Below are 57671 nucleotides of genomic sequence, written 5' to 3'. Positions count from 1 at the left end.
TGCGAACACGCCGTTAACAGGCTCAACAGGAGGATCACTGCAATTATTCCCTTCACGAGTCTCATCAAAGTGCTACCTCCTGCTTGATTTCGACTTACTATGTATGAAGCCTCGTATGATTCAGGTGGTGAAGAAACATCCCTTCACCACCTCTTTTCCATATGCTCATCACCAAAAAAGCATTCAATTTTTGATTAATTTCCGTCTAATTTTTTGATGATATTGCTAAGCGTATCCCCAATCGATTCGCCAACAAGTGCCGGGTTACCATTAAAGTAAGTAATCACCGCTCCAAACACAGCGATCACCACACCCGCCAATGCGATCCACTCAATTGCTTGCGCTCCTTTTTCATTTCCCAGAGCTCCTTGACCTTTTGCATACCATTTCAGCATCATGCTTTTCATAAAAAATCTACTCCCTTCATTATTTGGATGATGAATAAATAAAGAACTGTGCACTCCCATCTCGCTGACGGGCATCACCTCCTAAAAGTGAAGCCATGGATTATGGCATGATGTCAGAGAACAAACTGAAGTTCTCCAAAATATTCAATACCATCAAACCACCAATCAGGATAATCGCTGTAGGAGTCACGACAAACGTGGTGATCAGGGTTACTTTTGGCGATGCCTTGGCCGCCTTTTCCTTAATCAGCTCTTTGCGGATTCTCCGCATGTTTTCCGCCTGTGCCTTGAACGTGACGGCAATCGGCACCCCTAGGCGCATCCCCTGAATGAGCGCTTTGATCAGCATTTGAAACTCCGGATTGTCGTTGCGTCGCAGCAATTGTTCATACGCCTTTTCCCTCTGCACACCGAGATCCAGCTCTTGATTGAATCGAGAAAACTCTTCCCGAATCGGCCCATCAAAAAACTTGATGACTTCACGCAAAGCCTGATCGAGACTCACCCCCGCCTGAAGCGTCACGCTTACGGTGTCGAGAAATTCTGGCAGGTCGTAGCGAAGCTGATGTTGACGATCGCGCGCTGTTTTCTTCAACAGAAGAATGGGTAAAAAGTAGCCGATCAACGGCCAGGCGATCAAGCCTAGATGCGATAAGGGAAAGCGGAGAATGAAAAACAGCGTTCCAGCAATAATGCCGAGCAGAGCCATGAAAATTTTGACCCCTTGGAATTGGGCGACGGTCAAATCTAGCGGCCGTCCAGCTTTCAGCAACCAATCCTCGACCTCATGCGACTCACTGAAAAAGTTGATGCGCTGCCCCATGACAGCATAGTCGTCTCCATACCGTAGCAATCGCTTGACCAGACGCTCGGATGAGGTCTCCTGCTTGCGCACACCGTAGTTTTTGTGCCCGCTCATTTCATGGACATGTGCGAGCAGCTTTTGCTTCTCGACGGAGTAGCGATACCACTCCTTCAGACAGATCGCAAACAGCAATAGAAACAAGAACACGCATGTAATTATGAGAGCATCCATGTTTTCACACCTTTATGTTGGTCACTTTCTTGACGAGGATATAGGACAGGAGAGTTCCGATTACAAACAACCCCAGAAGAAAAAGACCAAATCCGGAAAACAACGGATCAATGAAGCCTTTGTTCATCATGTTCATCATCAGCACCAGGGCGATTGGCATGATCGGCACCAAGATCGAGACGTACCGCTGTTCCGCCGTCATCGTCTTGATTTCCTGATTCACGATGCGGCGATCCTCCAATGTCTCCGCCATTTCTTGCAGCACCTGGCTCAGATTCCCCCCTGCCCGCCGTTGAATCAGCAGGGTAGCCGTAAAGATACGGAATTCTCGCGTCGGTATTCGTTTTTCCATGTCAGAGAGCGCCCGGTCAAAGCTGACGCCTAGCTGCAGCTCACGCGCCATACGGCTAAATTCATCACCCGCGGGATAGTTCATCTCCTTGGCTACCAGTGAGATCCCCTGCGAAAGCGTAAGACCTGCGCGCAGCGAGTTTGCCAAAAGGCGGCACACTTCAGACAGTTGTTCATTCAATCGCTCCTGGTACTTGTTGCGTCGGACAAAGAACAGCACGTTCTGTATGAGATACATCACCACTGCACCGATAATGATGTTAAAAGGAAAAGAAATATTCACAACGTTACTGAGCAAGAAGGCGAGCCCCATGGTACCTACGATCAAAATTCCGTAAAACTCCGAGGGAGCAAGCGGGAAGTTCGCTTTGATCAGCTTTTTTTGGATTTCTTTGGCATAGGGCGTCTGGTCAAATTTATCTCCCCAAACGATGACGACGCTTTTTCGTTTTCCCTTCACCTCGAACCATTCTTCCGCTTTCTTTTTCCATTCGGTCTTCTTGGCCCGATAGCCGAGATACTCGTAGATGCCCCAGATGCCAAACAACACCGCGAGACTAAACAGAATAGGCATGGTCACGCTGCTTCCCTCCTTCCACCCTGAATATGGATTCATCCAGATTGATTCCAAAAACTTGGAGCCTCTCCAAGCACCGCGGGATGACCCCGGTTGCCGTAAAGTAGCCAAGGACTTCCCCTTTCGCGCCGATCCCCTGCCGCTGAAAGCGAAAAATCTCGTTGACCTCCACCCGTTTGTCTTCCGTTTTCGCTACTTCCGAAATCGAAACGATTTTACGTGTTCCGTCTGAAAGACGTGTGACCTGGACGATGATATCTAGCGCACTGACGATATATTCACGGACAATCGTGGAGGGCAAATCCATCCCGGCCATGACGACCATCCCTTCCAAACGGTTGAAGGCATCCTGTGGTGAGTTGGCGTGGACGGTGGTAAGTGATCCTTCATGCCCAGTATTCATGGCCTGCAGCATATCGAATGCCTCTGCACCCCGTACCTCCCCGACGATGATGCGGTCTGGCCTCATCCGCAGAGAGTTTCGCACGAGCTGACGGATCGTGACTTCCCCTGTTCCCTCCATATTGGGCGGGCGGGCCTCCATCCCGATACAGTTGGGGTGAGTCAGCTTCAACTCGGCCGAATCCTCAATGGTTATGACACGTTCATAGTGCGGAATAGCTTTTGCTGTCGCATTGAGCAATGTCGTCTTTCCGCTACCAGTCCCCCCAGAGATGAGCGTGTTCATTTTAGCTTCCACCACGGCTTGAATGAACTGAGACATCGCTTCACTGAATGAACCAAATTGCATCAGATCATCCATCAAGAAAGGCTCTTTGCGAAATTTACGGATCGAAACGAGTGTGCCATTGAGACTGATCGGAGGGATGACCGCATTCACGCGGCTTCCATCCTTCAGACGGGCGTCGACCATCGGCGAGCTTTCATCGATTCGTCGACCAAGCGGTGCCACAATCCGGTCCACGATATGCCGCAAATGTTCCTCGTCACGAAATTTTAAATCGGTTAATTCCAGCCTTCCTCGTTTCTCGACGTACACCAGGTTGTGTCCGTTAATCGAGATCTCCGTGATTTCCGGATCGGCGAGCAGCGGTTCAAGTGGACCAAGCCCCACCGATTCATTGATCAAACGAGTCAGCAGGATATCCTTTTCATTTCGCGGAATGACTACTTTTTCTTCCGACATGTATTGGGAGACGAGACGTTCGATTGCGAGGCGCATCTCATCTGAACGAAGGCTGGTCAGTCTCTCTAGATTGGTCTCCCGCAAGAGTCGGGTCTTGTAATGCTCAGCCAGCTCGTCGATGTACGGATTGAAGGAAGGAGCTGCTAATGTGGCAGCGAGTGTCGTCTGTTTTGCCTCATCCCCTGGCGCTGTCTGCTCTTGCTTTCGTCGGAATAAAGCCATCTAACTCCCACCTTTTTGAACTTGCTCTTTATGACAGTTTTTTGAGTACCCATTTTCGGATGTCTTTCGCAGCAGGAGAGAGCTTCTTCTCATTCGCTTCCTTTTGCAACGGTCGGCCTTGATTGACAGCCGCTTGCACGCCTTGATGATCTCTGCTGATTTCAGCAGTAATCGGTGCAGTGAATAATCCTTTCAAATCAGACACATTCAGCTCGTTATCCCTTCCTACCTGGTTGACGACCACTTCGAGCCTGCCTGCGGTATCAATGCGCAGACGTCGGAACAAGTCTTCCACGAGTCGGTAAATTTGAACGGACGGTGTGTCCAGATTCATCACGTAATAAATCATGTCCGACTCTGACAAAGCGGCAAAGGTAAGCTCGTTCATATGCGTTGGCAGGTCGATAATCACAAAGTCATAACTGCGGCGGCTAGCACGGATCAACCTGGTGACAAATGCCTCGGACATATTCTCCGCCGTCTCAGCATCACGCGGACTGACCAGCACCTCCAGCTTGGAATGGTCCTCCCGCTGGGCCACATTGCGAATATGAAATTCGTTGATTTCATCCATAACTGGCATGAGATCGCCTAATGTACGGTTGTTGTCAAATGACAAGAAGGTTTCGATTCCACCGTATTGGAGATTGAGATCGATGAGCAGCACACTGGCCGTAGATTCCAGCTTCAATGCTTGCGCAAAGCCCGTTGCCAGCTGCGTTCGTCCGCTTCCCCCTTTTCCACTGTAAAAGGAGTACACCTTTCCCCGACCTCGCACGAAAGCTTTGCCGGATGCATCCGTGCCCTTTTTTCTCTGTTTGATCTGGGATAAATCTGATATTTTGTCGAGACGATCAGACAATAGGTTGAGCTCATCGGGCATCACGATGTATTCCACCGCACCCGCACGGACAACATCTCGCAGCAGGACAAAATCCTGTTTTTCTGTGAGATAAATGAGGATGCCCTCCGGAAGCTCTCCTTGTATGTACTGCACCAGCTCTACTCCTGCTCCGTCTTCCGGCTGCACAAGCAAAACGACATCGGGTCCAATCCGGTCAATTTCTTTTTTCACTTCGCTGGAGGTCGTGTAGCGTACTTGCTCATACGGAGTCAAAATGTCCCTCAGCATGTCTTTTACAGAGTCGTAATCAGCAACGACGAGAATCTTCATATCTTTGTTCATGACTTACCCTCCGGTTTTCGGTGGTTGATTAGTTGGCTGCAGTGGTACCGAAGTTGGTTTCGTTGGAGGCTGGGCCGGAACTGTCGGTGGTGTTTGTACGGCTGGCTGCCCTGCTGCCGGTGGTGTGACAGGCGGTGTCGCAGGTTTCGCTTCAGCTGGTTTGCCAGGCGGTTTTGTCTGTTCCGGCTTGGGTTCCACAAACGGATCGGGTATACCCAAGTCCCCTTTGCCCACATTCGCTTTCAAAATGCGAACCATCTGAGCATAATGCTGCTGGTGAATGAATTTCGGAGCTTCCTCGAACGGCAGCTCGAGAGCTACCCCCTTGAAGCTGTTCTCCGATTTGGCCACCATGGCGACTGGCACGTCTTTCATGAACACTTCCGTCACGGGCTTCCCGTTCTCCTCATGCGAAATGATGACGTCCACCCGGTCTAGCGCCTCCAGCTCCTGGTCGAAGACGACATTGCTCGATGAAAACACCGTTACGAGCCTGTTGTTTTGGTCCCGTACAACATTGGCTGGCTTCATGATATTTTTCGTGATGATGTCTCCCTTTGACAAGGGAACGATCGTGACTTGATTTTTCAAACTAGCTTTATCGATGACGTACGAATCATCCGCGTACTTTTTGGGGATTTCCCTTACCGTCAATTGATCGGGTTGTATCAGTGCCCGAGATGGAATATCTGCATTTGCTTCGTATATTTCCACCATTTCGCCCAGTTGCGCATTCAAATCCTTGATTTTTTGCAGAAACAGAAAGCCCGCAAGTGCAGCAAGTAGGAACGATAATACAAGGAAAATGATTGCCCTACGTTTTGATTCCAACATCAGAAGATTCCCTCTCTTTTTCGAAAAATCCATTCATGTTCAAACTTTGTCGTTTTATTGGCAAGATTGCGAATCGATCAACTCATGAGAAAAGCACTAGGAGTACATGATCATGACCAGCATGAAACTGGTCCCACCCGCAACAAATGGAGCCAACGGGATCTCTCGCCCGAGCTTCATCCTGCCTGTCATTTTGGCGATGGCCCACATGGGAAGCACGCTGACTCCCGCAAGCAAATACGTAAGCATGAGCACGACCAACCCCGCTTGCCATCCAACCGCTGCGCCGACCAAAGCGAGCAGCTTAATATCTCCTCCGCCCATCTGACCGTTGCTGATCACCGCCATCAGTAATGAAATTCCTCCCAGCACAATTACTCCCATCGCATAAGTCAGCCATTTCTCTGGATGAAGGTATGCATGCAGAACGAGAAAATATGCAATTCCGGGAAGCGTCAGCCAGTCGTAAATGAGACGGCGGCGTAGGTCGGTATACATAGCGACTGCCATTACGAAAAGAATGGGAATGATGACATACCAAGATAACACCATATGTCCTCCTTCCTGCTTTTTGAGGAAAATTTCACCATTACAGACTGTGTATGAGGGAAATTTGTTGCAAAAATATCCAATTTTTTTGTGTGTTTTTTGGAAAAGCGCTTTCATTGTCTCGGAGATTACATCCGTTGTCGTTTCATGAGGCAAACATTTTTTTGTGCTATTCTAGTAAAAAATACGGCGACGAAAGGGGAGAATACCGAACCGTGCAGGAGTATCTCGAACTGACTGAACTACTTGCAGAGATTGAACGTCATCCGATTAGTCTGTTGTTTATAAAAACGGCAAACTGCGGTGTTTGCGATGTCACCTACGCAAGAACAGTAGAACGGCTGAAACAATTTCCACAAGTGAAAAGCATGGTGGTATCCATGGAAAAAATACCTACCCTTTCCGGGGAGTATCTCGTATTTACTGCTCCAGCGATCCTCTTGTTTGTGGACGGAAAAGAAGTGTTTCGGCAAGCCCGGTTTGTATCATTTGAAGAGCTGGAGCGTGTTCTGACCTCTATCACTTGCTAAAAAATTCACATTTCCTTCCACCGTAAAGATTTGGATAACCTCTCTTTTGATGATAGAGTAGAGAGTATGGATAAATCAGACTCGTAAGACAATCTGTTGCATTTTATCGTTTTTTGAAGGAGAGACAGTGGATGAGAGCCTTATTGGTAGACGACGAGCAACTACCCTTGATGCATCTGCAACGATTGCTAGAAAAAGATGTTGGCGGCGTTAAGGTAGTCGGAGCCTACACCAATCCTCTCGAAGCGATCGACCAAGCAATATCCCTTCAACCAGATGTCGTATTTTTAGATATTAATATGCCACGCATCAGTGGACTGGAGATCGGAGAACGTCTGCAAGGAATCGATAACTCTCCGGAGATCGTATTTGTCACGGGGTATGATAAGTACGCCGTTGATGCTTTTGAGCTGTGCGCGCTGGATTACATCATGAAGCCCGTACAACTTCAACGCTTGCAAAAGACAATGGATCGACTGCGTGAGAGAATCAAGTCCGCGCAAGAAGCCGAACCTGTTAAAGAAGAATCAGTCGTTTCTATCCAATGCTTCAATAGTATTTTGTTTCACCAGTCGAATCAGGAGCCGCAAGAGATCAAGTGGCGCACGAATAAAGCCCGCGAGCTGTTTGCGTATTTGTTGCATCACCGTAATAAGATGATCGACAAAGATTCGCTGATCGAGCTTTTGTGGCCGGACTATGATGGAAGCAAAGGCGTAACCCAGCTATATACGACGATTTACCTCATCCGGCAAACCTTGAAACGCTATGGTCTCCAAACGATATCGATCAACAAAGGCAATTTAGAAGGCGGCTATAAGCTGACGATCGATTCAGCTGCGATCGATGTGGAAGAATGGGAGAATCGTCTCAAACAGTTACCGCCCCTCTCTCTTGCCAATATGCAAGCGTATGAGCAAGTACTTGCGACGTATACAGGTGATTATTTCGGAGACTACGACTATTTGTGGGCAGAGTACGAGCGAGAAAGACTCCGCAGGATGTGGCTGCAGCTCGCCAAAACAATGAGCAGCTTCTATTTGGGACACGGCAGAGTCCAGGAAGCGATCAACGTCAACCAACGCATTCAGCATTTGCACCTGCTTGAAGAAGACAGCTACATGATCTTGATGCAGTTGTACGCTTCCTTGGATAATCAAGCGGCTGTAGAAGAGCAGTATCAACTCTTGACCTCTCGATGGGAGATTGAACTCGGCTCTACTGTAAACGAACATATCACCAAGTGGTATCACATATGGAAACAGGAGACAGAACAAAAGTAATGATACTCTCTCACTAGATCTAGGGGGCACTCATGAAGATCCGAAGTGGTCTATACAGCGTACTTCTCGCTGCTTTTTGCATTCTACCTTCCTCTGCCGCCGCCTCCAGTTATGGAACGGCGACTTATTCGCCAAAGCAATCTCAAGACGTACTACAAAACCCTTATATGGGACTGGCTCCCGATTCACGGACGAGTAATCATGAGCAAGAACACACCCTCGTCTATGCCAATCTAACCTGGAGGATGCTCGAGCCAACCAAAGGGGATTATGCTTTTGATGAGGTCGAAGATACGATCCGGCTAGAAGAATGGACAAAAAAAGACGTCAAGTTCATCCTCCGCATCGTTATGGATCTTCCTGATAAAAAATCGGACATGGAGATACCGGATTGGCTATACAACGAGATCGGCGGGGACAATGACCATTTTGATGATGGCGAGTGGTATCGAAACGACTATGGCAAAGGCTACAGTCCCAACTACAGTAATCCATTGATCATCAAGTACCACAAGGAATTGATTGACGCTCTGGGAGAGCGCTACAAGGACGATCCTCGCATTGCTTTCATACAGCTGGGAAGCGTCGGTCACTGGGGAGAATGGCACACCGACACGTCTATTCCTTTCCCTGCAACAGAAATCACGGATCAGTACGTACAACCGTATCTAGATAACTTCCCTGATCCCATGCTGCTGATGCGCAGACCACACCCAGTTGCCAAGGAGTACAAACTGGGGCTGTTTAACGACATGTTCGGCAATAAAGAAGATACAAACAGCTACCTGTCCTGGATACAGAAGGGCTATGTCTCCTGGCTGACCAAAGAAAAAATGCCTGCCATGCCCGACTTTTGGAAGTATGCGCCAAGCGGTGGAGAATTCTCTCCATCCGACTCATTGACTAGCTACTTTACTCGCTCCTCGATTAACCAGGTAATCTCACAAGCCAAAGCTTCGCATATTAGCTGGCTTGGCCCAAATACACCCGCACGTTTCGAAAAAGACGGCGATCAACAAGAATATTTGGACCGCTTTTTAAACACGATTGGCTACCGCTTCTCCATCACCAAAGAGACACATGCCAAAGCAGTCGAGCCCGGAGACAGCCTTGCTGTGACGATGGATTGGCAAAACCGCGGTGTTGCTCCATTTTACTTCCCTTGGATTCTCGAGCTGTCACTCGCGGATGAAGACGGTGAGATCGTAACCAAGACCAACACGGACGAAGACATCCGCAAATGGCTTCCCGGCAAGAAAACCGTCAAGCAAAGCTTGGAAATTCCAGATAATCTTCCTGAAGGAACATACACTCTCTGTGTAGCAATCCTCGATCCCCATACAGAAGAGCCGGGCATTCAATTTGCCATGGAAGGCAAACGTTCGGACGGAAGATATACGTTGGGTACGGTCCAAGTACGAAACTGATCCATCAAAAAAATCCCTTCCTGACCACCCGTATAGGAGTCAGAAAGGGATTTTTTCTTCTAATCATTATGGTGCATAATCGCCATCGTAGCTTACCAATGATACGTTCTTCACACCTTCTACCTCTGAAATATCTTGAACAAATGCCGTATTATCTCCTTTGATTTTGACTTCCACGATCAATTCCACCATCTCTTTGTGTACGGTCTTTGACTTCAAGGCGTATTTCAGTTTGTTCAACTGGTATTTAACCCCGTCATTGGCTTGATCGTGATAGTTGATAATGAGCAGATAGGCAACATCTTTCATTTGCCGCTTGGATAATACGACAATGACAGCCGCCACCACCAGTGATCCCAAGACGGAAACCGGGTACACACCCGCTCCCGTCGCAATACCGACCGAGATCGACCAAAACATGAAAACAATATCCAACGGGTCTTTGATAGCAGTACGGAACCGCACGATGCTCAACGCGCCGACCATCCCGAGAGAGAGCACGATATTGGTACTAATCGTCATGATAATCAGGCAAGTAAGCATCGCCATTGCCACCAGCGTGATGTTAAAGGTATGTGTATAGACGACACCGCGAAACGTCTTTTTGTAAATATAGTAGATGAACAAACCTAGCAATCCCGATAGCACTAGCCCTATGATGGTATCAATGATCGAGATGCTGGCGAATTGATCCATTTTTAAGACACTTTTTTTAATGATATCTTGAAAATTAATCGTATTGGTAGTATCCATAGTTTCCCGACTTCTCCTCACACTAAAGATTATAGTATTTTTTGGTCTCCTCTCTGCAAATGACATATTTGGAGATAGCCGATCGCTGATTACCCAGGTTTTGTAGCAAATGTCTAATATTGAACGGCAGGAATTGATCGTACTTCACTTCCATGATCATCATGGGCTGATGAATAGCTCTGACCATCATGATGTTTTCGTCAAAAATATCGAGTGAATTGACGTTTGCCTTCAAATACTTGTCAAACGTAATTCTGACATTCCCTTCTCTCACCAAATACGCCTCTCGAACATAATCCGTAATGACGCGAGGCCGAAACAGATGATTTTTGCACGATAAATAAAAATCTCGAAGCACAGCACTTTCTGTCTCTCGCAGAAACTCAACATCGCCTGCCAAAATCAGTTCATACTCATCTCGTGTGATCGACGCTGATTCTTTGCAAATGTATCCACCGAACTTGCTCTTTCGCTCCATTTTGATGACTGCATCACTTTTGTTGTAGATGCGAATGCGATACTTTTTTCTTTGAAAAACCCCGTAGTTTTTTTCATAGAGAGCCGTGTCGTGAAAGTCGTCAAAGTACAGGCTACGAATATGATACCCTTCCTCACTTACAGAATAAGGGTCAGGAGTCGCGATCAGACGCAATCTCTGCCGCAGCGGCTCGTAATTACTCAGCCGAAGATAATACTTCAACTCATGCCGCAATCGCTTGTTGCCGAGCTGGATGCCCGTGCTCTGTATTCCTTTCATTTCAATACGAACTCCTTCACCCCATGATAAAGCGCATCCTCGGACTCTACCCTGTCAAATGCCGTCTGTGTGTTCCCTTTGCTGTCCCGAACAATCACACGCCAGAAAAAGCGGCCTTTACCCGGATCGTTTATCGTGTATTGGACTCCTGTCAGCCCCTTGGCCTGCGCGTGTATCTTCGTAAACGCAGGATCGTAACTGACGGTAAAGTCGTAGGTCAGATCGTCACCTTGCAGGTCATAGGAATGGTCCCAGGCAAAAATGAGCTTATCTCCTTCTTTTCTTGGCTCCCCCATAAAAAAGGGCATCGGATTCTCTTGGCGTTCATAGTACCTCTTTTTGTTACGCTCCGGTTCACCAGATAGAAGTGCTTGCTCATTGTGAAAATAGGAGACATCCAACGGTAAGTTATATAAATCAGGTTGTTGCAGCACATATTTACTCACAATCGGATAATAGCTCTTCAAGTATTTTTCCGTTTGCTCCTTCGTAATGATCTTGCTGATTTCCTCAACCTTTTCGTTAAGCGTTTTGATGTTTTCGGGATCTTTAAAGATGCGGCGATGCAAATTCGACACCCAGTAGTCGGAAATGCCAAACTGCCATTGTCCAAGCCCTTTTTCCGGGCTTCGCTTGAGCTCTTCTTCAAAAAATCCCCACGATGCGTCATAGTCCCACGGTAGGAAATACCACTTGTTGGAGTTGCTAGGGCTGTACAAGTAAAAATTATGAACAGCCGTGTCGTGATTCCCCATCAACAGGTTGGATGCCAGCCATGTATAGTAGTTCTCCCGATCAAAATGCCTGTCCAAAAAGTCTTGCGTATTGATCGCAGGATTGTGAAGATCGTCCAGCATCGAAATGAGCTTTTCATGGTTCTCACTGCCTTTGATCTCCAAAATTTTCTCAAAGGCTTTCTTATCGTAGGTAGGGTCTGTTGCCAGCTTGAGTTGTTCCTCGTAACGGTGGAACTCGAAATCAATTGCCTTGTACAAATTTCCGTTTCGGTCCAATCCGTGCGCCTGCAAAAATGTTTTGTTTGGCTGTTCAATTTGAGTGAACAAACCGTAATCAACAAAGTCTCGGTCCGGATTTTTTTTGGTCAAATCCTTGATTTTTACCTGAACGAACTGCGTCCGCAAACTGGTCATATTTGGCATTTTCTCGAAATAATCAAAGCTAAGCTTTTGTCGAACACGCGTCATGTCAGACTTGTGCTTACTTAAGTTGATGTTGCGCTGATCCCGCCAGTATCCGGCGCTGTCGAACAAACGGATTTTGTACGATTTTTGTTCCGCTCTTCTGCTCGATTCCCCCCGCAGCTCAACCGTTCCGTTCGCTCTCGACTCGCCAAAACCAAAGTACCCCTGGGTTGGCCCCTCCGCCGTCCCTTCCTGCATAATGACTTTGGCCTGGAGATCTTCTCCCTTTTCATTCCGTCCACTAGGAGCTAGATTGAGTTCCGTAAAGGTGGTCGTTTTCAGTTTCGAATTTTCTTCGTTGACTACCGTCACATATAAATGGACAATGCTCCCATCAACATCCTGATCGTATACGCTTCTATTTTCAATCAGATCCTCGTTCATCTGCTGAGTTGACGCCATCTGATTCGTTGCTGGCGAGTTGTCTGACACTGGCTGTTCAGGCGCATCTTGTGTACAACCAGTCGATACAACTCCTAATGCAACGAGCAGGCTCAGTACGAATCGTTTTTTCTTCAACCTATGTCCTCCCCAATCTATACATCCCCGTCTATTCCATTCGTTTTCCTTTGACAAAGAGCGGCTGTAGGCAGTAGGTGTAATAATCGATATTTTTCAAGTAATAGATCAGCCTGCCGAGACCGGCTACCAGTGCAAGAAACGAAGCAATAAAAAATGAAAAACCGTAGTTATGAAGGGGCAACATCGCTATAGTGATGACAACGGTACTGACGAGAAATAAGGTTGTCACCGCAAACGCTCCCTTCCGATCGTCAAAATAGAGCAACATCAGCACGATCACAAACATAACAGCGTACAAATATCCCGCGATGACCAAGATGTTGTACCGCTCCATTTGATCGGACGTAAAACCGATGTGCGGAAGTAGCGTAATGCCTAGAGCCAGTGCAACGAAGGAAAAGAACAGCTGCACCTCCATCATGAAGCTAAGCTCCTGCATCAACGTTTGAATCATGTCCGTTTTCGCCCGCTTGATATCCTGCACCGAGCCTGTACCCAATATCGTTCCGTAATACGCTCGATACTTCTCGTAAAAAGCAGTCTCCACAGATACCACAAACATGACCATGGTAGGCAATATGCTCAAGGAAGCGTAGAACGCTGGCACGTCGTAAAAAGGCGCAATCACGTAAGTATCCGCCACGATCTCCTGCAGCGGACTCCCCAGCCAGTAAATAAAATGGTGCACATAAAAACCGAGAGAACAAAAGAGACCCACACCAAGCAGACTTGGGTACTTTTTCACGTACTTCAGGAAATCAAAATAATTCCTCTCCCGCTTTGGGAAAAAACTCTCCAGATGAAGCATAGATAGGACGATCATCGTAAAAAAGCCGAGATCCAAAGAAATCAGCATCGCGATTCCTTTTTCCAGCTCAGTCAGATTCAACAACAGAAACGCAGCCAGAAGCGTAACGGCAACAGCAGCCAAATACCCACGAATGATGCGCATATAATCCTTTAATGCGGACAAGTAGGCAGATTGCAGCCATACAACGATCAGTTCCACAAAAAGAAGGTAGGCTACGAGCTTAAAGCCAGACGGTAGAGGCGCGAGCCAGTAAAAGGCACCTCCGAGAATTCCCCCCAAACCTAGACAAACAGCGATAACTCCATACAAAGACGCAATGATGTCGTTATACTCACGCAAGTAAATTTTGTCTGCGATATAGCGAGAAATGACCATGGAAAAGCCGCAGGTAATTAACAGAGAAAACACGAATGCATAAACGACAGCTGCTAAAAAAGACATCCTTTCCAAATAGCTGACATTCCATTGAAGAAGAATTTGCTGTAGCACCGTAATCATTACCATACAAATCAGCATCGGTCCGACTGTGACCAACGAAGAAAATGCATACGCCTTCACACTGGACAAATACCCTTTATTCCGAAACATTTTCTTCAGTTCAAAGCCAATGCCCGCCATGTTTCTTACACCTCGTATTTCCGATACATATTGCGATATCCCGCCAAGAAATTCTCATGTGTGTAAATAGCTGATACTCTCTGGAAGCCACATCTGCCCATTCGCCGTCTCATGGGCTCGTTTTGGCATAACGTAATGATCGCTTGAGCAACTTGAGTAAAATGCATGACGGGTACCGTTATCCCTGCGTTGCCATAGTTGTCACCATTGCCGTACAACAATTCCCGACAGCTTCCCACGTCCGTTGTGACGAAGGGCTTTCTGCATGCCATTCCTTCCAAAATAACGAGCGGTTGTCCTTCACTGATGCTGGTCAAAACAAGCATGTCCATTTTTCCGAGATACTCTTTCACATTGACCGCACCCGTAAACGTAACATCCTCCAGCTGCAGGCTTTCAACCAATTGCAGGCATTCTGTGTAGTACTCCTCGTCTTCATCCGTCGGACCCATGATGACAAAGCGTGCGTGTGGCACTTGTTCTTTGACGAGCCCGAAGCTGTGCAGCATTGTTTTAATATCCTTGATGGGTACCACGCGGACGACAGCGCCAATCGTTATTGCATCGTTCTTTTTTTCCTCCACGATGTCTACATAATCGCTCACTTTTACACCGTTTGGGATCACTGATACTTTGGAAGGATCACAGCCTAGCTCAATCTGAATTTCCTTGTTTCGCTCAAACAACGTGATTACCTCATCCGCGTAAGAGTAGGCACATGCAGAAAGGTTATGAAAATAATCGATCCAAATATCTTTAAAGTGACCCTTAATCCAGTTTGCCTTGATAATTTCTTCTTCCCGCTCGCGGGTGTAGATTCCGTGCTCCGTCAGCAAAAACGGCTTTTCATGCAGATACTTCCCGAGACTCCCTGCTACACCGCCATATCCCGTACAAACACTGTGATACAAATCCGCTTGCGGCATGCCGTTTTGAATGACCAGACATAGTGGCAACACCATCGAGCGAATCATCCAGATCATTTCGGTAAAGGGAATTTGCGGGTATTTTTGCTCGCAAAGCCGCTGGATTACCTCGAAAAAGTCCTTGCTTGTAAGCAACTCGGCTACGGATGGCACCTTACTCCCCGACAACACGGAAAAAAGAGCATGCCAGTCGCCCTTACTGCCATCAAGCAACGAAAGCACCGCTTGCTGTTCATCCTCAGTTAGCCCCAGACGCTTGCCCAGTGCAGCATCTTCTTTGAGATAGGCATCCAGAAATACCTCTTTGATTTCCACCACATTCGCGGGGAGCTGGTAGACGTATTTCCCCCTATTTTTCTCTTCTGCACCAATCGCATAAATGATAAACTCATGCTCTGGCATGCTAGCGATTAAGGAATGAATCCAACTAGAGACACCCCCTGTAATAAAAGGGTAAGATCCTTCGGCAATCAGACAAATTTTCATCGCTTACTCTTCCAGTCCTATTTCAAATTTTGCACCCGTTGCATGTACGAGATAGGCGCCTTCCTCTATTTTTTCTACCGTGCAATTTACTACGCTCGTCATTTTTTTATTTGTCCGCAAGATGTAATACATTTCGTCGGAGAAGTTGTTCATGTATCCTGTCATTTTTTTATCCGTATGCGCTATATACACATCCGTCTGCAAATAGCTCTCAAGGCTTGCTGCAGCTTCGGAAGCAGTCTGGCTGCGTAGCCATGGATAGTGCTGGTAAAGCTCTTCCATCATACGTTGAAAGTCTTTTACCAATTCCGGCCACGACTTGTTATTGCTTCGTTCCTTGTCCAACACATCGTCTGGATGAACAAAATGGGAAAAGACACCGATGGATGTGATCGCATTCGCTATGTACCAATCATGAATGTCTGTGCGACTGTATCCCGAGGTAATACGAGGCAGCTCTACGATGCCATCTTCGGCCACGGAAAACTCCTGGATGTATTCGTGCGTGCTGTCTGATTCCGCATATAAGGAGGCAATGACTCTCAGATCAGGGAAGGACGTTTTCAGCGCTCGACGCCCTTCGGCTCCCAACACGTTGGAAGGCGGGACATACACCTGTACGTCATATGACGAGAAGACCTTCTTGATATAATCGTTCAGGTACGAAAGTGACTCGGCCATACTTGCTTCATCAGGCCAAGCCTTATACTCGTAATGGCTCGCTGTCGCTTGATCAGTAACCAGCGATTGATGATTATATCCGTGGATGCCCAATTCGCCACCCAATTTCACCAAATCCCTGCCGTACGTAATCAGATTGTTCGAATCTGTTCCTTCCTCATCGGCGAAGGGGGCGGTAACACGGTTATTGTAGGTTTTGATAATCGCTCCCGTGTAGGTCACATCGTAATCAGCAGCAAGCTTGATCATGTCGGGCCACCACACATCCCGAAAGAAGCTGGGAATATCTTTGCGGTACTCGCGGTAAATACTCGGCTCGATTCCCTGGCGAAAGGGAGCAGGAAAGTCGTCAATATACGTGATTTTCATATTGAAAATGGGGTACATGAAATCTTGATTCAGTAAACTGATGCCACCAGCAATCAGTCCTCTGTTCATGGCAGATTGCATATTTGTCCCGTTATAGACTAGGAACTTTCCCTGTCCATGCAGAGCCTCCCATAGCAGTGGCATATTGTCGGCAGAAACAGCATGTACCTTCGCTTGCCTATCCAGCTCTACGGGAATCGAGGAATTAACAATGGACTCTCCCCCGATTTTTGCATTTTCTCCTTGGATCAAGAGATTGGATCTCATCTGAATGCCTTTTGTCACGATGGGGAGATCGATGGAATTGATCCCTAGCTTTCGGTAAATGCGATATAAACTGTCATTGTATTCAGGCGTACGAGAAAGGAACACATTTCCCCCATTGTGCGCATATTGCATCATCGCATCCAGATCGGCTAGCAAGCCCAGATTTTCTACAGTGACAATGACCGTCATGTATTGGGGATCGGGCTTCGAAAATTGCTTAATGTCTGCGAGATCGTACTCCTTTTTCATGTACCGTAGCACTTGCTCTACATTCCTCGCGATTGCCATGCTGCTCTCATCCTTGGAATCATGCAGAATGAGGAACCGCTCCCTTGCAAGCTTGGCGATTTCCTCCTGGCTGATTGCGTTTTGCTTCGGCTCGTCAGTCTGCACTCCCGAGCCTCCCGATTTATTACTGCTCACCTGGAGGATGAACTGTGATCGGGTAGCTTCTATGGTGATCCCCAGAATCGCCACAAAGATCAGAATGAGGTAGATGTTTTTTTTCACAGGAATGTCGTTGGACCTCGACTGGCTCCATTCTCGATCCATTTCCCTGTCTCTTTTCTTTCTCCTGTTCCTTGTCATTCTCATTTTGTATCGCTCATCTCTTTCGAATTCGTACCTGTTTCCTGTGCAGCAGCGACTTCCTTCCAAGCACTGTCTTGCTCATCAGCTTCTAGGGTGTTCCAGTAGCGAATCATCATCAGCGTAGCGTGAGAGATTTTAACCGCCGAGCCTTTTAATCGATTCATTTCTGCCGCAAACCCTGCATGGTCTCTGATCGTAAAAAATCGCTTTAGCGACATGACATATGGCTGTTCGCTTTCTGGATGATACTCATGAAACAATTGACAGTACTGTGCGGCTTTTTCATAGGACTGGTTCACTAGCTCACAATTGATCTTGTCCATAAAATAGCTTTCTTCTTCCTGATAGATGTCCAATAAAGACTCCAGTACAAAGGAATACGTATAGCTGTATTTCACATAGGTTCGTTGATCAATAAGTGGACTGTCCAAGTACTTCTTCAATACGTCTGCGTAGGCGCGCAAAACCTCAAGATTCTGCTTGTTTTCCTCGTATTTCACCGATAAATCCTGCAGCTGAAGCTGAAGGTTGCGTCGCATTTCCGTTAAAGCGGCTGCTGCGTAGTGAACCGTTTCCGAATCTTCGTTTTGCAGGGCTGTCTCCAATGTACCGATCTGCCAAATGGTCTGCTCTTTCAGGACATCGATCAGCATCTTTCGCCGCGTGCTGGTGTCATTCAAAAACAGAATGTCCTCAACTGGAACGATGTTCATTTCCTTTTCCATGTCCGTTCTTCGAAAAATATTTGATCCCTCCGAGAGCTTCAGCAAATCGCTCTCCAGCATTAACTCATTCACATTCTTTTTCGATGTGCGCTTGTACACATCGGTAATTGCTAATAATAAAAGACCGAAAATGGGAAGAAAGCCAGCGACTAGCATTCGCACGATCAGCATTTGCTTATTACGGCCGTGGCTTTGCATCAAACTGTAACAAACAGTCACCAATACATGGAGGAAGACAAACTTAAGCATAGGCGCCATCCCTCAGGGAGAAGCGATCCTGGTCTTTTTCCTGTACAATTCTCGCTGCCATGCCGAGTCTACCAAGCCGATCAATCACGATATTGGCTTCTTGCTCGTTTGAATTGGAGAGAATGATATAGATGTCTCCTGCTTCGTCCATTCCCATATAATCCGCTTCACGCAGAGAGCTGGCGATAAAGGAAGAGAGCGTATGATGGTCCATTTGCGCAGCGTCCACTGCCAAGAGTGTAAAGTCAGTGTTCAACTGTTGCTTGGCGTCCCTTTTGTTCTTCAACATAGCCGAAAAATAGGCTGGAATCAGGATGGAGGTGTCTTCTAGATAGCGATCCTTTTGTGTGGAGTTTAAGAAACGAAGTGAACGCGACAACGCGGAAGAGATCAATTGAACGGCGACCTGGAAAAGGTTTTGGGTGTACATCGTAAAATTTTCGAATCCAAGTTGTTGCAGCGTTATGACCGCCACCATTTTGCCATTGTCAAAAATGGGAGCTGCCATAAGAGGCATGTCGTGACGCAGCTCTTTATTCACGATGATCTTCTTCATTATCATTAGTTCAGTAAGATAAGCATGCTCACTCATTTTCAACGAGCGTGGCAGATCAAAGCCCGCTTTATTTGATTTAGCCATCAATCGCAAGAAGGAGCCATTTTGATTCATCGTATAAATTGCGATCTCATCGGACTTCATGATTCTTTCCAGCACCTTGACCGATTTCTGCAATACGCGTTCCGGCTCGAGGCTATCCAGCTCCTTGGTGATGTTGTAGATTTTTCCGAAGCTGTCTTCCGAATTCACGATCTGCTGCTGCAATTCTTGCTTGACCATCAGGACATCGTTGTAAATGTCTTTTAAAAAGTCATACTTGTCTTCCAGCGCTTGCTTTTGCAGTTCCTTAGACAATATGTCCCTGTTTCGTTTATCGATCGAATACCCCACAGCAATCCCGATAATAAAATAGACAGCGATATGAAACAGAGCATTGGCGTCATACAAGAGCGATACGACATCGCGCCCGTTATGCAGGCTTTCTCCGATAAAAAGTCCACAGGCCAGGATGACAGACAAGAGCGATTGCTTCGTTCCGTAAATCGCGCCTATCAACACGATGTAAATCAGCTTGAGATCAAAAACACCACTGTTAACCGTTCCAACTGTAGCGAAAACCACCACAAGAAAAGCGAGAATGTTCTCAATGTACGGCCTTGCATCCCATGAACGGAGCCAATTGATCGTTTTCTTCGCTTCGCTCTCCTGCTCTTGTTCTTTCTCTGCGAGGGTCTCTTGATACCACTGCGCCGTTTTTTCCAGCCCCTCCAGCAATGAATACATCGGGATCCAATCTAGTCTTCTCTTTACCCGCGTATTGTCCAAAACCGACTTATCTACATCTCCTGGGCGTTTTTCCCTTCGCACTATTCCCTGGAGCTGCTGGTTCGCCCCGAGAATGTCAATAAGCTCATTAATGCTGCTTTCCTGATTGGTAGACAAATTCATCACCCCGGTATCATCCGTGGTAACGGAACGGAAAATGGCGTCAGCTACATCCTCTACATAAATAAAATCTCTCGTTTGACTGCCGTCCCCGTGCAAAACGATTTCTTTTCCATGATTGATCTGGGTTAAAAAAGTAGAGATGACGCCGCCTTCCCCGACTGCGCTTTGTCTCGGGCCATACACATTCGCCAAGCGAAAGACAACCGTTCGCAAGCCATACATTTCCGCCCATTTGCGGCAATACATTTCGCCGATGTGCTTGTTTATTCCATAAACAGATACCGGATCACACACTGAATCTTCGTGTAAAGGAGTATTTTCATTCATGCCGTAAACAGCGGCTGATGACGCAAAAATAAATTTGGACACGCCATATTTACTCGATAGCCTCAGCATATTCATGAGTCCAAGAATATTCGTATTCGAATCCAGCAGGGGGTCTTCCATGGATGCAGCAACACTTACTTGGGCCGCTAAATGTACGACGACATCGAACTTGTTGCTTTTAAATACTTCATCGCATTTTTTATCCGCTACATCCAGCTCGTATGCCTTATGCGGAAATGTGACGTTCCTCTGATTGCCTGAACTGAGATTGTCGAGGATAAATACTTTATAGCCTTCCTTATTAAATCTCTCTGCGACAAAAGAACCGATGAACCCATAACCACCTGTGATCAAAACTTTCATACTAACACCTCAGCTATTCGTTTCCCCTGTCTATCTCCCTGACGAACATTTAACCCTGTTCCCAGCACTTTTTGGACAGCCCATTCGATTCGCTCCAGTTGCAGTGGCTTCGCTATAAAATCCCGCGCACCTGCCTGAATCGCATTGATGACGGTATCGTGCCTAGACACCGCTGAGCAAATAATGATCTTGGCATCCTTGTCCAACTCCATGATTTTGCGTGAAGCAGTCAAACCATTCATGCCGGGCATGGTGATATCCATCGTGACGAGTGATGGTTTATACAAGCAGTAATTTCTAACAGCCTCCTCTCCTGAATCAGCTTCCGCTATGACATGTAGTCCTAACGACTCAAATATGTTGCGCAGTACATGTCTCGTAAACGCTGTATCATCAACAATCAGAATGCTATTCATCCAAACCGCTATCTCCCATCCTATCCATCTATATCTTTTGGATCATTTTATTATAGTAATATATTCCTGATTTCACTACCAACCAAAGTTACTGTCTTGCAAATTTCATTTCCGATAGGCACAAAGACCCCCAGACATGTAGCTTTTCCTATTCTACTAGGATCATCTCAACAATTTCTGAACAAAAGTCAAAAAGACCATCAGATGTCTCCGCTCCCCTGCCATATAAAAAGAAGAACAGGGACAGATACCTATACGGCAGCTTTTCCCTGTTCTTCTTCATGTTTTTACACTATTTTTTTCGCCGAACCTTCTCTTTCTCTTTTTTCAACAAACGAATTTTTCTACGAGTCTTCCCAGTTTCCATGTACCCTAGCGAAAGCTCCGCCTTCACGCAACACCACAGCTATTCGGTTTCACCTAGTATCTGTTTCCAACAAATTTTGAACAGCCCATTCAATCCTCTCGAACTGTAAGGGCTTTGCGATAAAATCTCGTGCACCTGCCTGGATCGCTTTGATGACAGTGTCGCGTCGTGCAACTGCGGAGCAAATAATGATCTTCGCATCCTTATCCAGCTCCATGATTTTTCGGGAAGCAGCCAAACCGTTCATGCCCGGCATGGTAATATCCATCATGACGAGTGACGGTCGATACAAACAATAGTTTCTAACAGCTTCCTCCCCTGAATCAGCTTCTGCAACTACCTCAACACCTAATTGCTCAAACATGTGACGGAGCATGAGTCTCGTAAACGCTGTATCATCAACAATTAAAATGCTATTCATCCAAAATGATTTCTCCTATCTTTTATACCGCGACTTTCAAACCATCATAAAGGGTTTCCTATACGCAAAAATGACATAATCGGACCATTTTCTACATTCTACTAGGAACATCTAAACAGTTTCTGAACAAGAGAGCATCGTCAGAGAAATAAAAAAGCCGAAGCATCTGCTTCGGCTCTACTCACTTTTCTATTCGGTTCTCTTTTCCCGAAATTATTCAATGAACTCACTATATTTTTCTAGAACATCTTCTTTTAACGCAATCCCTGAATTTTTGCTCAGTGATTTTTCACTTTTTGCTGATTTTGAATCTAAATTAAATTTTCCTAAATCATTGTTAATTACACTGTATTGTCCATGTCCATTATCATTCAAGAAAATAATGTACTTCTCACCTTGTTCCATTTCTTTATATTCATCAATCGTGATTTTTTTCGTTCCATCTAACTCGATCATACCAACAGGTTCTATTATGGAAAGTGTTTCAGATTCTTCTAAATCAAAGTCATTCGGAGATTTAATCATTTTATCTATCTCAATCTCTGTTAACGTATAAAAGTCTTGCAAACTACCATCTTCATAATAACTGGTCTTATGTTCTCGATCTGAAAAGTCAGAGGTTGGAGTCCCTATCAGAATTAAATCTGCTTCATCCAACTCCTCGGCACTTTCATATGTCATATAAAGTGCTTCTAAAGAGATTGTTTCCATTGGCTCATTCTTTTTGGAAAAGGTGCTGAAAGCTGCGCACACAAAAACGATGGCAGTCAACATGATTCCAATTGCTATTTTCATATACAATCGATTCATTTTCAGATTCATCCAAAAACCTCTCCTTTGACTTTATATTATTTCTCTTTTCTATTGTCCCCATTTATTCTTTAATTCTGTCTTATCATAGGAGCTCGGTCCTCTACTTTGTATCCCTTGTTTCATAACAGAAGTTACGTTGCCAACAGGATGTGCCAATTTCAGACTGTGTCCAATTTCGTGTGTAGCATTCGAAATTCTTTCAGCTTCGCTCATATTAAACGCGTCCATATTGTTGTGAAATATATGAACTTTGGTAGAGCTCCAATTACTATTAATAGTTGCCATCCGAGTACCATTATACGGGTCCATCCTTCCTAACAACCCTTGAACACTCGTTTCTCCTACATAGTATTTATCTGAATTCTCATGCGTACGTGAAACAAAGCTAACCTTTGATGAAATGCCTTCCCAATTACGAATGGCTTGGTTATAAACATTCTCGTAGTCATAGGAGTAGTTGTATACGGAGGAATCAAACTCATATACCGTAGTCCCTCCCCATGTTTTTCCTCCCTGCCAGTAATCAGCAAGTGCAGACTGAATAGGAACAATCAATAAGAGCGTTGCAATACCTAAGCTAGTAAATTTTCTCTTCATGACTCACACCTCTTTTTCCTTTTTTTGGAATTTATACCAATTGTATGAATGTTTCTGCAAGTTGTAAATACTATATTTTCGGAGAAGATAGTTATTTACACCCAAAATCAAATCATCGGCCGAATTGGATAGAATCGGAGGTAAAATTATGGTACAAATGAAAATTCTACTACTCCTTGCACTGCTCTTCCTCTCAGGGTGCAATGAAAAACCGGTCGAAAACATCACCTTGCAAGCCGTTGTTCAAGCATTTGATTCGAACACACTGCCTTTGACGAAATCCGAAAACGCAGATTACTTTGTCCTGAACGGTCAATCCCCTGAAAAATATGCAGTGAACGGAAATCCCCTGTACATTTATGTGTTTGCATCAGAAGAAGATGCCAAAAAGGGATTGGAAGATTTCTTTAACCAAACGGAAAATTTGAACATGGTTATACCACAAATATTTGCGGCAAAAAACGTTTTGATATTTTATCTTAGCTCCGAGCCGAGAACAGATCCATTTTCAGAAAGGGACGAAAAAATCTTGTCTATCGTCAATTCCATCTCGGTTAAAGAATAGCGGTTCGTGGGTCTTCTCGTTCCAACGTAAAAAGCCGAAGCATCGCTTCGGCTCTTTTTGATCCTCTTCCATTCTCCTCTTTCATTACCAAGCTGCAATACAACTATCCGTACGCATATCAGTACCACCACTCAGCACACCATTTTCATCACGCCAAATGATTTGACCGCGCCCGAAGTAATTGCCGAGCTGCGCCCACTTGATGGTATGGCCCCTGCGCTCCAAGGCTTGTGCCAAATGCTCCGGGAAATGACGCTCCAGCTCCACCGTTTTGCCTTCCATCCACTGCCAGCGCGGTGCATCGAGCGAAGCTTGCGGATTGAGGTGGAAGTCGATCGTGTTCATGACCACCTGTACGTGTCCTTGTGGCTGCATGAAGCCGCCCATTACGCCGAATGGCCCCACTGCTTTTCCATCCTTCGTCAAGAAGCCCGGGATAATGGTGTGGAACGTTCTTTTGCCTGGCTCCAAGCAATTGTCATGAGCAGGGTCCAGCGAGAAGTTATGACCGCGGTTTTGCATGGCAATCCCCGTCCCCGGCACAACGACCCCAGAACCAAAGCCCATGTAATTGCTTTGGATAAAGGACACCATGTTGCCCTCACCGTCAGCAGTCGCCAAATAGACCGTGCCGCTCGTTTTCGGCTGACCAGGCTCTGGCGTCAAGGCTTCATGACCAATCAGTGCACGGCGAGTGGCAGCGTATTCCTCTGACAACAATGCTTCCTTGGAAACTTTCATTTTGCTCTCTTCTGTGATGTATTTCAATCCATCGACAAATGCCAGCTTCATCGCTTCGATTTGCTTGTGATACGTTTCCGTCGTGTCTTTTGCGTCAAAATCAAAGCCCTTCAGAATGTTCAGCGCCATCAGACCGATCATTCCTTGCCCGTTCGGCGGGATCTCCCACACATCATAGCCGCGGTAGTTGACACTGATCGGCTTCACCCATTCCGGCTCATAGGCAGCTAGGTCTTCTTTGCGCAAGTAGCCGTCACACTCCCGGGAAAACGCGTCAATCTGGTCTGCCAGCTCTCCGCGATAGAAGCTCTCTGCATTTGTTTCCGCGATTTGACGCAGCGTCTCAGCATGACCCGGCGACTTCCAGATGTCGCCCGCTTTTGGCACCTTGCCATCTGGCGTAAAGGTGGAGAACCAATGTGCGAACTCTTCTCCTTTGCATAGCTGGGAAAACTTTTTGTGTGCGGCATTCCAATAATGCGCCAATGTTGGTGATACCGGATAGCCATTCTCCGCATAATCAATCGCTGGCTGCAAAACCTCTGTCAGTGGAAGACGTCCAAAACGCTTGGACAAGGCGGCCCACGCAGCAGGTGCGCCTGGTACCGTGACAGGTGTCCAGCCGTAGGTCGGCATTTCTTCCAGACCTTTTGCTTTTAATGCCTCAATGGAGATTCCTTGTGGAGCAGGCCCGCTTGCATTCAGTCCATGCAGCTCGTCTTTGATCCACACGAGGGCAAATGCGTCTCCCCCGATGCCGTTCGAGGTCGGTTCTACTACAGTTAGGCACGCAGCCGTTGCAATCGCCGCATCCACCGCATTTCCGCCCTTTTTCAATATATCGAGACCTGCTTGTGCCGCCAGGGGCTGCGAGGTCGCCACCATGCCGTTCTTGGCAAAAGTCGTCACACGCTTCGATGGGTATGGGTATTCCATTGCGTCATAGTTAACCATGATTTATGCCTCCTTAAGTAGTTCTTTGTTAGCCAATATGAAAACCTATGAGAGTCCTTTTGGTTTGAGTCAACATAGTGGAGGAGAAGAAAAAGCACAGTTCTCTTCGACTCTGACACGCCAGCAGGGGGGAATTACTGTCCGTCTCCACTTCAAAAAGGGGACCGTCGAGCCAAAGCCACCCTACGGGCGGAAGTTTCTCAGGGAAGAGGTGTTCGACAACCTTGCTCCCCTTTTTGAAGTTCCGACTGGGTAGGCGTTGTCAAGGTCTACGAGCCCTGTGCTTTTTCTTCCTACCAGCTTACGTAAACTTTCCTAGCCGATGAAAACAAACCCGTAAGCCATCGCTCCCAAAATGACAAAAGCGGGATGGACCTTCCATGTTTCGAGCAGAAGGTAGGATGCCACTGTCAAAATCCCTGTTTGCATCCAGCCGATTCCCTCGACTGCGCCCATCAGGAATTGATACGTCATCGTTCCAAGCAAAACAGTAACGACTGGCCGTACCGATTGGGTCATCGCTTTTACCTGTGGAGCACTGCGAAATAAATTAATAAAGCCCATCAATAAGACCATCGCAATCGCTGTTGGAGCTACCGTTGCCAATAACGCGACTACTGCACCCGGTACACCCGCTACCTGATAGCCAATGTACCCAGCGAGCTTGGTCGCGATTGGGCTGGGCAGCGCATTTCCTACCGCCAACACTTCTCCGAATTCCTGTACAGTCATCCACTGGTAATGGTCAACCACTTCATTTTGGATCAACGGGATGCTCGGTGGTCCTCCCCCGTACCCCAAAATGTTGGAGATGAAAAAGGCCCAAAATAATTGCAGGTAAATCATGCTACTCCCTCCTTGCCATCCTTGTTCTTGCGCTTGCGGACAGACCAAGTAGAGTAGGCAAATGAAACGGCCAGCGCAATTCCTACTACGATGCCCGGATGCCAATCAAGGAAGAGCAACGCTACGAGTGAGAGGGCGAGTGAAAGGCTCACACCTGCTTTGCTGGACGCTCCCTTCCAGCCCTTTGAAAGGAATTCCCATGTAAGGACGCCTGTCATGACTGCGATTACGGGACCGATTGCCTGGATCATGCCGTATACACCCGGCGCATCCTTCCATTGATAAATGACTTGCAGCAAACCGATCATCACAAGCACGATTGGCATCACTACTGCGATGTTTGCCACCAATGCACCCTTCCAGCCTTTTACCCGATAGCCGATAAATGCGGCCAGCTTGGTCGCAATTGGTCCTGGAAGAGCGTTGCCGAGCGCCAGATTGTCGGAAAAGTCCTCATCTGTCACCCATTTGTACTTTTTCACGCATTCGGTGTAAAAGAGAGGAACCATCGTAGGTCCTCCCCCAAACCCGAAGATTCCGATGCGGAAAAAGGCGAGAAATAATTGCCAGTAAATCATAGCTGTACCTCCATCCTTGCCAAGCTAGCGGATAAGTTCGCCCGATTGCACCAAATGACAGGATACCAGTTGGCCCTTGCCGATGTCTGACAGACTGGGCACCTGCGTCTTGCAAGTCTCTGTCGCATATGGACAACGCGGATGAAAAGTGCAGCCGCTCGGTGGATTTGCTGGACTCGGCAAATCGCCTGTCAACAAGATCCGTTCGCGCTTTTGCCGTGGTTTCGCTACTGGAACAGCCGAGAGCAGCGCCCGTGTATACGGATGACTCGGATTCTCAAATAGCGTCCGCTTGTCAGCAATTTCTACGATCCGTCCCAAATACATCACCGCGATCCGGTCGCACAAGTGCTTCACGACCGACAAATCATGCGAAATGAACATCAGGGTCAGATTGAATTCTTTTTTCAAATCCTTCAACAAATTGAGTACCTGTGATTGAATCGATACGTCCAATGCAGATACGGGCTCATCGGCAATGATCAGCTTTGGTTTTACGACCAGTGCGCGGGCGATTCCGATCCGCTGTCTCTGCCCACCGGAAAAATCGTGTGGGTGGCGGTTCAGATGTTCTTTTCGCAAGCCAACGACCTGAATAATCTCCTCGATGACTTTTTCCCGCTCTGCCTTTGTCCCGATGTTGTGCACCATCAGCGACTCCATCAAAATCTGCTTGATCGTCATCCGTGGATTCAGCGAAGCGTATGGGTCCTGAAAAATCATTTGCAGGTTCCGCCGCATGACGCGCATTTCTTCTTTTGGAAGTTTCGCTAAATCTTTGCCGTCAAACCAGACTTCTCCTGCTGTCGGCTCCAAGAGGCGTAGAATCGTTCGGCCTGTCGTAGACTTGCCGCAGCCCGATTCTCCTACAATCCCAAGCGTTTCACCCGGATACACGGTCAGATCAATACCATCGACTGCTTTTACATGTCCCGTTGTCCGCTTCAAAAATCCACCCTTGATGGGAAAATGCTGTTGCAGCCCTTTTACTTCTAAGAGAGGTGTCGTCATGCCTGTTCTCCCTCCTTCGCGTACAGCCAGCAGCGACATTTTTGATTGTCCAGTTGCAAGAGTTCAGGGGGCTTTTCGTGACAAATCGCTATCGCTTGCGAACAGCGCGGGGCAAAACGGCAGCCCACTGGCATTTGATACGGCAGGGGAACTGCTCCTGGAATGGTTTCCAGATATTCGCGCTCTTCGTCCAGCTCCGGAATCGAGTTCATCAGACCGATCGTATACGGATGCTTCGGACTGTCAAACAGCGTATCGACATCTGTCTCCTCTACGACTTGCCCTGCATACATGACGATCACGCGGTCACACATCTCGGCTACTACACCCAAATCATGCGTAATCAGCATGATGGAAGTTCCTGTCTTTTCTTTTAAATCGCGCATCAAATCGAGAATTTGCGCCTGAATCGTCACATCCAGTGCCGTTGTCGGCTCGTCTGCAATAATCAGCTTCGGATCGCAGGACATCGCCATCGCGATCATTACACGCTGGCGCATCCCTCCTGATAGCTGATGCGGAAACTCTCCGTAAATCTCTTCTGCACGAGGCATTCCGACTGCTTTTAGCATCGCAATCGCCCGTTCCTTTGCCTCTGCCTTCGTTACCTTGCGATGCAGCATGACTGCTTCCTCAATTTGTTTGCCTACAGTATGCAGCGGATTGAGGGATGTCATTGGCTCTTGAAAAATCATCGCGATTTCGTTACCGCGTACACCTTGCATTTCTTTTTCCGACAGCGCAAGCACGTTCTTCCCATTGAAGCGAATCGATCCTTCCGTGCTTCCGTTGGGCGGCAGCAAGCGCATGATCGACAGGCTGGTTACACTCTTCCCACAGCCGGATTCGCCCACGACGCCAAGCGTTTCACCAGCACGGATAAAGAAGTCGACGCCGTCCACGACACTGACGACACCGCTGTCCGTGCGAAAACGGGTTCTTAGCTGTTCCACTTCCAAGATGGTCGTCATCTGCTCCACTCCTTTTCTCCCGTGTAGGGCATTCATTATTTACGTGCGCGTGGGTCCAGAACTTGCTGTAGACCATCCCCCAACAAGTTGAAGCCCAGCACGACTAAGAAGATGGCAATCCCCGGATAAAATGTCGCATAGGGCGCGACGGACATAAGTGTTTGTGCTTGGTTTAGCATGCTTCCCCAGGAGGGAGTCGGCGGCTGTACACCCAATCCGAGATAGGACAAGGATGCTTCTGCGATAATCCCGGATGCCATTGCCAACGTCGCTTGAATCACAATGGGGTTCATGGCGTTCGGCAAAATGTGGCGGAAAATAATGCGCGCATCCTTTACCCCAACCGAACGTGCTGCTTGAATATACTCCATATTTCGAAGCGAAAGAACTTGACCGCGTGTAATCCGTATAAAAGCAGGGGCAAAACCAATCCCAATCGCTAGCATGGCATTCCCGAAGCCTGAACCGAGCACCGCCGAAATCGCCAGAGCCAAAATGAGAAACGGAAAGGCTTGCATTGCATCGACGCTCCGCATGACGATCCACTCATCCCAAAAGCCGCGGTAGTAACCGGACAACAGTCCAATCGGCACCCCTATCAGCATTGCAATACCGACTGAGATCAGCGCTGCCTGAATGGAAATGCGCGCCCCGTAAACAACACGGGAGAAAATATCCCGACCGAGATCATCGGTCCCAAACAAATGCTCACCATCTGGCGCTATCAAAATTTTGTTATAGTCTTGTGCATTGGGGTCGAAGGGTGCGATCAGCGGCGCGAAAATCGCCACGAAGATCAATCCGAGGATAATCACCGCTCCGATGACGCCCAAGCCATTCCGGAGAAATTTGCCCACGGTTTTCATCACTCACCTGCTCCTTTCCCAGCCTTGATGCGCGGATCAATGACAGCGTACAAAATGTCGACAATCAGGTTCACCAAGACAACGAGAACCGCAGAAACAAGAATGGCTCCTTGAACCGTTACATAATCACGTTTGAAGACAGATTCCACAATCAGACGGCCAAAGCCAGGAATCGAAAAAATCGACTCGGTAATCACCAGACCACCTAACAAGCCTGCGATCATCAAACCCGAGGTCGTTACCACTGGAACCATCGCATTTCTTAGCGCATGCCCCAGAATCGTGCGAGCCTCATTCAATCCCTTCGCTTTCGCTGTCCGAATAAAGTCCATGCTCACAACATCGAGCAAAGAAGAACGTAGCATTCGCATCAATACGGCAGATTCCCGCAAGCCTGTTGCCAAACAGGGCAGGATCATAGCCATCAGGTTTTGTGTAGGATTCTCGGAAAAAGGTACATAACCGGATGAAGGCAGCCATTGGTTTTCCACGGCAAAGAAAATAATCATCATCATCGCCAGCCAGAAGCTGGGGATACTCATACCGCCTAGCGCAGTAAAGGTACTCGTATAGTCAATCCAGGTCCCGCGTCGCACTGCCGCGAGAATTCCCGCAGGAAACGCAATCAGAATCGCTACCAAGAACGTTCCGATCGTCAATTCCACGGTAGCTGGTAGTCTTTGCATAATTAAGTCTGCGACCGGCACACGGTCCGTAATCGATATTCCCAAATCACCCGTTACCACTTTTCCTAGCCAGGAAAAATATTGCACCACGATCGGCTGATCCAACCCCAGCTCGGTTCGCAATGCCGCATAGGCTTCCGGTGTCGCTTCCTCTCCTAAAATGACCCGGGCAGGATCGCCCGGGATCATATGAATCAAAGAGAATGTCATAATCGACACCAGCAGGAGAATCGGGATTGTCAGCAATAGACGCCTGACTATGAACATCATGACAATTCCTCCTTGCTCTTGCTGTTATAGTGTTGCGCTACCTATTGCTTGTCCAAATTGGCTGTACGGATCAAACCATCTGGAACATAAGTAAAGCCAGTTACTTTCTTGTTCATGCCGAGCAGTACATATTGGTGGTACATATAGGCATAGCCCGCTTCGTCTTGCAGCAATGTAGCAGCTTCGTCATACAGCGCCTTGCGTTTTGCTTCGTCCAGCTCACCACGTGCTTTGATAACCAGTTCATCCAGCTTTGGAATGGAAATACGGCCATCGTTGTTGGATGTATCTGTTACGACGAAGTCATGGAAGTTTTGGTCAGGGTCCTGACGTCCAGACCAGCCCAATTGCATCGCTTCAAATTCACCTTTATCGCCCGTTTCGATCAATTGTCCATATTCCAATTTTTCCAATGTCACATTGATGTTGTGTTGTTTCAGCATGTTTTGCAGTACCGCACCCAGTTGCTCATTCTCTGGAGAAGTAGAGATGTACAGCTTAAAGTTAAATCCGTTTGGTTGACCGCCCTTCGCGAGCAAATCCTTGATTTCCGCTGCATCTGGCGGCTTCGGTGTGTTCAGTGCTTCATTGTAAGCCAGACTGCCTTTTGTAAATGCTGCACGAGCCGGTGCCGCATAGCCGTTAAACAGCACTTTTACCAGAGCATCACGGTCAATGGCACGATCCACAGCCTGACGGAGGTACTTGTTATCAAACGGCGGGCGGGAGTTGTTCAAGTAAAGCCCTTGGTAACCCATTCCGGATTCCGCCACCAATTGCAGGTTCGCATCGCCTTTGATTGCAGGAATTTCTTTTACAGGTGTATCATCGATGATATCCAGCATGCCGGAGCGCAGGTTTTGCACCTTCGCTGTTCCGTTCGTAAATACTTTGTAGTTCACTTCATCGATCTTCACTTGACCATTCCAGTAGTTTTCATTTTTCTTCAGTGTCACGTGATCGCCTTTTACTTGTTCAACAAATACGTATGGGCCTGTACCAACCGGATGATTGAGGTATTGATCGCCATGTTCCTTCACTGCTTTTGGAGATACCATAATGCCCGAACGGTCTGTTAAGACGGACAGGAATGGAGCGAAAGGCTCTTTCATCTGGATTTTTATGGTATTCTTGTCCACTACGGCAACGGAATCTACGAATTTCAATTCGCCTTTCCGACGAGACTTCTCATCGTTCATGTTACGCTCGAAGTTGAATTTCACTGCCTCAGCGTCAAACTCGGTGCCATCGTGGAATTTCACACCCTGCTTCAGCTTCAATGTATAGGTCTTGCCGTCTGGCGTTACTTCATAGGATTCCGCCAGCATTGGCACTATTTTTCCTTCTGAGTCGATATCAAACAGCTTGTCATAGAGGCTCGCGTATACTTGACGGTCGTACAGCGATGTCGAGGTGTTTGGGTCCATTGACGGCGGATCTGCCTTTAACCCAATATTCAGTACTTTTTTTCCGGAGGCTGGCGATGTTGTTGCGGCTTTGCCGTTATCTGTACTCGCACTATTTCCTCCTCCACAGCCTGTTACCAATAAAACTGTCCCCAGAACAGCACCGAGCATTGCTTTGCTCACTTTGGTCGAAAACATAGGATGACCCCTTTTCTCTCGTTTTTTCTCCGGTTTCTTCCCAGAATCGTTCGGCATTCATAATCCCAGCGGATTTTCGCCCGATGGCATTCCCCCTTCCAAGGTCACCCATGCCTAACGGATAAAGTTATACTTGGACTTCAGTATTTTCAATTCGTTAATCACATTCGTTTTAGAGATGCCAGGAATCTTGTGCAGCTTTTTGAGTAAAAATTGCGATAATTCTTCGTAACTTGTTACGAGCACCTGTGTGAAAAGCTGATATTCACCAGAAGTGAGTACGATGAGCCTAATCTCAACGGTGTCCGTTAATGCAGCAACCACATCGTCCAGCTTTTCCGCATCCACAGCCACTTGAATCATCGCCTGTACGTGAAACCCTGCCTTGACTGGATTGACAATACCGACCAGACTCAGGGCACCTTCGTCCTGCAATTGCTGGACGCGCATGCGGATCGTCTTTTCCGTGACCCCAAGATCCTTTGCAATCTGAGTAAACGGCAAGCGCGCATTTCCTTGCAAAGCTCGAATGATCCCGTAGTCGATGTCATCTAAATCAGGATAAAGTGATCTACGAAAAGTCTCTTCCATACAAACACACCTTTATTCGTCTTTTTTCAACAATATTCAACCTTGTTACGGCTCAATTACGGAAAATATGGTCGAATTTCATAATGATTGTTGTTACTATAATACGATTATCGACATAGCGCAATACTTTATCTGAAAATTTCATTTTGAAAGCATTTTCATTTTATTTTCTCCTTTCTACCTATTCTTACTATAAATAAAACGAAAAAAAAGAGCCTACTCCGCTAGGAGAGGCTCTCTATTAATATTCGATACGGTCCGGAGATTGAGACCATGCTTGAAATGGACTCTGTCTATTCGCAAGATTGATTCTCTGAAAAGGAATGCTGCGTTCCTCATGAGGGAGAACGATCTGCTCATAAATAAACCGATCGTCAAAACCAACATGCGCCGCATCTTCCTTCGTGCAAGCGTAATAGACATTGCGCGGTCTGGCCCAATAGATGGCTCCCAGACACATCGGACATGGCTCACAGCTCGTATACAAGTCACAATCGTTTAACTGAAAAGTTTGGAGATGACGACATGCTTCTCGAATCGCTTGGATTTCGGCGTGTGCCGTAGGGTCATTGCTCGTCGTCACTTCATTGCGTCCTCGTCCAATTACGTGTCCGTCCTTCACGACAATAGCTCCAAACGGTCCGCCTATTTTCTCACGTACATTTTCAAACGCAATCTGAACGGCTTGACCCATCCATGCCTCCCGTTCCATCCGCTAGCCCCCTCGCATCCTTCTCCTTTTATCCTATGTCCCTGCTTATCTGGACATGCTGGAAAAGTCACTAACGGTTCATCGATTGCTTTAAATGGAACAAGTAACGGTTTCGAATGATCCAGAAATACACACCTTGAACAATGACAAAGCTGCACAATACAATCGCAGTCGGTTTAACCACAGACGCGACAAGAATGAGCTTCAACAAGCTTTGCAGGGAGACGAACGCCACCATACTGTGAATAATGGCCACCACAATCGGCACGAAGAACAACAGGGCAACCTGGGTCGTCACGATACGCGTCAGCTCCGCATCCGTGAGTCCGATCTTGGAAAGCGAACCATAGTGCCGTTTGTCGTATTCCAGGTCAGTATACAGACGGAAATAGAGAAAGCTAGCAGCCGCTACAAAGAACAACACGCCCACAAACAACCCGATAAAGAGTCCCATGTTCGCCATTTGTTTCATGGAGTGGTAGTATGGCGCACGAGCTGAAAACGAGTAATTATCTTCGAAATGACTAATATCTTCCTGAAGCTTGAGACTAAGATCCTGCGTTTCCTTCCATCTTGGCACCTCGTACACAAAGCGCTCTTCTTCCTTCATTTTCGGAAGCTGGTCAAACACCTGATTCGGTACGACAACCAATCGCTCAAATTCAATCCCTCTGATCAATGGAGTCATATTCGTATCTGTTTTGACTGCGAGCTGTGCCTTCCCCACTTGCAGCGTTTTGCTCGCTACCGAATCACCAATCCAATTGAGCAGTACGAAGGCCTCTTTATTCGTCATTTCGAGTACAGTCGAATTGGACGCTACCGCCAGCCGGTTATAGTCAGACAGCCTGACTACTCCAACCCTTTCCTCCTGAACCAGTTCTGGCAAAACTCTCATAGCCACTTGATATTTTTCGAAAGAAAAGCCACTTTGCTGCAAGCTCGTTTCGATTAACGACAAATGTTTCGCTCTCTCCTCATCGCTTTGTTTGGACTGGTATTCAAACGCAAATGGATGTGTTTTCATCACCGTAATCTGAATCGACCCAGCCAACGCTGCCAGCGTGCCAATCGCACAAAAAGCAACGGTAGAGACGATGCTGACCAAAAAGAACATCCGTGCATTATCCTTCATCCGATAGGCCAAATCAGAGAGCGTCAGGAGATTCGTACCTTTCCAATAGAAAACGCGACGCTTCTTCAGAAAATCGATGAAGATGACGCTCAGCTGAGTAAACAACAGGTACGTTCCGACAGTCGTCAGCGCAATGACCGGAAGCATCAGCACGAGCACATTCACGCCGTCAGCCGTGAGGGCTAAGGCATAGCTCATTCCCAACAAAGCTACTGCGACCAGAGACAGCACTAACGATGCCCTCGGCTCACGCTTAGACCGACCGCTCCCTTGCAACAGATCCAACAGACTGCGGCTTCGCAACACGAGGACGGTAAACAGCGAAATGGCTGCGTACAAGATGAGAAACGCCACCACTGTCAAACCGATCGCTTTCCACGGGAAGTAAAACCCAAGTGCTTTTACATCCAGCAAAAATCCGGCAAATTGGAAAAACAGCTTGGCGAGAACCAAACCGAGCCCAATCCCGATAGCAATCGAGACAATGCCAATCAGCATGTTTTCCATAAAAATAAGTGTATTCCGCTGCAACGGTGTCATGCCCTGGATAAAAAGGATGCCGAACTCCTTCTCCCTCTTTTTCAGGAAAGCACCGACACAATAAAAGAGAAAAAAGAAAGAGAACAGAAAAATGACGTACTCAGCCGCCATCATTCCAGTGGCTACGGACTCATGAATCTCCTGTCCGATAATTTCCGGATGAAAAATGAACATCGCATAGACGAAAAAGATTAAGACAGAAAAAACGCTACTCATAAAAAACGCAGCGTACATCCGTTTATTTCGTACAACGTTATTACACGCGAATTGTCGAAAGGTCATAAGTGTTCCCTCCCAAAAACGACAACGAGTCAATAATTTTCTGGAAGAATACCTGTCGACTCTCACCGCGATACATCTCGTTATGGAGCTGGCCGTCTTTAATAAAAATCACCCGATGGCAATAGCTGGCCGCCAAAGCATCATGCGTCACCATCATCATGGTGGTATTGTCTCTCTTATTGATCGCTTCCAGTGTCTCCATCACATTGCGCGAAGACTTGGAATCAAGATTTCCTGTCGGCTCGTCAGCGAGCAAAAGCGATGGGGAATGAATGATCGCTCTGGCAATGGCCGTCCGTTGGCGTTGCCCCCCAGACACCTCGAAGGTCCGCTTTTCCAAAATGTCCTGAATCCCTAGCTTCTCTGCAACACTTTGCAGCTTTTCTTCCATGACCGATACTTTCTCATTGTCCAGCGTCAGCGGCAACACGATATTTTCCCCAATCGTCAACGTGTCCAAGAGATTGAAATCTTGAAACACAAAACCGAGCTCACGGCGACGAAACAGAGCGAGTTTATCTTTTTTTAAATGATGCGGATTCGTACCGTTCAAAAGAACCGCACCAGAGGTTGGTGTATCAATAGTGGAGATCATGTTTAATAGCGTAGTCTTGCCACTGCCTGAGGGGCCCATAATACCGACGAATTCACCCTTGCGGATCGAAAAATCGATATCGGTCAGCGCGCGGTAGGTCACCTTGCCCCCGTATATTTTACTCAAGCTATTTACAGCAAGCATTTCCATGCGCCATTCCCCTTTCTTGCACTTCCAAATTCAACTATACGGAAGTGCGCATAGTCCAGCCATCGAATTAACTTTCAGCTATCTTACTTTCTTGTAAGGTTGGTACGACAGCAGACAAGACGATCCGTACGGTTGTCCCCTCGCCCACTTCTGATTCCATTTCCACCCCATGATGGAGCCGCCCGCAAATTTCCTTCACCAAGTACAGTCCCATCCCGGTAGACTCAGGGTATTTGCGCCCGTTTTCTCCCGTAAAATACGGCTTAAACACGCGGCGAATATCTTCGACAGGGATCCCGATTCCATAATCCTGTACTTCCAGTATGGCATGTGCTCCGCGTTCATACGCACGAATGGTGACCTTGTTGCTTTTTCCTGCTGAATAACGAACGGCATTCGTCAACAATTGGTTGAGGACAAAAGCAAGCCACTTATCGTCCGATTCCACTCGCCAATTTTCATCCACTTTTACCTCGGGATACACCTGGTTGCGGATAAACAGCCGCTTGTTTTCAGCCAACACATTCTGCACCAAGGAACGCAGAGTTACGGGCTCAATCAGGAAGTCCTGTTCAAATCGGTCGAGGCGAGCTATGTACAAAACGGTTTCCAGTCCACGCTTGATCCGGTCCACTTCTTCACGGACGCTCTCAGCTGTTGGATCGTCTTCATTTTGCAGCAACAGATGAATAACCGAAATCGGCGTCTTCATCTGATGAACCCACTGCTGAATAAACGTCGTATGGTCCCGTTGCTTGTTTTCATAGGCATGCAGCTGTTCTTTGTAGATTCGGTACTGCTCCTGACTGATATCATCCATCGCGCGGCACAACGGCGAATTCCCGTATGTCTGGGTCAGTTCCTCTAATGACTCTACCGGCTTGCTCAGTCGCTGATAGATTGTGCGGTGAGACAAATAACGGATGGCGAGAAAAGCCCCCGCAAAAAAAACAGATAAAAACATAACGTAGATCATCAATGACTCATTCCAGTACCCATCCATTGCAAAAATCATAATCAATAAGATCAATTGGATTAGAAAAAACGCTGCGAATGGCCATTGATCTCGAAGGAACAGCTTCATTGCTCTTCCTCCCAAGTTGCACGCAAGCGATAACCGGAACCGCGAACAGTCTCGACAGCTCCCTCTAAGCCCAAGTCCTTCAGCTTGCCGCGCACGCGTGTGATGTAGACATTCAGCGTGTTTTCATCGACAAACTGTTCATCCCACAGCTTTTCTAGCAAACGCTCACGGCTGACGACACGCGGATGTTGATTCATCAAGGCTTCGAGCAGTAGCGCTTCCTTTTTGCTCAGCTCGATTTTGGTATCGTACATAGATAGCTCCATTCGCTCCAAAAACAGCTTGAGCCCCGCCACTTCAACCGTACGCTCTCCTTCTTGCGGAGCATATTGTCCGTAAGCCCGACGTAGCTGACTGCGGATTTTAGCCAAAACCACATCGTAGTCGAACGGCTTTGTGATATAGTCATCGGCCCCATTTTCCAAGGCCATCACCTGGTCCATTTTACTTTCTCGTGCAGAGATGAACAGGATCGGGCAGTTGGACTCTTGGCGCATTTGCCGGCACCAATAAAATCCATCAAATTTCGGTAGATTCACGTCCAACAGAACCAAATCAGGGCGCGACTGGGTAAATACCTCCATGACTCTATCGAAATGTTCAACATTGACTGTTTGGAATCCGTATTTTTCCAGTTGCTCTTGCAGCAGCTGGTTGATTTTCGGGTCGTCTTCTACAATCATAATTGTGGACATCACTCATACTCCTCTCGTCTTGAGTCTCCTCCATTTTATTCTTTACTATACCATTAGAAAACTAGACTACGCCAAGCATTTGGCGTTTCTCGTACTTAGATGTCTACTGAAAGAACGGCTTGTGCGTTGCTGTTGTGGAGGGGAGGAAACAGGAGAAAACGCTCAGCTTCTAGGGCCACCCGCTCTGGGATTGACTGCCCGACTCCATGCAAAAACCGAAACCGCGTCCAAAGTTGTCCTTTCAGGATGTGTTTCAGAGGTGGACGCTTAAGGGCGTGTTTCGATTTTTGCATTGCGTCTCGGTCGGTGTCCCTAAGATCTTCGCTTATTTCTCCTGCTTCCTCTACGAGCTTTCCTACTTAAACGTTTTTAAAAGACTTAAAAGAATGTAAGGATGTCATCAGTAACGATAGAGAAGAATATTTCCAGGCGTAGCGACTTGTGAAGTCCTACCGAACGGACAGTCTTAGCCCCCAGCAGGACGGAGCCTGGAGCCTAGACTGGAAATATTCTTCTCTCCACTACAGCCACATAGTAAAAAAGGAAGGACTGTTGTCCTCCCTTTATGCTTGTGCCTCCATCAATTGCTGCAATTTCTTAATCCCACGGAAGTGCAGGATTTTCACCGAAGCCTCTGTCTTACCCAAGATTTCCGCGATCTCATTCATTCGCAAATCTCCGAGATAACGCAGAGCAATCACATTGCGTTGATCCTTTGTCAGCGTGTGCACCTTATCCCACAAGCCCTCGGTTGTCTCCTGATTCAGAAGGCACTCCTCCGGCAGCTTATCTGTTGCGACCATATTGCTAAATGTGTCCTGATCTACCGGGCTCTCCCGCTTCTTACGCATGTAGTCAATCAAAGCATTGTGCGCAATTCGGAAAATCCAGGCGCCAAAAGGATGGCGGCCATCGTACTGCTCAAGCTTGGAGTACACCTTAATAAACACAGTCGTTGTCAGGTCTTCCACATCCCAGACGTTTTTTACCCGGTAGCGGAAATAGCGATATATTTTAGCAGAGTAATCTTCGTAAATTTGTTGGTGATTTAATTTTGGATACATGATTGCTGTCGTCATAATCGATCTCCCGTTTCTGATCCGTATGAATTGATTTCATTGTACGGTTGAAACGAAGCAGGAACCATCGAGTTATATTTCAGGAAGCTTACACTTTTGTAAGGTACTTCTGGACTCGTTGTAAGCTCGCACAAGTAGGTACGGAAGAGGTTTCATATCGGTTACAACTTTCAAAAGAAATCTTTAAAAATTCCTTAAGGAATTTTTTAAGTTGTCTTCAAAACCATTTTTTGATGGGGGAAAAGTCCTGCCGCATGTTTTCTAGTTTACTTTCGCATCAGTTAGCTCAGCTCAGTTATCAATGATATTCATAGCCTTTTGCTATTGAAAAGATATGGGTATCAGTTAGTTCTCCTGAGTCATTTCGATTAACATTTCGTAAAGTACCCTCCAACGTAAAACCCGCCCTCTTAGCTACAGCTATACTTGCGTTATTCCGAGTATCACAGCGAATTTCAAGACGGTTAGCTTCCAACTCAGAAATGGCAAAGCCAACGATACCTTTTACTGCCTCTGTTATTAGACCCTCACCCGTACGCGATGTGCGTAGCCAATATCCAATTTCAAATTTGCGTACATTCCAATCAAAGCGATGGAGTCCACTACTGCCCACAAACTGCCCTGTGCTCTTTTCAAATATATGAAGTACTAAGTCTGTGCGCTCTAGAAAATTGAGCCGGGCCTTACGTACGTAGGCTTCCGAATCGTCAATGGATGGGAGGTTTTTTACAAACGGAAGCCAGGGGCTCATTTCATTTACACTCTCACGTATGGCTTCATTTACAAATTGACCATCCCCCCATTGCGGTGCTCTAATCAATAATCGCTGAGTTTCTAAATGTTACGGAAAAGAGAGCAGTAATGGATTCATATTCGTCCTCCTTCTATCGGAATGAGTTTCCAATAATAGTAACCGCTTGGCCGCTCATTGACAATTGAAGATAACACTGATTCACTTTCAAGGAATTTACAAACAGCTGCGCTTCTTCCCCACAACAGTTACATGAAAAAGAAAAAGCGCCCCCGAAAAAATTCGAGGGCACTTGTATTTACATCAAACCAAGACGTTGGAAGATCGTATCCACATGCTTCAGGTGGTAACGATAGTCAAAGCACTCATCCAGCTCTTCCTTGGACAGTGTGGAGCTGACCGTCGCATCCTCCTCGACGATCGCACGGAAGGAGCGTTGTTCTTCCCACGCTTGCATCGCACGAGGCTGTACCGTGTCATAAGCTTGCTCGCGGCTCATGCCTTTTTCGATCAGCTTGAGCATCACTTGCTGCGAGTAGATCAATCCAAAGGTACGATCCATATTGCGCTTCATGTTCTCAGGGAACACCGTCAAGTTTTTCACGATGTTCATGAAACGGCGCAACATGTAGTTCAACGCTTGCGTCGCATCTGGCAAAATCACGCGCTCCGCAGAGGAGTGGGAAATATCCCGCTCATGCCAGAGGGAAACATTTTCATAGGAAGTGAGCATGTGACCGCGGATGACACGAGCCAGTCCGCAAATATTTTCGCTGCCGATTGGGTTGCGCTTGTGTGGCATGGCGGAAGAGCCTTTTTGACCTTTGGCAAATGCTTCTTCCACCTCGCGCATTTCGCTCTTTTGCAGACCGCGAATTTCTGTCGCGAATTTCTCCAAAGAGGTTGCGATCAGTGCCAATGTTGCCATGTACTCGGCGTGGCGATCACGCTGCAACGTTTGAGTCGAGATAGGCGCTGCCGACAGCCCCAGCTTCTCGCACACATACGCTTCCACGAACGGATCGATGTTTGCGTATGTTCCAACTGCACCAGAGATTTTGCCGAACGCCACTTCTTTTTTCGCAGCCTGAAAACGTGCCAAGTTGCGCTTCATTTCTTCATGCCACAGGGCCAGCTTCAAACCAAAAGTCGTAGGCTCCGCATGTACACCATGCGTTCTACCCATGCAAACCGTATCCTTGTGCTCACGAGCTTTGTCTGCCAAAATCTCGATGAAGTCTTGGATATCACTCTCCAAAATTTCGTTCGCCTGACGCAGCAGGTAAGACAGAGCAGTATCCACTACATCTGTAGAAGTCAGTCCGTAATGCACCCACTTCTTTTCTTCGCCCAAGGTTTCCGATACCGCACGGGTAAACGCCACCACATCATGGCGTGTCTCTTCTTCGATCTCATAGATTCTGTTCATGTCAAAAGTAGCTTTATCCCACAGCTTTTTCACGTCTTCCTCAGGAATGACGCCCAGCTTGGACCATGCTTCACACGCGAGAATTTCTACTTCCAGCCACGCTTTGAATTTGTTTTCTTCCGTCCAAATGGCGCGCATTTCCGGTCGGGAATAACGTTCGATCATGATAATACCTCCGATGTATTCGTCCAGATTTTCAGCTCATCAATCAGGGTGAGCGCTTCTTCTACAGTAGGGGCGAGCACATTGATATGCCCCATTTTTCGCTTGGCCTTGCTCTCTGCTTTTCCGTACAAATGGAGCTTGGCTGTGCGCGGCAGCTTGTCGATCTGATCGATGACAGGCTGTAGATGCTCTCCCAAAATATTAACCATCACGACGCTCGAGAGCAACTCTGTAGATCCTAAAGGCAGATTGCAAACCGCCCGAACATGCTGCTCAAACTGCGAGGTGACACAAGCATCCATGGTAAAATGCCCGGAGTTATGCGGTCGCGGCGCCAATTCATTGACATACAACTGACCATCTTCGGTCAAAAACAGCTCAACAGCAATGAGGCCGACAACATCCAACTTTTCTACAATCGTGCGGGCAATTTCTTCCGCGCGGGCTGCTACTTCAGCCGAAATACGAGCTGGAACAATGCTCAGGTGTAGGATATTTTCCTGATGAATATTTTCTGACACAGGAAAAACAGCCAGTTCTCCCGCAGGATTGCGTGCAGCAATAACAGACAGCTCCATTTGGAATGGTACAAATTGTTCCACGATCAGCTCTGTACCTGCTTTGGACAACGTTTCATACGCCTCCGCCAGTTCAGCCTCGCTTCTCAATACCCATTGCCCTTTGCCGTCATAGCCACCGGTTGCGGTCTTCATTACAGCAGGCAATCCCAGTTCACGCACGGCGTTCTGCAAATCCTCCAAGCTATTCACAACACAAAACGGAGCAACAGGAATGCCAATCTCGCGAATGGCGGTCTTTTCCCGAATCCGGTTTTGGGTGATGCGCAAAAGACGGCTGCCCTGTGGCACATAAGCGCGGCTCTCCAACACTTCAGCCACCTGCGCATCGACATTTTCAAATTCATAAGAAATGACATCACTGACCGAGGCAAGCTGCATCGCTGCTTCTACATCATCGTAGCTGGCAACAATTTGTCGATCAGCCGTTTGGCCGCATGGTGCGTCTGCTGTCGGGTCCATTGTGACAAAGCGGTAGCCCATAGCTCGTCCCGCAAGAGCAATCATCCGTCCAAGCTGTCCTCCGCCGAGTATTCCTAGGGTCGATCCTGGTTTGATTTGCTTACGGTCTTTGGTCGTCATTCGAGTTCACTAGCCTCCAGCACCTTATTGCGTACATCATCACGTCTTTGCACGAACCGCTCTTGTACGTCTGGATATTTGATCCCCAAAATTTGCGCAGCCAATAACCCTGCATTGATGGCTCCAGCTTTTCCGATAGCAACCGTCGCCACAGGTACGCCCCCTGGCATTTGCACAATCGACAAAAGCGAGTCGAGACCATTCAAGTTGGATGATTTCACCGGGACACCAATGACTGGTAATTCTGTCTTAGCAGCCACCATTCCTGGCAAATGGGCTGCACCGCCCGCACCCGCAATAATGACTTCCAAGCCGCGGCTTTTAGCGGTCTCGGCATACGTAAACATCAAGTCTGGCGTTCTGTGTGCAGACACGACCTTCTTTTCATACGGCACCTGCAATTCGTCTAAAATTGCGCAAGCTTCCTTCATTGTTTCCCAGTCTGACGTACTGCCCATAATGACTCCTACCAAAGGCTGTAGCATGAACCATTCGCCCCCTACGTTTTGTAACATCAGAAGAAAACCCAACCGACTAACGGCTTTTCGCGCCGCTCTCATCGCCTGGGCTATTCGAACTCGTTTTCACTCAACATATTCAGTGTAGCAGGGAGAAAGTTTGCCTGTCAACCTCGTTTCCGAACATTTAAAAATGAAAGATCGAAAATTATTCGTGTTTGCCTTTTTCTACCCATTTGTTTGCCGCTTCGGCTTTCTCTAACTCAACCCGAAGCCAATAATCCAAATAGGGACTGGCATCCGCCCCGGCAGCTGCAGTCAATAGCGCTGTGATTTGCTCCCCATTTGCCTGTTTGTATTGATGGTCTCGTACATATTGGCGCAACACCTGATGCAGTCGTTCGACTCCCCATTCTTCTTTCAAGTTCCACCACATGGCACCCGCTCGCCCGTAAACGAGGTCATTGTAGCTCCTCCAGTCTGGAAAAGCTTCCACGGATGACTTCGCAGTGACTCCTTGGTTCACATATCCTTCCGCTGCACGTGCTTGGCCTAGTCGCATCTGAATATACGCTTGTGAACGTGCGGGGAACTTTTGCTGCAAAAATACCATCGTCGCATAATCCGTCAGTCCCTCATCCAGCCAAGCCTCTCGCACCTCGTCGTTTCCGACCAACCCATAAAACCACTGATGTGCCGTTTCGTGCGCTACGACCGCTTCCCCCATGGCATCGCTACGGTCAAAATACTCTTGGGCAATAAAGACGAGGCTCGGGTATTCCATTCCACCAAAGAAGCCGCCTGTTTTGACAACATCGTATTCCTTATACGGATACAACCCGAACTGTTTTCCGTAATAGTCGAGTGACTCCTTAGCAGTTTCATGTATTCGTTCAACATTTTGCGAGTCATCACTTTTCTGCACCCACGTACGTACGATAGTTTCCCCGACCTTACCAGATATGGGCTGGTACGTATCGTCCATGACGACAAGGGCAAAATCCCGAACGTTCCATGCGTCCACCTCATAGATTTTTAGCCGTTGCGGTCTCGTCTCAGTGATGACAGCCACGCTCTCTAATCCACTCGTAGCAAGCTGGTACCCCTCTAATAACTGCACACGCAAATGATAATTCGCCATATCCGAGTAAAAAGGATCGCCAATCGCGGAATAAGGATCGAGCCGCCAGCCTCCTGCGTCCTTGACCGCCAGAATCGGCAGCCAATTGCCCAGCCACATCGCATGATCATGGTAAGACATTCGCCCATTGTTATAAGGAACCTCGAGCTGAAAACTCATATCCACCACCGTCTCAGCAGACGTTGCTCTTGCAGGAAGGGGCACTTGTAAAAGCGTATTGGTCTTTCCTGCATACTGTACGCCGACACTTTTTCCGTTTACCCGTACGTCGCTTATCTTGATACCACCAGGCTCACGCTGTTTACCCAGCACAACCTCCCAGTTTTCACCACTGAGAGCAGCATTTGCAGAAAAAGCATTGGGATATAGATGAAAAAAAGCTTGGTCATCTTTTGGGACAAAACGAGCCGTCAGCATGCCTTTCACCACGTGCTTGTTCATATCGATTTGTACGTCGGCCTTGTAAGTAACTGCAGCCTGCCTGTGATCAATCGGCACAATCTCATGAGCATCTAAGCCTGCCTTCCCTATCCAAGGACGGACGGTCAAGAATACAGTCAAAACGACTCCTACTGCCATGATGACCACCCAATGCTTCCGCCACATCGTGATCCCCTGCCTTCGATTACTTCTTCTGATGCTTGAGACGTTGGCGCTCCAGCCAAGCTGCTGCCTGTTCCTGCTGGGACATGTCTACCTTCAACCAATAATCCAAGAAGGCGCTTGCATCTTCTCCTGCCATCTCAGATAGAAAAGCTCCCCATTCCTTTCCGGTCATAACCTGATAACGGTACTTCTCGACATACTGTTTCAAAACGTCATGTACCCTTTCTTCCCCCCACGCTCCCTGCAATAGCCACAGCATCGAGGACGGACGGGAATAGACAAGATCGCTATAGCTCTGATTATCAGGAAATGCAGACAGTGCTTGCCAAGGACGCAGTTCCTCTGCCACGTAATACTGAACAGAGGTGCCCTGCTCCAGCCGTCTGCGCACCCGTTCTGCTCCCAACAGCGGGTCTTGCTGAGATAAATACGAGAGCGTCACGTACTCCGTGAATCCCTCATCCAGCCATGCTTCCTTTACCTGATTATTTCCGAGCAAGCCGTAAAACCACTGGTGTGCCGTCTCATGGACAACCGTGACGATACCTGTTTCTTCCCCAGCAAAGAAATGACGTCCGTCGAGAAAGACCAATGCTGGGTACTCCATCCCATTAATCGCGCCACCAGTCCTTACCACATCATATTCGGTATATGGATAGGCACCTAATTGATGATGAAAATAGGCGAGAGACTTCGCAGCTGCTTCATGAATCTGCTCAGCAGTTGCCGAATCATCTGTTTTCCGCCACCATGTTCGGACGACTGTCTCGCCCACTTTTGTTTCCGTTTGCTGATAGGAGTCATCCATGACGACTAGGGCAAAATCCCTCACATTTTCTGCACCCAGCTGTATCGTCTTTTCTCCCTCACGAGTAGAAAGCTGCTTCGCAGCCCTGTCTGACGCTGTGCTCGCCAGTTGATAGTCTTTTGGCAGCGTCACGTTCACCTCATAATCTGCGTTCTCACTGTAAAATGGATCACCAACAGGCTCGTATGGATCGAGATGCCACCCTTCCTTGTCGTACACAGCAAGAACTGGGAGCCAGTTCCCCAGCCAGATGGATTGGTCATCGTACGACATCCTGCCGTCGTTTCGCGGAAGAGTCATCTCGAACTCCATCACAATCTTTCGTAGTCCCGCCTGTCCTTCTAGAGGCACTTCCAGGATGTTCAGGTCTTTTATCTGTTTGCCGACAACCGCTACTCCATCAACCAAGAGCTTTTTATTAGTATATGAGCCAAGCGTTGGGCCATTGCCTAAAAGTTCCTCCCATAGCATGCCTTGATGCTCTTCTGTAAATACGTTCGGGTAAAGATGGAGATAGGCACGAGTAGGGTCTTTTGGCCAAAAGGTAATTGTTACGGTTCCTGCTACTTCTTTCTTGATTGGATCAATTCGCACATCAGCCTGATAGAGTGGTTTTCGCTTAAGCGCAGTACCCTCCTCAGCATTTACAGGCAACATCCACGTCAAAAACAATAAGCTACAACCGACCATTGAGACCCATTTCTTCACGCCATCTCCCCCTTTTCTCTACTGTACAAAAAATGGAAGAAAAAGACTATCTTTCCTCTTTACCCTGACAGCTTGTCGGACAGCCACTTTTCAACCAACTCCAAAGGAACCCGCTGTTCCGTTCCCTCTCGCATATCTCGGACGACGACCTGCCCACTGTTCACTTCGTTTTCCCCATAGATCAAGGCAAAAGCAACGCCTTCTTTGTTTGCATAATCGAGTGCTTTTTTCAGTCTTCTACCTGTCAGCTCTAGCTCGACTCTGATTCCGCCCTCTCGCAATCGATTGGCCAGACCAAGACTGGATGCTTCGGTCCCGAGGGGAATGACGAGTACATCGGCAGCCTTCTGCTCTCCCGTGTTGCGATTTGCCAAGGCTGCAAGAATGACATCCAATCCGAACGATATCCCTACAGCGGGGTACTCTCGTCCATCATCCAAAAGCCGACCGATGATCTGATCGTAACGTCCCCCACTGCCGATACTGGACGTAAGACTTCCATCCTGCAAAAAAATCTCATACACAATTCCCGTGTAGATCCCTAAGCCCCTCGCCAAAAATGGAGAGAACCGAAGCTCTCCACCCACACCCGCTCCTTTTACATAGGCAAGCATATCGCGCAGCTCCCGAATCCCTTCCTGAACAAGTGGGGACACAAAGCGCTCTGCCAACAGATCCAGGGTAATCACACCTTCTTGCAGGAAAGACGTAATCGCCAAAACGAGTGGCTCTTCGACGTTTCGCTCCCGCAAGTCATCACGCACTCCATCCACGCCGATCTTCTCGAGCTTATCCAGCGACAGCATGACATCCCCGGCCCGCAGAGCGGGGACTCCCAACTCCTGAAGCACCCCAGACAATAGCTTGCGGTTGTTGACCTCAATGTACACGTCGAGCCCCAGCCGCTTGAATGCCTCAAACGCCATACTGAGCAATTCTGCTTCAGCCAGCACCGATGTCGTTCCCACGATATCGACATCGCATTGAATAAATTCGCGCAAACGCCCGGTTTTCACTGGACCGTCCCGAAATACTTTTCCGATCTCATACCGCTTGAACGGCATCCGCATCTCAGGATTCATACCCACTACCTTCGTCAATGGTACGGTCAAATCATAGCGTAGCCCAAGCTCTCTATCTCCTTGGTCGTTCAAGCGATACACTTCCTTCAAGATTTCATCCCCGCCACCGTACTTGGATGCCAGCAATTCGTAGTGCTGTAGCATAGGCGTCTCCAACGGTTTGCAGCCGTATGTCTCGAATACGGCTTCGAGTGTCCTTCGTATCCAGTTTCGTTGCATTTGCTCCTGCGGCATGAAATCTTTTGTGCCTTTTACCGTTTTTAATACTTCGTTTTCCATGAGGAACACCCTTTCTTTTTTCAGATAAAGAAAACCAAAAAAGCCATGCAAGGCAATTTCCTGCCCGCATGGCTTCCTAAATACACCACCGCAGGCACGAAGCACAAGAAGCGCTTGCACCTGCGGAAAAATTTCCGAAGATACAAACGCTCTACGTGTGGTGATGCTGTTGAAGGAACATAGTGAGACCTGTCATTTTGATCGGTCCATCCTTCCAAAAAAAGATTTTTCCTATCATAGCGCAAAAAAAGCTCCCCGTCCAGTAGACGAAGAGCCCCATTCCCAAAAAATTCTATTCGCGCAACCAGATGAAGTACGCCAGGAAGACGAAGAACAGCACATACATCGCCGGATGCACTTCGCGAGCCTTGCCCTTCATTACCTTCATCACCGGATAAACGATGAAGCCCGTCGCAATACCTGTTGCAATACTGTAAGTCAATGGCATCAACAAAATCGTCAGGAATGCAGGGAACGCTTCATCCAGGTCATCCCAAGCCACTTTTGCAATATGAGAAGCCATCAGAACACCGACGATAATGAGCGCTGGTGCCGTAACCGCTGGTGTCACAATTGCGAGAATCGGCGAGAAGAACAACGCCAGAAGGAACATACTCCCTGTGACAACTGCGGTAAATCCGGAGCGTCCGCCTGCCGCTACCCCTGCTGTCGACTCAACATAAGCTGTAGTGGTAGATGTACCAAGTACCGCACCTGCCATACCTGCAATCGCATCGGAAGCGAGTGCTTTTCCTGGACGTGGCAAATTGCCGTCTTCGCGAAGCAATCCAGCTTGGTTCGCTACACCCAAGAGCGTACCCGTCGCATCGAAAAAGTCTACAAACAAGAAAGTCAAAACAACAATCAGCATATTCATGGTGAACAATGCAGATGGATCACCGAGATATTGGAATGCAGCACCGAATGTAGGAGCAAGGCTCGGTGGTGCAGAAACGATTTGCTCAGGCAGATTCACCAGTCCGAAGAACATCCCGGTAATCGCTGTAATCAACATTCCGATAAAGATACCCGCATTGATTTTGCGAGAAAGCAGAATGACCGTCACGATCAAACCAAACACAGCGAGCAATGCATTTTTCGCTGCCAAAATTTCTTCCGGCTTCATGCCCTCGTGATAGAAGGTCAGATGTCCTAATGCTACGAAGGTGGCATCATTTGCTACGATGATACCCGCGTTTTTCAAACCGATAAAGGCAATAAAAAGTCCAATCCCTGCCGAAACTGCGTATTTCAAGCTTTGTGGAATCGCCTTGATGATCGCTTCACGAACACCTGTCAGGGACAGAATCAAAAAGATCGTACAAGAAAGGAATACGCCAGCCAAAGCCTGTTGCCAAGGAATTTGCATCGTCAGAACGACTGTATAAGTGAAAAATGCGTTCAATCCCATACCCGGAGCTTGACCAATCGGCAAACGTCCGAGAATACCCATTAGCAGTGTACCGAGAGCAGCAGCCAAAGCCGTTGCGGTAAAGACAGCGCCAAATTCAGGGTAGTTCGCTTTTAAATCTGGCGGTAGATCAGCACCACTGAGAATGAACGGATTGACAGCCAAGATATAAGCCATTGCCAAAAAAGTAGTGATACCCGCGATAATTTCGCGACGGTAATTGGTGCCTAGCTTGTCAAACTCAAAATACTTCCGCACCTATAAGTCCCCCCATACTAATCTTGTTGCAAAAAACAGATAGACTGTTTTTTGCCGACCGTAATGAAAAACGTTGAGACGTTTTTCACAAAAAAAGGCCCGGACGCTCTTATCATGCGCCTGGCCTTCAAACAAAACACTCCGGGAATAATTCCAAATATAATTACAAAATCAGATCCCGATGACATTTTGTTCGTAGCCAGGTCGTTAACGGCGACCATGTAGAAACTCTCGAGCCATATTCTCAAGAATATACGAACCTTCCTATATTACCTGCTCACATTGAGAAGTTTATCAGGTGACATAGGGAATGTCAACGAAAATACGAACATTCATTTTTGGAAAGAGTTTAATATCCGGATATTTTCTAATACGGCCTGTGTTATACTTGCATAGATTCTTCCAGATCTCAACAATCTCTTTTAGGGTGGTCCAAAATGAGCTATATGGATGCTTGGGAGCAAATAATAGCGGAGCAGGAGCGAGAACGTGATCGGCTTCGAGTCAATCGAATAATCATACGGGTCGACGATAAGAAAAAGAGCAAACGCAACATTCATCAAAAGGAAAAGGTCATCGAATATGGCTTTGTAGAACGTGATTTGTATGATGAGAATTTATATGGGAGGTTTGAACTCTATTTCGCTGATCGCGACACTCTTCTCCAGCAAGATCGGTTTGGAGATGAAATTGCTTTTGGTGAGCTTATAGATGAACACGCCGTTGCCACTGCAATCTTCTCCTATTTAGCGGAGCACTATTCTCCGTTTTTAGAGGAAGCTCCCTTCGCTATCAGCTATAACCCGATTGCAGAAGCTTGGATTATCGAAGGAACTCTTCCGCCGGGATGGCTAGGCGGGGTCATTTATATTGCTCTAGCCAAAGAAAATGGGAAGCTTCTCATGATGTATGGAACGAGATAATTCTTGGTCATAAAAAAAACTCTCTTTTATTCGCAAATCACGCAAATAAAAGAGAGTAATTTTTTGTTCCTATTCCCACTCAATTGTTGCTGGTGGTTTGGACGTTACATCATACACAATGCGGTTAACATTGTCTACTTCATTCACGATACGCACAGAGATTTTCTCCAATACATCCCACGGAATGCGTGCCCAGTCAGCAGTCATACCATCAATGGACGTTACCGCACGAATCCCTACTGTGTAAGAATACGTACGAACATCTCCCATTACACCTACGGTCGTCATGTTTGGCAAAGCCGTGAAGTACTGCCAGATTTCCCGATCGAGACCTGCCTTGGCAATCTCCTCACGCAAGATCGCATCGGATTCACGAACGATCTTCAGTTTTTCTTCCGTAACTTCACCCAAAACACGAATGCCGAGGCCTGGTCCTGGGAATGGCTGACGCCAAACAATCTCATCTGGCAAGCCCAGCTCTTTACCCAGTTTGCGTACTTCGTCTTTGAACAAGGTTTTCAATGGTTCAATCAACGTGAACTTCATGTCTTCTGGCAAACCGCCTACGTTGTGGTGCGATTTGATCGTTTGCGCAGTTGCTGTTCCACTCTCCACGATATCGGTGTACAGCGTACCCTGTGCCAAGAAGTCCATATCTGTCAGCTTGGCTGCTTCTTCATCGAATACATAAATGAACTCGTTACCGATGATTTTGCGCTTTTGCTCTGGGTCAGATACACCTTTGAGCTTGCTCATGAAACGCTCGCGCGCATCGATCTTGAGCACTTTCATGGAGAATTTCTCAGCGAATGTTTCCATTACGCCTTCTGCTTCCCCTTGACGCAGAAGACCGTGGTCAACGAACATGCACGTCAATTGATCGCCAATCGCTTTGTGAATCAGCGCTGCTACTACGGAAGAATCCACACCGCCGCTCAACGCACACAGTACTTGCTTATTGCCAACTGTTTCACGAATGCGAACCAGCTCGTCCTCGATGAACGTCGTCATGCTCCAATTCGCTTCACATCCACAAATGTTGAACAGGAAGTTTCCGATGAACTCAGTACCTTTTTGGGTATGAACTACTTCTGGATGGAACTGTACGCCGTACAGCTGGCGCTCAGGGTTGCTGATCGCAGCTACCGGGCAGCTGTCGCTTACCGCATCAATAACAAATCCGGTTGGGAGCTCCACTACTTTGTCAGAGTGGCTCATCCACACGATTTCGTTCGTATCCCATTTGTCGTACAAGCTGTGTTTTTGCTGCATCCGCAATTCAGCTTTTCCGTACTCGCGTTTACCCGCGCGTTCTACTTTTCCGCCCGTCAAATGGCTCATCAACTGCATACCGTAGCAAATACCCAATACAGGCAAGCCCAGATCAAAAATCGCAGGGTCTACAGTTGGTGCTCCCTCTTCGTACACGCTAGCAGGTCCGCCAGAGAAAATAATCCCTTTTGGATTCATCTCTTTAATCTTTTCAACAGGTGTATTGAACGGTATCAGTTCACTATAAACACCCAGATCGCGTACACGGCGCGCGATCAACTGATTGTACTGGCCTCCGAAATCGAGTACGACGACCATTTCCATTGACTTGTCCATCATATCCCCCTTCTCCTGTAACATACAGGACGTGCAAGTGTCGGCATGCCATGCGAAGTTGTCGCATATTTGCAAAAAAGCCGGGACTGCCATCTCCGATAAACAATACGGAGGCAACGTCCCAGCTTGTGTACACATGTGCGGTTTGCATGTACAAAAATCCGATGTGCTCTCCTCGTAGTCGCCAAATTTACGGTCTAGCGGTAGAAACTTTCAGGCCCTATTCCTGATCATTATACGAGTCTCATTGATCGTCATTCTAGCAGATGGAACGGCATTGTTCAAGGCTTCAATTGACGGATTAACCGTTCGAGTATTTGCTCTGCTGTTGTTCTCGCCTTTTGTTCCATTTGTTTGTAGCCATACACGGTACGTTCGTACAGCTCCGTCAAATAGCGCAGGTCTTGTCGCTTGTCTGCCGGCAGGGTCATCCTGCCCACATACTCCCGCAATGTTTCTCCTGGCTGTCTGCGCGTGTAGACTCGCTCCATCATTCGCATCAGCAGATGGTACCGATCTGGGAACTCACTGCTTCGCTCTTGATTCAGTTGCCTGCGCATCCACCATAGCTGGATGTCTTGTCTGCGGCGCCACGCGATAATTCCTGCTACGATAGCGGCTACAGCCAATCCCGCATTTACTTGCCATGGAATCTTAATCCAGCTGCCTGCTGGTCTGTCGCCCTCTTCCAGCTCATTGAAACGTCCATCCCCACGATTAATATTCGTTTGATTCTCCATGTTTGGCAATGGAACGGGGATCTGCGGCTGTGAGGTGACCAGATCATAATTAAAACGAACAGGTGACATGAATGAACTCGTCGCTTCAAAAGGAACCCAACCAACCTCCGGGAAGTATACCTCTACCCACGAGTGAGCATCCTTGTTGCGCACTTCTACAGTCTCGTAGTTAAACGCATCCGTTCCCACTCGTTCACCTGGAGCAAAGCCCTTGACCCAACGTGTTGGGATATCCAAGGTACGAAGCATAACCGCCATCGAAGTGGAGAAATGGTCACAGTACCCTCGAAGGCTGTCAAACAAGAAGTGATCGACAAAATCCTGACCTTCTGCAGCGACTGGAACGTCTTTCGTTTCATACTTATATTTTCCACTTGAGCGCAAGTAATTCTCGATCGCTCTCACTTTGTCATAAGGAGTTTTGGCATCCTTCGTAATCGTTGCAGCAAGCTCTCTTACTCGCGGAGGCACCGAGGCTGGCACTTGCAAATAGCGCTCTTTGATATCATCCGGATAGTTCGTCCCCGCATTCGTCACGGCCTTTTCACTGACAATCGGTACTTCTGTCTCGACCTTGTATTGATTCAGTTTGAGCAAAAGCGGATTGGGGCCGTACTCTGGCCGACCGTTTTTCTCACTCAGCTGAACCAAGTTGATTTTTCCTGCCCGTACTTCGAGCTGCTGATTCATTTTGTCATAAACAACGGTTGCCTCTGGTGGAGCGTAGTTGCTCACCTTTTTCAGCTGACCTTGATAAAAGACAGTCGGGAATTGCTGCGGGCCTTTAAATTCTAATGTTGCTTGTACCTTCTTCGTTTCAAGCCCTTGAAACAACGTATTCTCCCATGTATAGGTTTGCGGGTCCAGGATTGACTCGTACTCTCTATCGCCTTTTTCCCAACCAACTCCCGTATACACGTCCTTCGAGTCACCGCGCCAATAGCTGCGCTCGTTCGTCTTTGCAATAAACACTAATGTGTTATCTTGCATGAAAGGACCGCCCAACCGTTCGTCGTTGTTGTCGTATCCTACTTTTTTCATCACACCAACAGGGGTATCGTTTCCTTTCCCTGTTAAAAAGGCGATCGGATCAGGCCATGACGGTCCTGACTTCGGTGCAGCATAACCGATGCCTATACAGACCATAATGACCATCACCGAAGCCAGCAGTGAGTTGAGCATGATTCGGCTTCTCTTCCCTGCCAGTGTTGCCATGTTCGTCATCTTCATCAGATGGCTAATGGCCAGCATCAGGAAACCAATGATCAGCGTCCGTACAACCCCTGCACTGGCATCATACGGGAGAAACGTATCCAACACAGCCAAATACAGTTCCGTCAAAAAGACAAACCATAAGCCTTGCCGTTGTTCCAGCACAAGATACGTTAACATTGTCGCTAACAACACCAAAACGAGATCAAACATCGTATTCCGCGACAAGATCGACATGCTGGCCCAATCCTGTTGAAACGCTAACGGAAGATCGTGAATCATCTGCCCGTACAATTCGCCAATCCATTCCGTGTCAAAAAACGGTTTGTCAAATAAAGTAGCATGCAAAAGCACCACTAGCCCCAGAGCCTTGATCGGCAAGGTTAGCCACCGATAAGGGATCAACAGGTCAATGATAATGACTCCAGCCACAATCGCATAAAACGGCCATAGAATGCCCGTATCAGTTAATGTCTGTAGAGGAAGAAGCCACTCTCTTAACATCAGGAACAGAAAAAGGGCCAAGACCCATTCCCAAATCGTTGGACGCTTCCAAACGCTCATGAGTCTATGCACCTCCAATCCGTTTCCACTCTTGATCATCCATGTGAATAGACGTACATGTTACTTTGTTTGCGCCAAGCAGCTGCAACGCTTGCTTTTGTTCATGCGAAATCGTTGACTCGTTCTGCATGAGAAACAACTGCACCCGTCTACCTTTTTGAGCCAGTGTGACCAAACGACTGATCAGCGTTTTTTCTACATGCGGTGTAATAATAATCAAAGTGACACCTTGAGGCTGCTCCAATGATTCTCTTCCCACAATTCTTGCAAATAACTCTTGTCCTTCTGGTGCGACACGAGCTAATTGATCAAAAACTCTGAGGAAATGAGCATGGGACAGTCCTGGTGGTATCGATATACGTTCTGCTTGCTTGTACACGAGCCCATAATGGTATTGATTCCGATTGGCGTAAGCGATCAGACTCGCAGCTAGCTTCACTGCTGTTTCGAACAAGTGCACAGGCTTCCCTTGGTAGCTCGCCTTCTCCACATCAAGGAAAAAGACAGCCTGATTCATCGCCTGATGCTCAAACTCTTTCGTCTTCAGACCCATCCCCCGTGCGGAAGCTCGCCAATGAATTTGGCTCAACCGATCGCCCCGATGATAGTCTCTTACGCCGCGTACTGCTGCTACGTCGTCAGAGCGTCGATGGGAAACATGCACCGTCCCACTGAAGCTGCCGTCACCCAGGGCCCAATGGGTCAATTCTTTGTATTTTGGATAAACGAGAAACTCCTGAGAAATCGAATAAACCTTCCGACGCTCAAAAAATCCAAAAAAATCCCCGCCGCTCACTACACATTCATCGAGACGATAGTATCCACGCGGTACATTGGGTATGACATACCGAAACTCGACTTCCCTTTTGAACCATGGGAATATCAGTTGTCGATGCGGTTCATACACGCCAGCCAGCCTCGCCGGCAATGGCTCCATAATCATATGCCATCCCAGCGGAAACCAAATCCTCCGGCGCAGGCGTATCGTTACAATGACATCTTCCCCATCCTGTAGACGATTGCGATCTAGTTCACGCTCGACTTCTAGCTTCGTGAACATGAGTACATAAGCCACAATTTCATACAGGAGAAACACCAAACTACTATAGAAAAGAAACCAGCTTGAGAAGCCACCTTGAAATTTTGCGAATGCATACGTGATCAGGACTAATGCAATCGCCTTGAGCCTACCCCACCTTTGCTGTCTCATCTGCAATCACCGCCTTAGCTTACCGGGACACGGGTCTCAGACAAGATCATAGCCAACACCCGATTTACGGTTGCTCCTTCCAGTCTTGCTTCTGGTTTCACAATCATACGGTGTGCAAACACAACTGGAACTAGTTCCTTCACGTCATCTGGAATGACATAGTCACGTCCACGAACGAAGGCCAACGCCTGAACAGCCCGGAAAAGAGCAAGGGAACCGCGCGGGCTCACGCCTAGATAGATATGATGGTGCTCACGCGTACGATGACATAGACGTACGATGTATTCTTTTATTCCTTCCGATACCTTAATCGTCGACACCTGGCGTTGAAGTTCCGCCAGCTCGGCTGTGGTCATAACCGGCTGAAGCTCTTCCAATGGGTTCGCTGCCGAGAATCTGGACAGCATCCGCATTTCTTCCTCTACCGTTGGATACCCCAAACTTAATTGCATGAAAAATCGGTCCAATTGAGCTTCAGGTAATGGGAAGGTCCCTTCATACTCTAATGGGTTTTGCGTAGCCATCACAAAAAACGGCTCTGCCAATCGATACGTAGCACCATCGATTGTTACTGAGCGCTCTTCCATTGCTTCCAAAAGTGCAGATTGTGTTTTTGGCGAAGTCCGGTTGATTTCGTCTGCAAGAATGACATTCGCAAAAATCGGCCCTTGACGGAACTCAAACTCCAGACTTTTTTGATTAAAGATAGCAACCCCTGTCACATCCGTTGGCAACAAATCTGGGGTAAATTGAATACGTTTAAACTCACCGCTGATTGATCTGGACAATGCCCGTACCATCATGGTCTTCCCAACGCCTGGTACATCTTCGAGCAAAACGTGACCATTCGCTAGAATAGCGGCTACCATCAGCTCAATCACGGAGCGTTTACCAATCAATACTTTTTCTATATTATCGATTAAACTGGCTATTGCAGGGTTTACTTGTTCCAATTTGATAGGGTTCATGTTGATACAACTCCTGTTCCATGATATTCTTCCGCAGGTTTGTAACAGCTGTTCCTCCATGCTTTCAGCGTAATTCTAAAGTAATGGATGCAAATAGGAGATACAAGGGAAATTTGCTTAAAATTTGCAAAAATACACAAGTCATTATAAAAAAAAGAGTAGGATCTATTCCTACTCTTCGGTTTCATATGAAATATGGCGTGCCCTGAGAGATTCGAACTCCCGACCTTTTGATTCGTAGTCAAACGCTCTATCCAGCTGAGCTAAGGGCACAAATAAATGGAGCGGACGAAGGGTCTCGAACCCTCGACCTTCGCCTTGGCAAGGCGACGCTCTACCAATTGAGCTACGTCCGCATGTTACATCTTATGTGGTTTGTACTGAGGACAAAGCTTTCTGTTATAGTATGGTGCGGGTGAAGGGACTTGAACCCCCACGGTTGCCCGCCAGAACCTAAATCTGGTGCGTCTGCCATTCCGCCACACCCGCATTTTACTTAGAACAGAAAAGGCATTACTCTTACTATCACGCAGCTTTGCTTATTCAGCAAAAAAACTGGTGAGCCATGAAGGACTCGAACCTTCGACCCTCTGATTAAAAGTCAGATGCTCTACCAACTGAGCTAATGGCTCGCAAATGGCTGGGGTACTAGGATTTGAACCTAGGAATGACGGAGTCAAAGTCCGTTGCCTTACCGCTTGGCTATACCCCAATGGTGGTGCCGGCAATAGGACTTGAACCCACAACCCCCTGATTACAAGTCAGGTGCTCTACCAATTGAGCTATACCGGCGCTGTTGAATTAAATTAGTGGTGGCTCGGGACGGAATCGAACCGCCGACACGAGGATTTTCAGTCCTCTGCTCTACCGACTGAGCTACCGAGCCATTTATGATTACTTTTCGCCATTCTTTAATAA

52 protein-coding genes, 7 tRNA genes and 2 riboswitches (1 of these 61 running past the window's edge) are annotated in these 57671 nt (G+C 47.4%); of the genes, 5 read left to right on the top strand and 54 right to left on the bottom strand.

The genetic code is table 11. The features are described 5' to 3' along the window. From HPY27_RS10200 to HPY27_RS10165, 8 genes are all read right to left on the bottom strand, one after another. Nucleotides 1-65, bottom strand: partial view of a vWA domain-containing protein gene (locus tag HPY27_RS10200; RefSeq protein ID WP_174224912.1) — the beginning only. It extends 1381 nt beyond the left edge of the window; the window shows 65 of its 1446 coding nt (coding positions 1-65); the start codon lies at nucleotides 63-65; its stop codon lies off the left edge, out of view. A gap of 129 nt (nucleotides 66-194) precedes the next feature. Continuing rightward, nucleotides 195-407, bottom strand: coding sequence for a hypothetical protein (locus tag HPY27_RS10195; protein ID WP_007717266.1), 213 nt, complete (start codon nucleotides 405-407; stop codon nucleotides 195-197). Nucleotides 408-507: 100 nt separating this feature from the next. Next, a complete protein-coding gene (locus HPY27_RS10190) occupies nucleotides 508-1443 on the bottom strand; it encodes a type II secretion system F family protein (protein WP_017249686.1) in 936 nt (311 codons plus the stop codon). 4 nt (nucleotides 1444-1447) lie between these two features. Further along, nucleotides 1448-2374 (bottom strand): type II secretion system F family protein, encoded by a 927-nt coding sequence (locus HPY27_RS10185; RefSeq protein ID WP_017249685.1) that lies wholly within the window; start codon nucleotides 2372-2374, stop codon nucleotides 1448-1450. Further along, complete coding sequence (locus HPY27_RS10180; RefSeq protein ID WP_017249684.1) at nucleotides 2352-3740, bottom strand: TadA family conjugal transfer-associated ATPase; 1389 nt, start codon at nucleotides 3738-3740, stop codon at nucleotides 2352-2354. Before HPY27_RS10180 ends, HPY27_RS10185 begins: the two co-directional genes overlap by 23 nt. Nucleotides 3741-3768: 28 nt before the next feature. Further along, nucleotides 3769-4926, bottom strand: coding sequence for a CpaE/TadZ family protein (locus HPY27_RS10175; RefSeq protein WP_017249683.1), 1158 nt, complete (start codon nucleotides 4924-4926; stop codon nucleotides 3769-3771). A 3-nt stretch (nucleotides 4927-4929) separates the two neighbouring features. Continuing rightward, a complete protein-coding gene (locus tag HPY27_RS10170; RefSeq protein WP_174224911.1) occupies nucleotides 4930-5760 on the bottom strand; it encodes a CpaB family protein in 831 nt (276 codons plus the stop codon). Between the two features lie 96 nt (nucleotides 5761-5856). Beyond that, nucleotides 5857-6312: a prepilin peptidase gene (locus HPY27_RS10165; RefSeq protein WP_174224910.1), complete on the bottom strand. Its 456-nt coding sequence runs from the start codon at nucleotides 6310-6312 to the stop codon at nucleotides 5857-5859. A 212-nt stretch (nucleotides 6313-6524) separates the two neighbouring features. Between HPY27_RS10165 and HPY27_RS10160 the strand changes: the two genes are divergently transcribed. The 3 genes from HPY27_RS10160 to HPY27_RS10150 all read left to right on the top strand — a co-directional run bounded on the left by HPY27_RS10160 (nucleotide 6525) and on the right by HPY27_RS10150 (nucleotide 9549). Continuing rightward, nucleotides 6525-6839: a thioredoxin family protein gene (locus HPY27_RS10160; protein WP_174224909.1), complete on the top strand. Its 315-nt coding sequence runs from the start codon at nucleotides 6525-6527 to the stop codon at nucleotides 6837-6839. A 131-nt stretch (nucleotides 6840-6970) separates the two neighbouring features. After that, complete coding sequence (locus HPY27_RS10155; RefSeq protein ID WP_017249679.1) at nucleotides 6971-8122, top strand: response regulator; 1152 nt, start codon at nucleotides 6971-6973, stop codon at nucleotides 8120-8122. A 32-nt stretch (nucleotides 8123-8154) separates the two neighbouring features. After that, entirely contained in the window at nucleotides 8155-9549 is a 1395-nt protein-coding gene (locus tag HPY27_RS10150; protein ID WP_174224908.1) for a DUF4832 domain-containing protein, read from the top strand. A gap of 66 nt (nucleotides 9550-9615) precedes the next feature. Here HPY27_RS10150 and HPY27_RS10145 read toward each other — a convergent pair whose 3' ends face one another. From HPY27_RS10145 to HPY27_RS10090, 12 genes are all read right to left on the bottom strand, one after another. Continuing rightward, nucleotides 9616-10302 (bottom strand): DUF4956 domain-containing protein, encoded by a 687-nt coding sequence (locus HPY27_RS10145; RefSeq protein WP_017249677.1) that lies wholly within the window; start codon nucleotides 10300-10302, stop codon nucleotides 9616-9618. 22 nt (nucleotides 10303-10324) lie between these two features. Further along, nucleotides 10325-11059: a polyphosphate polymerase domain-containing protein gene (locus HPY27_RS10140; RefSeq protein ID WP_174224907.1), complete on the bottom strand. Its 735-nt coding sequence runs from the start codon at nucleotides 11057-11059 to the stop codon at nucleotides 10325-10327. Beyond that, a complete protein-coding gene (locus HPY27_RS10135) occupies nucleotides 11056-12780 on the bottom strand; it encodes a CotH kinase family protein (protein ID WP_174224906.1) in 1725 nt (574 codons plus the stop codon). The genes HPY27_RS10140 and HPY27_RS10135 overlap by 4 nt, the downstream gene beginning before the upstream one ends. A 31-nt stretch (nucleotides 12781-12811) precedes the next feature. Then, nucleotides 12812-14212: an exopolysaccharide Pel transporter PelG gene (pelG, locus tag HPY27_RS10130; protein ID WP_017249674.1), complete on the bottom strand. Its 1401-nt coding sequence runs from the start codon at nucleotides 14210-14212 to the stop codon at nucleotides 12812-12814. Between the two features lie 5 nt (nucleotides 14213-14217). Beyond that, a complete protein-coding gene (gene pelF / locus HPY27_RS10125; RefSeq protein ID WP_069847418.1) occupies nucleotides 14218-15624 on the bottom strand; it encodes a GT4 family glycosyltransferase PelF in 1407 nt (468 codons plus the stop codon). Nucleotides 15625-15627: 3 nt separating this feature from the next. Next, a complete protein-coding gene (locus HPY27_RS10120) occupies nucleotides 15628-17493 on the bottom strand; it encodes a DUF2194 domain-containing protein (RefSeq protein ID WP_217437942.1) in 1866 nt (621 codons plus the stop codon). A 38-nt stretch (nucleotides 17494-17531) separates the two neighbouring features. Continuing rightward, complete coding sequence (locus HPY27_RS10115) at nucleotides 17532-18506, bottom strand: hypothetical protein (protein ID WP_173622563.1); 975 nt, start codon at nucleotides 18504-18506, stop codon at nucleotides 17532-17534. Beyond that, the gene (locus HPY27_RS10110; protein ID WP_174224905.1) at nucleotides 18499-20703 is read right to left on the bottom strand and encodes an NAD-dependent epimerase/dehydratase family protein; all 2205 of its coding nucleotides are present in this window, start codon (nucleotides 20701-20703) and stop codon (nucleotides 18499-18501) included. The genes HPY27_RS10115 and HPY27_RS10110 overlap by 8 nt, the downstream gene beginning before the upstream one ends. Continuing rightward, nucleotides 20700-21119, bottom strand: coding sequence for a response regulator (locus HPY27_RS10105; RefSeq protein ID WP_174224904.1), 420 nt, complete (start codon nucleotides 21117-21119; stop codon nucleotides 20700-20702). The genes HPY27_RS10110 and HPY27_RS10105 overlap by 4 nt, the downstream gene beginning before the upstream one ends. A 416-nt stretch (nucleotides 21120-21535) precedes the next feature. Then, on the bottom strand, nucleotides 21536-21907 hold the full coding sequence (locus tag HPY27_RS10100) for a response regulator (RefSeq protein ID WP_017249668.1): 372 nt from the start codon (nucleotides 21905-21907) through the stop codon (nucleotides 21536-21538). 213 nt (nucleotides 21908-22120) lie between these two features. Further along, nucleotides 22121-22729 (bottom strand): hypothetical protein, encoded by a 609-nt coding sequence (locus HPY27_RS10095; RefSeq protein WP_174224903.1) that lies wholly within the window; start codon nucleotides 22727-22729, stop codon nucleotides 22121-22123. A 39-nt stretch (nucleotides 22730-22768) separates the two neighbouring features. Then, nucleotides 22769-23317, bottom strand: a complete 549-nt coding sequence (locus tag HPY27_RS10090) for a hypothetical protein (protein ID WP_017249666.1) — start codon at nucleotides 23315-23317, stop codon at nucleotides 22769-22771. 148 nt (nucleotides 23318-23465) lie between these two features. Between HPY27_RS10090 and HPY27_RS10085 the strand changes: the two genes are divergently transcribed. Then, nucleotides 23466-23882 (top strand): hypothetical protein, encoded by a 417-nt coding sequence (locus HPY27_RS10085; protein WP_174224902.1) that lies wholly within the window; start codon nucleotides 23466-23468, stop codon nucleotides 23880-23882. 84 nt (nucleotides 23883-23966) lie between these two features. Here the strand turns inward: HPY27_RS10085 and ggt are convergent, their stop codons facing one another. The 23 genes from ggt to HPY27_RS09970 form a co-directional block, all read right to left on the bottom strand. Next, the gene (ggt, locus tag HPY27_RS10080) at nucleotides 23967-25577 is read right to left on the bottom strand and encodes a gamma-glutamyltransferase (RefSeq protein WP_174224901.1); all 1611 of its coding nucleotides are present in this window, start codon (nucleotides 25575-25577) and stop codon (nucleotides 23967-23969) included. Nucleotides 25578-25892: 315 nt separating this feature from the next. After that, entirely contained in the window at nucleotides 25893-26423 is a 531-nt protein-coding gene (locus tag HPY27_RS10075; RefSeq protein ID WP_017249659.1) for a chromate transporter, read from the bottom strand. After that, the gene (locus tag HPY27_RS10070; RefSeq protein ID WP_017249658.1) at nucleotides 26420-27001 is read right to left on the bottom strand and encodes a chromate transporter; all 582 of its coding nucleotides are present in this window, start codon (nucleotides 26999-27001) and stop codon (nucleotides 26420-26422) included. Before HPY27_RS10070 ends, HPY27_RS10075 begins: the two co-directional genes overlap by 4 nt. 24 nt (nucleotides 27002-27025) lie before the next feature. Continuing rightward, nucleotides 27026-28012, bottom strand: a complete 987-nt coding sequence (locus HPY27_RS10065; RefSeq protein ID WP_026043174.1) for an ABC transporter ATP-binding protein — start codon at nucleotides 28010-28012, stop codon at nucleotides 27026-27028. Beyond that, a complete protein-coding gene (locus HPY27_RS10060; RefSeq protein WP_026043173.1) occupies nucleotides 28009-28983 on the bottom strand; it encodes an ABC transporter ATP-binding protein in 975 nt (324 codons plus the stop codon). The genes HPY27_RS10065 and HPY27_RS10060 overlap by 4 nt, the downstream gene beginning before the upstream one ends. 35 nt (nucleotides 28984-29018) lie before the next feature. Further along, nucleotides 29019-29849, bottom strand: coding sequence for an ABC transporter permease (locus HPY27_RS10055; protein ID WP_017249657.1), 831 nt, complete (start codon nucleotides 29847-29849; stop codon nucleotides 29019-29021). Continuing rightward, nucleotides 29849-30805: an ABC transporter permease gene (locus HPY27_RS10050; protein ID WP_017249656.1), complete on the bottom strand. Its 957-nt coding sequence runs from the start codon at nucleotides 30803-30805 to the stop codon at nucleotides 29849-29851. The genes HPY27_RS10055 and HPY27_RS10050 overlap by 1 nt, the downstream gene beginning before the upstream one ends. 41 nt (nucleotides 30806-30846) lie before the next feature. Further along, complete coding sequence (locus HPY27_RS10045; protein ID WP_174224900.1) at nucleotides 30847-32409, bottom strand: ABC transporter substrate-binding protein; 1563 nt, start codon at nucleotides 32407-32409, stop codon at nucleotides 30847-30849. Nucleotides 32410-32523: 114 nt separating this feature from the next. Then, nucleotides 32524-33000, bottom strand: coding sequence for an Lrp/AsnC family transcriptional regulator (locus HPY27_RS10040; protein ID WP_017249654.1), 477 nt, complete (start codon nucleotides 32998-33000; stop codon nucleotides 32524-32526). 241 nt (nucleotides 33001-33241) lie between these two features. Next, entirely contained in the window at nucleotides 33242-33712 is a 471-nt protein-coding gene (locus HPY27_RS10035) for a nucleoside deaminase (RefSeq protein ID WP_017249653.1), read from the bottom strand. A 70-nt stretch (nucleotides 33713-33782) separates the two neighbouring features. Then, entirely contained in the window at nucleotides 33783-35669 is a 1887-nt protein-coding gene (locus tag HPY27_RS10030; RefSeq protein WP_017249652.1) for an ABC transporter permease, read from the bottom strand. Beyond that, nucleotides 35644-36414 (bottom strand): ABC transporter ATP-binding protein, encoded by a 771-nt coding sequence (locus tag HPY27_RS10025; RefSeq protein WP_007729857.1) that lies wholly within the window; start codon nucleotides 36412-36414, stop codon nucleotides 35644-35646. Before HPY27_RS10025 ends, HPY27_RS10030 begins: the two co-directional genes overlap by 26 nt. Before the next feature lie 67 nt (nucleotides 36415-36481). Then, nucleotides 36482-37498 (bottom strand): sensor histidine kinase, encoded by a 1017-nt coding sequence (locus tag HPY27_RS10020; protein WP_017249651.1) that lies wholly within the window; start codon nucleotides 37496-37498, stop codon nucleotides 36482-36484. Continuing rightward, nucleotides 37495-38193, bottom strand: coding sequence for a response regulator transcription factor (locus HPY27_RS10015; RefSeq protein WP_017249650.1), 699 nt, complete (start codon nucleotides 38191-38193; stop codon nucleotides 37495-37497). Before HPY27_RS10015 ends, HPY27_RS10020 begins: the two co-directional genes overlap by 4 nt. A 563-nt stretch (nucleotides 38194-38756) precedes the next feature. Continuing rightward, nucleotides 38757-39272, bottom strand: a complete 516-nt coding sequence (locus tag HPY27_RS10010) for a sigma-70 family RNA polymerase sigma factor (protein WP_017249649.1) — start codon at nucleotides 39270-39272, stop codon at nucleotides 38757-38759. A 298-nt stretch (nucleotides 39273-39570) separates the two neighbouring features. After that, on the bottom strand, nucleotides 39571-40092 hold the full coding sequence (locus tag HPY27_RS10005; protein WP_254612866.1) for a GNAT family N-acetyltransferase: 522 nt from the start codon (nucleotides 40090-40092) through the stop codon (nucleotides 39571-39573). Nucleotides 40093-40321: 229 nt separating this feature from the next. Further along, a complete protein-coding gene (purB, locus tag HPY27_RS10000) occupies nucleotides 40322-41617 on the bottom strand; it encodes an adenylosuccinate lyase (RefSeq protein WP_017249647.1) in 1296 nt (431 codons plus the stop codon). Then, nucleotides 41614-42777 (bottom strand): 5-(carboxyamino)imidazole ribonucleotide synthase, encoded by a 1164-nt coding sequence (gene purK, locus HPY27_RS09995; RefSeq protein ID WP_106652418.1) that lies wholly within the window; start codon nucleotides 42775-42777, stop codon nucleotides 41614-41616. Before purK ends, purB begins: the two co-directional genes overlap by 4 nt. Beyond that, on the bottom strand, nucleotides 42774-43262 hold the full coding sequence (gene purE / locus HPY27_RS09990; RefSeq protein WP_012684280.1) for a 5-(carboxyamino)imidazole ribonucleotide mutase: 489 nt from the start codon (nucleotides 43260-43262) through the stop codon (nucleotides 42774-42776). Before purE ends, purK begins: the two co-directional genes overlap by 4 nt. 181 nt (nucleotides 43263-43443) lie before the next feature. After that, on the bottom strand, nucleotides 43444-44982 hold the full coding sequence (locus tag HPY27_RS09985) for a M1 family metallopeptidase (RefSeq protein ID WP_174224899.1): 1539 nt from the start codon (nucleotides 44980-44982) through the stop codon (nucleotides 43444-43446). Nucleotides 44983-45001: 19 nt separating this feature from the next. Further along, the gene (locus tag HPY27_RS09980) at nucleotides 45002-46498 is read right to left on the bottom strand and encodes a M1 family metallopeptidase (RefSeq protein WP_173622555.1); all 1497 of its coding nucleotides are present in this window, start codon (nucleotides 46496-46498) and stop codon (nucleotides 45002-45004) included. Between the two features lie 59 nt (nucleotides 46499-46557). Further along, complete coding sequence (locus tag HPY27_RS09975; RefSeq protein WP_173622554.1) at nucleotides 46558-47859, bottom strand: histidine--tRNA ligase; 1302 nt, start codon at nucleotides 47857-47859, stop codon at nucleotides 46558-46560. 292 nt (nucleotides 47860-48151) lie between these two features. Then, nucleotides 48152-49528 (bottom strand): NCS2 family permease, encoded by a 1377-nt coding sequence (locus tag HPY27_RS09970; RefSeq protein WP_017249642.1) that lies wholly within the window; start codon nucleotides 49526-49528, stop codon nucleotides 48152-48154. 176 nt (nucleotides 49529-49704) lie between these two features. Continuing rightward, nucleotides 49705-49806: riboswitch (purine riboswitch) on the bottom strand. Nucleotides 49807-49965: 159 nt separating this feature from the next. On the opposite strand from HPY27_RS09970, the gene HPY27_RS09965 reads away from it, so the two are divergent. Further along, nucleotides 49966-50451 (top strand): NTF2 fold immunity protein, encoded by a 486-nt coding sequence (locus HPY27_RS09965; protein WP_174224898.1) that lies wholly within the window; start codon nucleotides 49966-49968, stop codon nucleotides 50449-50451. 69 nt (nucleotides 50452-50520) lie between these two features. Here the strand turns inward: HPY27_RS09965 and guaA are convergent, their stop codons facing one another. The 11 genes from guaA to HPY27_RS09910 form a co-directional block, all read right to left on the bottom strand. Continuing rightward, nucleotides 50521-52059 (bottom strand): glutamine-hydrolyzing GMP synthase, encoded by a 1539-nt coding sequence (guaA, locus tag HPY27_RS09960; protein WP_026043170.1) that lies wholly within the window; start codon nucleotides 52057-52059, stop codon nucleotides 50521-50523. A 158-nt stretch (nucleotides 52060-52217) separates the two neighbouring features. Next, nucleotides 52218-52320: riboswitch (purine riboswitch) on the bottom strand. A 20-nt stretch (nucleotides 52321-52340) separates the two neighbouring features. Then, nucleotides 52341-54575, bottom strand: a complete 2235-nt coding sequence (locus HPY27_RS09955; protein WP_174224897.1) for a transglutaminase TgpA family protein — start codon at nucleotides 54573-54575, stop codon at nucleotides 52341-52343. A gap of 4 nt (nucleotides 54576-54579) precedes the next feature. Continuing rightward, nucleotides 54580-55785 (bottom strand): DUF58 domain-containing protein, encoded by a 1206-nt coding sequence (locus HPY27_RS09950; protein WP_174224896.1) that lies wholly within the window; start codon nucleotides 55783-55785, stop codon nucleotides 54580-54582. Between the two features lie 14 nt (nucleotides 55786-55799). Further along, on the bottom strand, nucleotides 55800-56753 hold the full coding sequence (locus tag HPY27_RS09945) for an AAA family ATPase (RefSeq protein ID WP_174224895.1): 954 nt from the start codon (nucleotides 56751-56753) through the stop codon (nucleotides 55800-55802). A 196-nt stretch (nucleotides 56754-56949) separates the two neighbouring features. Beyond that, a tRNA-Arg gene (locus HPY27_RS09940) sits at nucleotides 56950-57026 on the bottom strand. 7 nt (nucleotides 57027-57033) lie between these two features. Further along, nucleotides 57034-57109: transfer RNA gene (locus HPY27_RS09935), tRNA-Gly, on the bottom strand. A gap of 51 nt (nucleotides 57110-57160) precedes the next feature. Beyond that, a tRNA-Leu gene (locus HPY27_RS09930) sits at nucleotides 57161-57242 on the bottom strand. A gap of 67 nt (nucleotides 57243-57309) precedes the next feature. After that, nucleotides 57310-57385: transfer RNA gene (locus HPY27_RS09925), tRNA-Lys, on the bottom strand. A gap of 5 nt (nucleotides 57386-57390) precedes the next feature. Beyond that, nucleotides 57391-57465, bottom strand: a tRNA-Gln gene (locus tag HPY27_RS09920). A gap of 4 nt (nucleotides 57466-57469) precedes the next feature. Then, nucleotides 57470-57545, bottom strand: a tRNA-Thr gene (locus HPY27_RS09915). An 18-nt stretch (nucleotides 57546-57563) separates the two neighbouring features. Continuing rightward, nucleotides 57564-57639: transfer RNA gene (locus HPY27_RS09910), tRNA-Phe, on the bottom strand. Nucleotides 57640-57671: the final 32 nt, after the last annotated feature.

The organism is Brevibacillus sp. HB1.1, from assembly GCF_013332445.1.
In the GTDB taxonomy this organism is placed as follows: domain Bacteria; phylum Bacillota; class Bacilli; order Brevibacillales; family Brevibacillaceae; genus Brevibacillus; species Brevibacillus porteri.
This window is presented reverse-complemented; position numbering and strand designations above follow the sequence as displayed.

What these genes read in the sequence shown, in the direction of transcription:
- HPY27_RS10035 (WP_017249653.1), bottom strand. Translation starts at nt 33,712, where the DNA reads ATGGAACGGGAGGCATGGATGGGTCAAGCCGTTCAGATTGCGTTTGAA.
- guaA (WP_026043170.1), bottom strand. Translation starts at nt 52,059, where the DNA reads ATGGACAAGTCAATGGAAATGGTCGTCGTACTCGATTTCGGAGGCCAG.
- HPY27_RS10065 (WP_026043174.1), bottom strand. Translation starts at nt 28,012, where the DNA reads ATGACGACACCTCTCTTAGAAGTAAAAGGGCTGCAACAGCATTTTCCC.
- HPY27_RS10095 (WP_174224903.1), bottom strand. Translation starts at nt 22,729, where the DNA reads ATGAATCTGAAAATGAATCGATTGTATATGAAAATAGCAATTGGAATC.
- HPY27_RS10100 (WP_017249668.1), bottom strand. Translation starts at nt 21,907, where the DNA reads ATGAATAGCATTTTAATTGTTGATGATACAGCGTTTACGAGACTCATG.
- HPY27_RS10110 (WP_174224905.1), bottom strand. Translation starts at nt 20,703, where the DNA reads ATGAAAGTTTTGATCACAGGTGGTTATGGGTTCATCGGTTCTTTTGTC.
- HPY27_RS10140 (WP_174224907.1), bottom strand. Translation starts at nt 11,059, where the DNA reads ATGAAAGGAATACAGAGCACGGGCATCCAGCTCGGCAACAAGCGATTG.
- HPY27_RS10020 (WP_017249651.1), bottom strand. Translation starts at nt 37,498, where the DNA reads ATGAAGCTGTTCCTTCGAGATCAATGGCCATTCGCAGCGTTTTTTCTA.
- pelG (WP_017249674.1), bottom strand. Translation starts at nt 14,212, where the DNA reads ATGGCGGGCATTGGCTTTGAACTGAAGAAAATGTTTCGGAATAAAGGG.
- HPY27_RS09975 (WP_173622554.1), bottom strand. Translation starts at nt 47,859, where the DNA reads ATGGAAAACGAAGTATTAAAAACGGTAAAAGGCACAAAAGATTTCATG.
- HPY27_RS10015 (WP_017249650.1), bottom strand. Translation starts at nt 38,193, where the DNA reads ATGTCCACAATTATGATTGTAGAAGACGACCCGAAAATCAACCAGCTG.
- ggt (WP_174224901.1), bottom strand. Translation starts at nt 25,577, where the DNA reads ATGGTTAACTATGACGCAATGGAATACCCATACCCATCGAAGCGTGTG.
- purK (WP_106652418.1), bottom strand. Translation starts at nt 42,777, where the DNA reads ATGACGACCAAAGACCGTAAGCAAATCAAACCAGGATCGACCCTAGGA.
- HPY27_RS10145 (WP_017249677.1), bottom strand. Translation starts at nt 10,302, where the DNA reads ATGGATACTACCAATACGATTAATTTTCAAGATATCATTAAAAAAAGT.
- HPY27_RS09945 (WP_174224895.1), bottom strand. Translation starts at nt 56,753, where the DNA reads ATGAACCCTATCAAATTGGAACAAGTAAACCCTGCAATAGCCAGTTTA.
- HPY27_RS10115 (WP_173622563.1), bottom strand. Translation starts at nt 18,506, where the DNA reads ATGCTTAAGTTTGTCTTCCTCCATGTATTGGTGACTGTTTGTTACAGT.
- HPY27_RS09965 (WP_174224898.1), top strand. Translation starts at nt 49,966, where the DNA reads ATGAGCTATATGGATGCTTGGGAGCAAATAATAGCGGAGCAGGAGCGA.
- HPY27_RS10155 (WP_017249679.1), top strand. Translation starts at nt 6,971, where the DNA reads ATGAGAGCCTTATTGGTAGACGACGAGCAACTACCCTTGATGCATCTG.
- HPY27_RS10075 (WP_017249659.1), bottom strand. Translation starts at nt 26,423, where the DNA reads ATGATTTACCTGCAATTATTTTGGGCCTTTTTCATCTCCAACATTTTG.
- purB (WP_017249647.1), bottom strand. Translation starts at nt 41,617, where the DNA reads ATGATCGAACGTTATTCCCGACCGGAAATGCGCGCCATTTGGACGGAA.
- HPY27_RS09955 (WP_174224897.1), bottom strand. Translation starts at nt 54,575, where the DNA reads ATGAGCGTTTGGAAGCGTCCAACGATTTGGGAATGGGTCTTGGCCCTT.
- HPY27_RS10050 (WP_017249656.1), bottom strand. Translation starts at nt 30,805, where the DNA reads ATGATGTTCATAGTCAGGCGTCTATTGCTGACAATCCCGATTCTCCTG.
- HPY27_RS10060 (WP_026043173.1), bottom strand. Translation starts at nt 28,983, where the DNA reads ATGACGACCATCTTGGAAGTGGAACAGCTAAGAACCCGTTTTCGCACG.
- pelF (WP_069847418.1), bottom strand. Translation starts at nt 15,624, where the DNA reads ATGAAAATTTGTCTGATTGCCGAAGGATCTTACCCTTTTATTACAGGG.
- HPY27_RS10045 (WP_174224900.1), bottom strand. Translation starts at nt 32,409, where the DNA reads ATGTTTTCGACCAAAGTGAGCAAAGCAATGCTCGGTGCTGTTCTGGGG.
- HPY27_RS10085 (WP_174224902.1), top strand. Translation starts at nt 23,466, where the DNA reads ATGGTACAAATGAAAATTCTACTACTCCTTGCACTGCTCTTCCTCTCA.
- HPY27_RS10150 (WP_174224908.1), top strand. Translation starts at nt 8,155, where the DNA reads ATGAAGATCCGAAGTGGTCTATACAGCGTACTTCTCGCTGCTTTTTGC.
- HPY27_RS10090 (WP_017249666.1), bottom strand. Translation starts at nt 23,317, where the DNA reads ATGAAGAGAAAATTTACTAGCTTAGGTATTGCAACGCTCTTATTGATT.
- HPY27_RS10180 (WP_017249684.1), bottom strand. Translation starts at nt 3,740, where the DNA reads ATGGCTTTATTCCGACGAAAGCAAGAGCAGACAGCGCCAGGGGATGAG.
- HPY27_RS10010 (WP_017249649.1), bottom strand. Translation starts at nt 39,272, where the DNA reads ATGACGACAGCAATCATGTATCCAAAATTAAATCACCAACAAATTTAC.
- HPY27_RS10195 (WP_007717266.1), bottom strand. Translation starts at nt 407, where the DNA reads ATGAAAAGCATGATGCTGAAATGGTATGCAAAAGGTCAAGGAGCTCTG.
- HPY27_RS09985 (WP_174224899.1), bottom strand. Translation starts at nt 44,982, where the DNA reads ATGTGGCGGAAGCATTGGGTGGTCATCATGGCAGTAGGAGTCGTTTTG.
- HPY27_RS10105 (WP_174224904.1), bottom strand. Translation starts at nt 21,119, where the DNA reads ATGAATAGCATTCTGATTGTTGATGATACAGCGTTTACGAGACATGTA.
- HPY27_RS10055 (WP_017249657.1), bottom strand. Translation starts at nt 29,849, where the DNA reads ATGAAAACCGTGGGCAAATTTCTCCGGAATGGCTTGGGCGTCATCGGA.
- HPY27_RS10175 (WP_017249683.1), bottom strand. Translation starts at nt 4,926, where the DNA reads ATGAACAAAGATATGAAGATTCTCGTCGTTGCTGATTACGACTCTGTA.
- HPY27_RS10030 (WP_017249652.1), bottom strand. Translation starts at nt 35,669, where the DNA reads ATGACCTTTCGACAATTCGCGTGTAATAACGTTGTACGAAATAAACGG.
- HPY27_RS09950 (WP_174224896.1), bottom strand. Translation starts at nt 55,785, where the DNA reads ATGAGACAGCAAAGGTGGGGTAGGCTCAAGGCGATTGCATTAGTCCTG.
- HPY27_RS10025 (WP_007729857.1), bottom strand. Translation starts at nt 36,414, where the DNA reads ATGGAAATGCTTGCTGTAAATAGCTTGAGTAAAATATACGGGGGCAAG.
- HPY27_RS10165 (WP_174224910.1), bottom strand. Translation starts at nt 6,312, where the DNA reads ATGGTGTTATCTTGGTATGTCATCATTCCCATTCTTTTCGTAATGGCA.
- HPY27_RS10170 (WP_174224911.1), bottom strand. Translation starts at nt 5,760, where the DNA reads ATGTTGGAATCAAAACGTAGGGCAATCATTTTCCTTGTATTATCGTTC.
- HPY27_RS10040 (WP_017249654.1), bottom strand. Translation starts at nt 33,000, where the DNA reads ATGGAAGAGACTTTTCGTAGATCACTTTATCCTGATTTAGATGACATC.
- HPY27_RS10190 (WP_017249686.1), bottom strand. Translation starts at nt 1,443, where the DNA reads ATGGATGCTCTCATAATTACATGCGTGTTCTTGTTTCTATTGCTGTTT.
- HPY27_RS10120 (WP_217437942.1), bottom strand. Translation starts at nt 17,493, where the DNA reads ATGGATCGAGAATGGAGCCAGTCGAGGTCCAACGACATTCCTGTGAAA.
- purE (WP_012684280.1), bottom strand. Translation starts at nt 43,262, where the DNA reads ATGCTACAGCCTTTGGTAGGAGTCATTATGGGCAGTACGTCAGACTGG.
- HPY27_RS10070 (WP_017249658.1), bottom strand. Translation starts at nt 27,001, where the DNA reads ATGATTTACTGGCAATTATTTCTCGCCTTTTTCCGCATCGGAATCTTC.